Here is a 57,671-nt window from a genome sequence, read left to right as displayed (position 1 = left end):
GTCGCGGGTGATGATTTCCTGGCTCGGGACATCGAGGACCTGCTCCATCATGTTCATCTTGGCGCCGATACGGTCGACGAAGGGCACGATGAGGTTGAGGCCCGGGCTCAATGTCTTGGTGTAACGACCAAAGCGTTCGACGGTATAATTGTAGCCTTGCGGAATTGTCCGGATGCCTTTGAACAGCACCAGCATGACAAGGGCGACAAGAACAAGCAGCGCGATATCGAAACCACCGAAACCCATTTGGCTCTCCCTCAAAGGCCGGCCGCATAGGACATTCCCACGCGGCCGACTTCAACAAACACTTAAGTGTGTTTCAGCAATGTTACAATCAGGTGATCATGCATTGGCGGTGCATAGACGGCTGCGGCGATCCGTTCAGGCCCAGCCGGACAGTTCGCGCCGCACCATTGCCTCGATCACCGCCATGCCCTCGGGACGGTCGTTGAGGCAGGGGATGTGCGCGAACTTCTCGCCGCCGGCATGATGGAAGATCTCTGCCGCCTCCCTGCCGATCTCGTCCAGCGTCTCGATGCAGTCGACGGAAAAGCCCGGATTGACGATGGCTAGCGATTTCACGCCTTCGCGTCCCAGTCGTTCGACCGTCTTGTCGGTGTAGGGCTGCAGCCATTCCTGCGCGCCGAAGCGCGACTGGAAGGTGGTGATCAGCTTCTTCTCGTCCCAGCCGAGCTTTTCGCGCAACAGCCGCGTCGTCTCGAGGCAATGGGCTTGGTAGGGATCTCCTTTGTCGGAATAGGGTCTCGGAATGCCGTGATAGGAGGCGATGACAATTTCCGGTTCGAAGTCGAGGCTCGCCAGATGCTGTTCGATCGAACGGGCGAGAGCTTCGATATAGGCCGGCTCGTCGTAATAGGGCGGTACGCTGCGGATGGCCGGGGCGCGGCGCATCTTCATCAGCACGCGAAACAGCTGGTCGTTGGCGGTTGCAGTCGTCGTCGCCGAATATTGCGGATAGAGCGGGAAAGAAAGAATGCGGTCGCAGCCCTGTTCGACCAGTCTCTTGGCCACGCTTTCGGTCGACGGGTTGCCGTAGCGCATCGCCCAGTCGACGACGACGTTGGGTAGATCGCCGAGCGCAAGCCCGAGCTTCTCGGCCTGGGCGCGGGTATAGGTGCGCAGCGGCGACTCGTTGCGCTCCCGATTCCAGATCCTGGCATAGTTGGCGCCAGACTTCTTCGGCCGGGTGGTGAGGACCAGGCCATAGAGGATCGGATACCAGACCGCCTTGTTGAGCTCGATGACGCGCGGGTCCGACAGGAATTCCCGGAGATAGCGCCACATCGGCTTGAAGTCGGTGCCGTCGGGGGTGCCGAGATTGATCAGCATGACACCGACCTTACCTGTCTTGACCGGAGAGTGTCCTGCCGACAGCGAGGCGGCGGTCTTCTCAGCATTGATCTCGACGGGGCCGGCAAGCGTCATGGGGTTCTCCAACACCGCAAAACCAGCGGTGCCGCGGCGAAAGTAGCGATGCCGCGCCGGTTTTCAAATGCAGCGTCTAGCCGCACCTTATCCCGGAAATGCAGCACCCGCCCGGTTTGCCGGGCGGGTGCATTGAATTCCTGCGGCATGAACTACTTCGAGGCCGCGGGGATGGTCAAGGTTGCACCGACCGGAAGCCGGCGTGGCTCGTATCCCTTGTTGGCGTCGGAGATCACCTTCCATTTGGTGCCGTCGCCATAGGCCTTCACCGCAAGATCCCAGTAGGTATCGCCGGCGACGATCACATGGCTGCTTTCGGCCGGTGCTGCCTCAGCCGGCTTGGCGGGTTCGGCTGGTTTTGCCGGCTCACTCGGGACCGGCTTGGCCGGTTCCCCAGCCGGAGCGGGGGTAGCCGGAGCAGGGATTGCCGGGGCCGGTGTGGCCGGAGCAGCAGGTGCCGCTGGCTGGACCGGCTCGGCGGGTGCGGGTGTTGCCGGCGCGGTTTCAGCCGGGACGGCCGGCGGCGTTTTGGAAATGTCGCCCGAACCGGCCGGCAGTTCGGGCATTGCCGGCTCAGCAGGTTTTGCCGGCGCTGCCTCGTCAGGTTGGGCCGGTTTGGCGGGTTCTGCGGCCGGGGCTGCCGCTGCTGCGACTTCGGTGATGCGGCCGTCGAGCTTCGGTGTATAGGGCCGGTGCGCGCCGAGATAATCGGCGACGACCTGTTCCAGCCCCGGGCCGTAATCATAGGCGTTCTTGGCCTTCTCGGCGAACACCTTGTAGCCGTCGCCGCCTTGGCGGACATAGTTGTTGGTGGCGACCAGGTAATCCTTGTCCGGCTTGATCGGCGTCCAGGCGCCGCCTTCCATGACTTCGACCGATTTGACGCGTCCATTAGGTGGCGCCGATTTGTCGAACGCATATTTCAAGCCGGCAACCTGTGGGAAGCGTCCGGCGCCGTCCTCGACCTGGCTGAGGCCGCTTTCGAGGCCGGCAACCAGATCCTTGCCGGAGATCTGGAAGGTCGCCAGCGTGTTCTGAAACGGCAGCACGGTGAGAACCTCGCCCATGGTGACGGTGCCCTGGTCGATCGAGGCGCGCAAGCCGCCGCCATTCGAGATGACGATCTCGACACCCTGGCCCTTGACCCGGTCGAGGACGGCGTCGGAGACCAGATTGCCCATCTCGCATTCGCGGGCGCGGCAATTCTCGCGGCTGCCGTCGATCGCCTTGGTGATCTCGGCGACTTCCTTGTTCTTCAAGGCCTCGATCGGCGCGCCGAGTTCCTTGATGCGGGCAAGCACGGCGGGGTCGGGCGTGATCGATTTGTCGAGATGGATGGGATCGCCGCTGGCCTCCTTGACGACGCCATTGTCGTCGAACACGACCTTAAACTCGCCGAGATATTTCGAATAGGACGCCGCCTGCACGACCGGAACTTTGTAGCCGTCCGGATTGTCGACCATCGTCGGATAAGGGCCTTCCGCCTTGGGGTCAGTGTTGGACAGCAGCGAATGGCTGTGGCCGCCGACCACCACGTCGACGCCCGGGATCTTGGCGATCACGTCGCGCTCGCGCTTGTAGCCGATATGGGTGACCGCGATAATCTTGTTGACGCCCTGCGCCTTCAGTTTCTCGACCTCGGCGGTGATCGACTTGACGTCGTCCTCAATGGCGATGTTCGGGCCCGGGGAGGCAAGCTCCGGCGTGTCGTTGGTGACTGCGCCGACGATGCCGATCTTCTGGCCGCCGACCTCGACCACGATCGACGGCTTGACGCGGTCGCCCAGCTTGGATTGTGCATTGGCCTTCACATTGGCGCCGAGCACCGGAAACTGAATCATGTCGAGGAACGGCGCCAGCGCCGACTCGCCATCGTCGAACTCATGGTTGCCGAGCGCCTCGGCATCGAATTTCATCTGGTTGAGGAATTCGCCTTCCGTCTTGCCCTTGTAGGTCGTGTAGAAGAGCGAGCCCTGGAAATTGTCGCCGGCGCTGAGCAGCAGTACGTTCTGGCCTTCCAGCTTCTTACGCTCCTGGGTGATCGCGGTGATCAGGCGGGCGGCGCCGCCGACGCATTCGCCCTTGGTCTCCTCCTCGGCCGAGCAGGTCGATTCGTATTTGTTGTTGCTTTCGATGCGGCTGTGCCAGTCGTTGATATGCAGGATGTTCAGCGTGTAGTCGGCAAAGGATACCCCTGCCGACAGGCCAAGCGCCGATGCCGACAGCGCGGCGATGGCAGCGATCTTCTTCATTCTCGTCTCCCGGGTGACCTGAGTACAGCGCCGCGCGTCATTTGGGACGCGCAAAGGACGCTGTACCAATTTTTGATTCCTTTCCGAAAATCGACTCCGATTTTCGGCGTCATGCGCACACGCGTTTAACGCTCTTGTTTGACTGGGATGTAACAGCCCTCTCGGGCCATGTTCACATCGCGTTTCAATCGATGCAAGCGGAAATCGGCATCAGCTTTGCCGGCGCAAAAAGACGGCGGCTTGAAGCCGCCGGCCTTTTGCAAAGTCAATTCGGAATCGAATTTCAGGTGCGCCTGGTCAGCACAAAATTCTGCCCGCTCGCGCTGGTGCAATTGAGCTGGCTGGTGGAGACCATCAGGCAGTTGAAGCTGATCGGCGTCTGGCGGATCAGCGAAGTGCCATGGATCTCGACCGAGGTGCCGCCGGTCATGGTGTAGCTGCCATCGGCAAGCTTCTGGCCGGTGTCGGTGGCGACGGTCGCGAAACTGCCGGCTTTGAAGGTGGACAAACCCGTGCCCTGCGCGTCGATCCAGGAGCCTTCGACCCCATTGGCCGTGATCACCGGCGGCTCGCTCGGGCCGGTGGTGGTGCAGGCCGCCAACGCGACCGTAGCGGCCGCGGCAATGCCAGCCGAAAGCAGTCTTTGCGCAATCGTCATCATCAAAATCCTCTCCTCTCACATCGGCCCGAAAATCGATCCGATTTTCGGAAAGCACGATGCGCACATTCGAAGTGCTAGAGCGTACTTTGTGCGTCCAAATGGACGCACGTCGCTCTAGGCCGCCCCTCTTCAATCGCTCGATTTCCGGGCGATTGCAAGCTGGCGGAGCGTCGAGGCAAAGCTGCTATCGAACGAGGATGTTGCGGAATTGCCACGGGTCTTTGGTGTCGAGGTCCTCGGGAAACAGACCAGGCCGATTGTCGAGCGGTGTCCAGTCGGTATAATAGCTCCTGATCGGCCCGAGATAGGGGCCCTGCACGTCGAGGCAGCGCTTGTAATCCATCTCGTCGGCCTCGACGATGCCGGCCTCGGGATTTTCCAGCGCCCAGACCATGCCGGCCAGCACCGCCGACGTGACCTGCATGCCGGTGGCGTTCTGGTAGGGCGCCAGCTTGCGCGCCTCGGCCAACGACAGTTGCGAGCCATACCAGTAGGCGTTCTTGGCGTGGCCGTAGAGCAGCACGCCCAGTTCGTCGATGCCATCGACCAGTTCGTTTTCGTCGAGCACGTGATGCACGGGTTGAGCCTTGCCGGCGACACCGAACATCTCGTGCAGCGACAGCACGGCGTCGTTGCAGGGATGATAGGCGTAATGGCAGGTCGGCCGGTATTGCACCTTGCCCTTCTTGCCGCGCAGCGTGAAAAAATCGGCAATCGAGATCGCTTCGTTGTGTGTCACCAGGAAACCGTATTGCGGGCCGGGCGTCGGACACCATGTGCGCACGCGTGTATTGGCGCCGGGCTGCTCCAGATAGATCGCCGCCTTCGAACCGTTCTTGTGGCTTTTGGCGTTCTTCGGCATCCACGCCTCATGCGTGCCCCAGCCGAGCTCGGCCGGCTGCAGCCCTTCCGAAATGAAGCCTTCGACCGACCAGGTGTTCCAGAACACGTTCATCGGCTTGGGCTTCTTGGTGCGCTGGGTGTCGCGCTCGGCGATATGGATGCCCTTGACGCCGGCCTTCTTCATCAGCCTGGCCCAGCCTTCGCGATCGTGCTGGGCGGGTTCCGAGAAGTCGAGGCCAAGATCTGTGGCGAGGTTGACCAGCGCCTGCTTGACGAACCACGAGACCATGCCCGGATTGGCGCCGCAGCACGAGATCGCCGTGGTGCCGCCCGGGTTCTTCGCGATTTCGGCGCGGACGGTCTCGCGCAGCGCATAATTGGTGCGTGAGGCGTTGTCGGCCTTGTCGTCGAAATAAAAGCCGAGCCAAGGCTCGACCACGGTATCGACATAGAGGACGCCAAGCTTGCGGCAGAGCTTCATCAGCTCGAGCGAGGAGGTGTCGACCGACAGGTTGACGCAAAAGCCCTGGCCGCCGCCATTGGTCAAAAGCGGCGTCAGTAGCTTCTTGTAGTTCTTTTTGGTCACTGCATCCTGCATGAAGGTGATGCCGCGCTCGTCGAGCAATTTGCGGTCGGTATCGCGCGGGTCGATGACCGTCATGCGCGACTTGTCGAATTTGAAATGGCGTTCGATCAGCGGCAGCGTTCCCCGTCCGATCGAGCCGAAGCCGATCATCACGACAGGGCCGGTAATCTCACCGTAAACGGGCCAGTTTTCATTCGCCATTTGTCGATTACTCCCTCAAAAAACGCTTTGGAACAGCGGCTTGGCCGCGGCGCGACAAACCATAGATCATTGTCACAATAAAGCGAAAAGCGGGACGGCCGGCATTGCGCCGCGCCATGCGGCTACGGCTCGACCAGTCTTGCGAATTCCGGCTTGAAGAGGTCACGTACCTCTGAGACCGGCAGTTCCAGCACATCGTCGCCGCAGGCCTGGATGGCATGCGGCAACCCCTGCAGTCCGAACACCAGGACCTGCTTGTCGCCCTCACGCCAGAGGCTGGCCGCCAAATTTTCGCCGATGAGATCGTCCATGCCGCATTCGGCTTCGTGATCAATATCGCTCTGATTGGTCGGTTTCTTGCGCCGTTGCTTGACGAAGGACACGAGGGAAGGACCGGGCTTGCCATCTACCGTATCCGAGAATATGTCCTGAAGGCCAAGCAGAACCCCGCGGCGCACATCCATGATGTAGGCGTCCGAATAATTGGTCGGATGTGCCCCGCCGCAAAAGAGACTGCCGGACTCCTGCCAGCTCATCAGCCGCGGTGTCAGCGAGGTCACTTGGGATTGGCTGTCTTCATAGCCGCCGAGCGTGTCGTCATCCCCGCCGTCGATCGGGCCGACTTCGTTAAAACCGGCATATTGCCTCGCCGCGCAGCTCAGCGCGCCGAGATTTGCGCGCCGGCGTCTGTCTTCCAGCAAAGCATTCGCGGCCGTGACCGGAACATTGCCGGACAGTTGGACGATCCATGGCGTGGCAAATTTGGTGCGCGGGTCGACGACGTAGTGGTAGGTCGCATCCGGCCAACCGGCCGTCTCGCCGGTATCGAGCGGAGTATCCAGCCGCAGGTAGTCATAGGGGGACGTTTCCATGGTGATCGGCGTGTCATCGGCGAAGAACGTCATATCGCTGAAGTCATGGAGGTCGAACGGGCTGCCGGGCTCGCTGTCGGTCGCCTCCCGACTTGCGACCCGCTTCAATCTGAGCGACAGCGCCTGCTTTCCGTTCCAGCTGCCTTCGAGGGTTTTGCCCCTATCGGAAGAGGCCAGGCGCCAGACGGCGGCAATCGGCGCGACCTTTCCGTCGCCGCAATTGTCGGCGCCGCATTCCTCCTCCTCGGCCAGTTCGAACTTGCTGCCCTTTTGCGACCTGGCCTGCAGCGGGATGTCGACGCCCTTCGAGCGGTAGAAATAGCGGCCGGCCAGCGGGCCGTCGGGCGCCGCGGGATCGCCGGTGAACTCGACGACGATATCGCTCTTTCCGAGCTTGCCGGAATAAGTCACCGGCTCGGCCTCGGCTGCCGTCGATAGTCCGAGGATGGCAGCCACGAGAGCGACCTGTCTGCTAAGATACTGAATCATCGTTCCCCCGAGCCATGATTTTCAGTCGTTCCGTCAGCCGGTCACGGTCGGCTGTCAGGCCCTTATAGTCGAGCTGTGCCTCGTCCAACGCCAGAAGCTGTTCGGCCAAGGACGCTGCGAGCGCCGCGCGGTCGCGGTGGCGCCCCAGCACGGCGAGCGGGTCGAGATGGATGCGGATGGTGAAGAGTATGTCGCCCGAGACGGGGAGCTTTCTCAGCGTCTGCCGCTCGACGCGGATAAAGGCATGGGCGTCGATGTCGCCGTCCGGGAATCTCGACGGACGATTGCTGGCGCGGTCGATGCGTTCGAGGTTGGAGAGCGGATGGTAGAGTGCGTCGCCCGCCTGGATCGACCAGTTGTAGCGCTCGACGGCTTGGCCCTGGAGGCCGTCGAACATGCGGTTGATGAGATCGGCCGGGCGTGTGCCTGGACCGAAACCCGGTACCGGCGCGTGGATCTGCTGCAGCGGCTTGCCGAATTTTTCGATCAGCGACCATGACGACGGGAAGCAGAGCGAGCCGGCGGTCAGACGCCAGCCGCTCTCGTCGCGGCGCATCAGGATCAAATCCTCCTGGACAAGCAGCGAGGCCGCGACAAGCGGCGCATCGCTGAAAGGACCTGCGGTGCCTGCACGCTCGAAATTGTCGGTGCCGCCGATCACCTCGATCCCCTCGTCGGTGCGCCTGTAGGCCCCGGGAAAGTTCGCCGCCAGATGCGCACCGAGCAGATCGAGCACTTCGCGCTGAGCGTCGCGTGTTCCTTGCTCCTCGACAAAAACCTTGTCGGGAATTTCCGCATAAAGCCGGCGTTTCTCGGCCAAGTAGGGCAGCAGATATTCGTCGGCTTCGATCCACGCGGCCGGGTCCAGCGGCTTCAGCCCGATGGTGAAGAGTTTCGACGAGCCGTCATAGGGTGTGTGGGTCGGGGGGCGGAAACTCATGCTTCTTTGTAGGCTTCCAGCGCGGCAGCGGCCATTCTCGCCGTGAATTCGGTGATTTCGTAGTCGGCGGCACCTGCCTTGGCGAAGGGATCGTCCGCCAGTCTGGCATCGAGCACCTCGCGTGAACCGCGCGCGATGATGATGCCGCCGGTCCTTGGCCGCTTCGGCCCGGAGGCGACAAGGATGCCTTCCGCGTAGCAGGCCTTCAGCCATTCGACATGCGCTTGCTGCAGGCGGTCGATCTCGGTCAGCGGCACTTTGTAGTTCAGCGAAACGACGAACATTCAATTCTCCCGCTTTGCATCATGCCAGTCTTGCCGGGATCAATCCGCGCAGCGAGTTGCCGACGAACAACGCCTTGGCCGATTTCAGATCGTTCCATGTGTAGACCGCTTCACGGGCGCGGCCTTGATCCAGCAGTTCGCCGCGCAGGACGCCAGGCAGCAGACCGCAATCGAGCCGCGGCGTCGCCAGCACGCCGTCGCCGAAATCGGCAAAGACATTGGTGATCGTGCCCTCGCAGATTTCGCCGCGCTCATTGGCCAACAGCACCTCGTCGGCCCGGCTGACGAGATATTCGGCGCGGGCGCGCGTATAGGTTTGTCGGCGGCTGGTCTTGTGGCGCAGCAGCATGTCGCTCGAAGCGAGCCGCACCCGCGCCAGCTGCAGGGTCCAGACCTTGTCGGCGGCGAGCGGCTCGTAGGGCTGCACCGAAACCGCTACTTCGCCACTGCGCGACAGGGCCAAGCGGGTGCGCAACACGATCTGCTGGCGGCCGACCGCATTCATCAGTGCTTCGCCGACCCTTTGCGGGTCGCAGGCGAAGCCGAGCTCGCTTGCTGAGCCGTAAAGCCGCGCGAGATGGCGATCGAAACGGAGGAAACCCGAGCCGGGTTCCCAGCGCATGGTTTCGATCAGTTCGAAATCGGCGGTGTTCCCGTCGCGAAACGGGCTTTCAGCAGACACTCCTGGTACTCCTCCTCGGCCGTCGAATCGAAGACGACACCACCGCCGACATTGTAGACGGCCTCGCCATCGGCAAAGAGCGAGATGGTGCGGATCGCCACGGAAAAGCGCATCCGGCCGCCGGGCGCGATCCAGCCTATGGCGCCGCAATAGACGTCGCGCGGCCCACCTTCCAGATCACGCAGGATCTCCATGGCGCGGATTTTCGGTGCGCCGGTAATCGAGCCGCAGGGAAACAGCGCAGCGAAGATCTGGCGGATGGAGAGGCCGGGCAAAAGCGTCGCCCGTACACGGCTCACCATCTGGTGGACGGTCGGGTAGCTCTCGATGCGGAAAAGCTCCGGAACGTCGAGCGTGCCAACCTCGCTGATCAGCGAAATGTCATTACGCAGGAGATCGACGATCATCCGGTTCTCGGCCTGGTTCTTCTCGTCGTTGCGCAAGAACGTTTTCAGGCGATCGTCCTCTGCCTTGGTGGCGCCGCGCGGCGCGGTGCCTTTCATCGGATGCGTCTCGATCATGCCTTCGGCGTCGACCTCGAAAAACAGTTCCGGCGAACGCGACAAGACGATCGGCTCGCCGAGTGCGACCAGCGCGCCATACTTCACCGGCTGGCGTTCGGTCAGCGCATCGAAGGCGGCCAGCGGATCGCCGGACCAGTGCGCGTGGACCGGAAAGGTGAGATTGCCCTGGTAGCAGTCGCCCTTGCGAATATGATCGTGCAGCCTGGCAAAGCGTTTGGCGTAGTCGTCCGAGGACCAGACCGCCTTGGCGTCAAAGATTGGGGCATCGAAGATCGGGCCGTTGGTCGCCGGCAGATCACCTGGCGCGACCGTCTCTTCGACCGGCGCGTCGAACACGCCCAGGCAGAAAAGCGGAGCGCGGCGGCCGGCCGGCAGCAGCGGAACGAGCTTCGGCTCAAGCAGGTAGCCGGCCTCGTAGGAGAAATAGCCGGCCAGCCATTTGCCGCCGTCATGTGCGGCCTGCGCGGCTTCCAGCGCCGGCAAAAAGTCCCGCTCGCTATGCGCCGCGATGATCTCGGCCGGCCGGTCGAAAACGAGCTGACGCGCGCTCTCGTCGTTCCGGAATATTGCAGAAGGCAGGGACATGGGGCAGGGACATTAGGCTCGGATGCTGCGGTCGCCAGCGATCGATCTATATGGGGGCTCGACCGTGCGCAATCGAGGGAACGGCGTCTCAAGACGCAAAGGCGCGGCTGCAAAAACAAAAGCGACGCCCGAGGGGCGCCGCCTTGTTCCAAATGCCGTCCCGGGATGGATCAGGTGTTGCTGGCTTCCCCCGCGGTCGGGAAGCGGCGCACAAATTCCTTTTCGTCGCCGGCGGCAAGCAGTTTCGCCTGCTCGATCCAGCGTTCACGTTCGATGCGGCCGTCGAAATTCAACGTCGCCTCGATCCGCCTGACGTCGTCGGGCGTCCAGGCGGCGATCTGGGCGTAGGTCGTGACCCCAAGCCCTTTGAGCAGCCGCTCGTTGGTCGGGCCGATGCCGATCAGGCGACGCAGATCGTTGGCGTTGCCGGCTGCTGCGGCTGTTACCTTGCCGGTCGCGGCTTTCTTTGCCGCTGGCGCAGCTTTGTTTGCCGCTGGCGCAGTCTTTTTTGCCGCTGGCGCGATCTTGGGTGCGGCGCTCGCTTTCGATGCAGGCGGTTTCGGCGTTGCCGGTTTCGCGGCACTTGCGCGTGGCATGGTCGCGGCCGCCGCGGATTTCTTCGGCGCCGGTTTGGCCGGCGCGGATGTCGACATCAGGGTTGACGGCGCCTGGATCGCTGCTTTGGTCGCGCCGGCCTTGGCGGTGGTCTGCGTCTTGGCGGGTTGCATCTTGGCGCTTGGCGCTTGGGCGGCTGGCGCCTCGCCCAGCCGGCGCTCGAGGTCGGCGCGGGCGCGGCCGCATGCATCCAACTCACCGGTCAGACGGTCGCTATCGGCCCGCAATCTGTCGCGTTCGCTGCGCGTGCGGTCGAGATCGCCGCGCAAACTGTCGAGCTCGCCACGCAGGCGTCCCCAAATGAACCAGCCAACCAACACACCTACCAGGAACGCCAGGAGCATGTAGAAAAAAGTGCTCATTGTCTTTCTCTCTCCAGTCCGATCCGTCCGCCCTGGCCTGGAGCCATGACCTCAGCGAAGGACCATTCGATGGTGGTTCCGCAATTTGCAGAACAGCCGGCTTCGATCGAGCTGTCGGCGACCGGTTTGCCCCTAGCCAACAGCCGTTGTCGCATCCGCCGACACGCCATGACCGGTCGGGATTTTCCGACCTGACCCATTCGTGCCCGGCTGAGCTTGAGGGCGGACGCTATCATACAGCTTACGGGAATCTAACGGAAAACTTCCATGGAAAGTTATTTAAGAACAAATATCCAAGACAAGAATAGAACCATCGCCAATATGCATTGCAGCTAAACTGTTCTGGAAAACCCGGTCACCCGGTGTTGCGCATCAATTGTCCAGTGCTTCCAGCTCGTCGATCAGTCCGCTGATCACGCCAAGCCCGATCTGCCAGAAGGCAGGGTCGGCCGCGTCAAGGCCGAACGGCGCCAGAAGCTCGGAATGATGCTTGGTGCCGCCGGCGCGCAGCATGGCAAAATATTTCTCCTGAAAGCCGCGCTCCGCGTTCTGGTAGACCGCGTAGAGTGAGTTCACCAGACAATCGCCGAATGCATAGGCATAGACATAAAAAGGCGAGTGGATGAAGTGCGGGATATAGGTCCAGAAAACCTCATACCCCTCGCGCAGCTTGATCGCCGGCCCGAGGCTTTCCGCCTGCACTTCCAGCCAGAACTGGCCGAGCCTGTCGGAGGTCAATTCGCCGCTCTTGCGCTCGGCATGCACCTTGCGCTCGAACTCATAGAAGGCGATCTGGCGCACGACCGTGTTGATCATGTCCTCGACCTTCTGCGCGAGCATGGCCTTGCGCTCGCGTTTGTCGGTGGTCTGCTCGAGCAGCGAGCGGAAGGTCAGCATCTCGCCGAAGACCGATGCGGTTTCGGCCAATGTCAGCGGCGTCGACGCCATCAAGGCACCCTGGCCGCCGGCCAGCACCTGATGCACGCCATGGCCGAGCTCGTGCGCCAGCGTCATCACGTCGCGCGGCTTGCCCATATAGTTCAACAGCACATAGGGATGCGCCGAAGGCACGGTCGGATGCGCGAAGGCGCCGGGCGATTTGCCGGGTCTCACCGGTGCATCGATCCAGTTGCGGTCGAAGAAAGTTCTCGCGATCTCCGCCATGTCGGGCGAAAAGCGCTGGTAGGCGGAAAGCACGGTGTTCTTGGCCTCGTCCCAGCCGATGACTGCCTGCGGGGTCTCCGGCAGGGGCGCGTTGCGGTCCCAATGGTTCATCACCTCCATGCCGAGCCAGCGCGCCTTCATCGCGTAATAGCGATGCGACAGGCGCGGATAGGCGTCGCGAACGGCGGCGGCGAGTGCATCCACGACGCTGCGTTCGACGCGATTGGCGAGGTGGCGGGAATCGGCAATGTCCTCGAAGCCGCGCCAGCGGTCGGAGATCTCCTTGTCCTTGGCCAGCGTGTTGGTGACCAGCGTGAAGACGCGCAAATTCTGCCGAAAGGTGGCGGCCAGCGCCTCGGACGCCCGGCGGCGAACCTCGCCATCGGCGTCCTGCAGGCGATTGAGCGCCGGCTCCAGCGTCAGCTCCTCGCCGTCGACGTCGAAGCGCAAGTCGGTCATCGTCTCGTCGAACAGGCGGTTCCAGGCCCCGCGCCCGGTAATCGACTTCTCATGGAAGAGTTGCTCGATGCGGTCTTCGAGCTGATAGGGCTTGTCCTTGCGCAGATCGAGCACCCAAGGCCGGTAGTGGGCGAAGGCCGGATCGGCGGCGAGTGCGTTTTCGATCGCGCTATCGTCGATGAGGTTCAGCTCGAGCGCGAAAAACAGCAGGTGCGCGCTGGCATCGGTCATCTTTTCCTGGATATCGCCATAGAGCTTGGCGCGCTGCGGATCCGACGTGTTGCCGGCATAGATAAGCCCGGCATAGGAGACGATCCGGCCGATCAGCTCCTCCAGCGCTTCATAGGCCTGAAGCGCCTCGCCCAGCCTGCCGGTGCTGCCACGCCCGGCCTCGGCGGCGAGCGTGCCTTTCCAACGGCTCTCGAAGGCGATGGCATCGGCGGCGGCCTTGGCGATGTCGCGCTTCAGTTCGGGCGCTTCCATGCCCGAATAGAGATCGGCCAGATTCCATTCCGGCAGATCGCCAAGCTCCGCCACGCCCTGACCGGACGCCGCCGCCAGCTTTCGAGCAAAAACCATGCGCATTGCCGATCCTTCCAGACACGAAAATTCGAGGAAACGAGAAGCCGGTCAAATCCTAAGGAATTCGTTCACCGGGTTTTTTGAAACCTTATTTAGAACCCTGTGCCAAGATGATCCATAGGGCGCATTCTCGGGCGGGCACGGTCGGATCAGTCATGGCAGCTTCCATACTCATAGTCGATGACGATCCGGTGCAGCGCAGGCTGCTCGAGGCGGCGGTGACGAAATTCGGCCACACGGCGATCGTCGCCGATGGCGGGGAGGCCGGTCTCGATCTCGTCGACGGGCCCAATGCGCGCGACGTCTCGGTGGTCATCCTCGACCTGATGATGCCCGGCCTCGACGGCATCGGCGTGCTGAAGGCGATGCGCGAGCGCGGCATCCACATTCCCGTCATCGTGCAGACCGCGCAGGGCGGCATCGAAACCGTCGTTTCGGCAATGCGCCACGGCGCCTTCGACTTCGTCGTCAAGCCGGCCTCGCCCGACAGGCTGCAGGCGTCGATCGGCAACGCGCTCAAGGTCGAAGCGCTCGAAGGCGAAGTGAAGCGCTCGTCACGGCAGCGCGGCGGCCATCTGACGTTCAAGGACATGATCACCCACAGCCCGGCGATGGACCGGGTGATCCGGCTCGGCCGCAAGGCGGCGGCGTCCAACATCCCGATCCTGATCGAGGGCGAATCCGGAGTCGGCAAGGAGCTGGTGGCGCGCGCCATCCAGGGCAGCGGCGACCGCCGCTCGAGACCCTTCGTCACCGTCAATTGCGGCGCCATTCCCGACAATCTGGTCGAATCGATCCTGTTCGGTCACGAGAAGGGCTCGTTCACCGGCGCCACCGAAAAACACACCGGCAAGTTCGTCGAAGCGCATTCCGGCACGCTGTTTCTCGACGAAATCGGCGACCTGCCGCTTGATGTGCAGGTCAAGCTGTTGCGCGCCGTGCAGGACGGCGAGGTCGATCCGGTCGGCGGGCGCTCGACCGTCAGGGTCGACATCAGGCTGATCTCGGCAACCCATCGCAACCTGCTGCAGCAGGTCAAGGACGGCAAGTTTCGCGAGGATCTGTTCTATCGGCTGAACGTCTACCCGATCGTCGTGCCGCCATTGCGCGACCGTCGCGACGACATCCCCTATCTGGTCGAGCACTTCATGGAGAAGGTGGCGCCCACTGACCCGCGTCGCCGGCTGCGGGGCATCTCGGCTGCGGCGCTCGCCATGCTGCAGGCCTATGACTGGCCGGGCAATATAAGGCAGCTCGAAAACGCCGTCTTCAGGGCTTCGGTGCTCGCCGAAGGCGACATGCTGACCGAAGAAGAATTCCCGCAGATCCGGGCGCAGGTCGAGGGCACGGTCAATCTCGATGCGGACGTCGCGCTGCCAGCTTCCGGGTTGCCAGCTTCCGGATTGCCAGGTTCGGGATTGCCTGCGGGCAGCCAGTCGCGTGACAGCATACCGGCCGCCTGCGGCATCGCCGCGGCCGAACCCGATGCGCTGGCCAGGCCGCGCTTCGGCACGCTGCGGGCGCTCGACGAGCGCGGCAATGTGCGTGCGCTGGCCGACGTCGAACTCGAAATGATCAAGCTCGCCATCGACCACTATAATGGCCAGATGAGTGAGGTCGCCCGCCGCCTCGGCATCGGCCGGTCGACGCTCTACCGCAAGCTCAAGGAATACGGCATCGACCCGGAAACCGGCCGCGTCGAGCGGCTCGCTTCCTGAGGCACAGGGCCAAGCCGATTGTCATCCGGACATCATTCGAAGCAATTGCGCCTTGAAACGAGGTGTTCGCCGTAGCGTTCACGTATTAAGGCGGACGGTAACAGATCGTGTTTCGGGCAAGCGCCGAAACATGATCTAAACCAGCGGTTTACCAAGATATCCGGCGCAATATTTTTGGCGGGATATCGCCACCGTGTTACCGCATTTCGGCTTCAATAAGCGATGATTAACCATTAGGATCGATATTCGGATGCACACACCACGCATCCGTTTGGTCAAATCCGGGGACAAAACGGCAGCCTGCAAGGCCTTTTGATTTGAACAGAATCGAACGACACAAAAACGGGCGACATTATCACATGAGCGTCTGGCCGAGATGGCTGGCAGCGGTGATTGTTGCCGTCGGGTTCCTTGCAGCGGCGGCAACCGGCGCCAGCGCCGAGACACGTTCGCTGAAGCTCTATCATCTCCACACGCATGAAAAGGCGGAGATCGTCTACAAGCGCAATGGCCGCTACGACCAGGCGGGCTTGCGAAAGATCAACATCATCCTGCGCGACTGGCGTCGTAACGAGCCGACCAAGATGGATCCGCGCCTGCTGGACCTGGTCTGGGAGGCTTATCGGGAGAGCGGCGCAACCGACTACATCCAGGTCGTTTGCGGCTATCGTTCGCCGTCGACGAATTCGATGCTGCGCAGCCGCAGCAGGGGCGTCGCCGAGAAGAGTCAGCACATGCTCGGCAGGGCGATGGATTTCTACATTCCCGGCGTGCCGCTGAAGAAGCTGCGCGACATCGGTCTCAGAATGCAGGGCGGCGGCGTCGGCTACTATCCCAGCTCCGGCTCGCCCTTCGTGCATATGGATGTCGGCAATGTGCGCCACTGGCCCGGCATCAGCCGCCAGGAACTGGCGCGCGTGTTCCCCAACGGCAAGACGCTGCATGTGCCGAGCGACGGCAAGCCGCTGCCTGGCTATCAACAGGCGCTCGCCTCCTACAAGGCCCGCAAGGGCGCCGGCGCGCCGGCCATCGAACTGGCCAGCGCAAGCGGCGGTGGCAAAAAATCCCGCGGTTTCCTGGCGGCCTTCTTCGGCGGCGGCGACGACGAGGCGGACGACAGCGCCGATGTGGCGATGGCCGAGCCAGCGCCAAAGCCTCGCAACGTGAAGCCGGCGCCGGCCGCCAAGAGCAACAACCTGCCTGGCATCGCCATCGTGGCGCCTCAGGATGCCAAGCGCGCCGCGATTCCGGAAGTCGCCGATGCTCCGGCGCCTGCGCCCGAACCGGAGAATGACACGCCGGAGACGATCATCGCGGCATTGCCGGCGCGCAGCATCCCGCTGCCTGATTTTGCTCCGCGCCCGAAGGCCGACATCGGCGCCCAACCGCCTGAAAACATTCCGTTCGGGGTGGCGGACGCGACTGGGTCCACCGAACAGGCGGTGGCAACCGCGCAGGCCCCGGCAAGTGTTCCTTTTGGCTCGGCGGCACCGTCCGCTGTCGCCGATCCGGTGCAGGTCGCGGCCAACAACATTCCCGTGCCGAGTTGGCGGCCCGATCATTCGCTGACGGCCGATCTTACGCCAGCCGCTGCTGCGCCGGCCGATTTTGCGCCGCAGGACAAGCAAGTGTTGCTGGCGCTGGCGAGTGCGACCGAGCGGAGCAACACCGCCACCGACGCATTCTCGGTATTGCCGTCGGCGCGGCCCGACAGTTCCCAGCCCGACGAGGTCAAGGCCGTTCTGGAGCGGGTCAGCGCGACCGACAAATACCAGGTCGCTTCGCTTTCCGAGCAAGCATCGGTGTTCGAGGAACCGGCGAGCGACGATGGCGCATCGCCGCGCGAGGCTATCGTTGCCCGCCCGGCCGGTTCCGATCCGGCTTCCGTCATCGGTGCGGGCGTGAAGACCACACGCAAGGAACCCAGGCCCACCGCCCACGACCTGAAACCTGGCCCCAAGCCGGTGGTGGTCGCTGCCGCGCCGCAGGCTGCCCGTTGGGCGCTGCACAGCGGCGAGTATGTCGCAAGCGTTTCAGATGCCACAACGGCGCCGCGCTACGCCTACGACTTCGTCCGCACGGCGCCGAGTGAGGTCTATACCGTAGGCTTCCAGCCAGGCAACGAGATGGCCGACGCCAATCGGTTCACCGGCAAGGCCGTCAAGTTCATGTCGGTGGCCCGATTCCAGACCAAGTAACGGCTGGGCAAACATCATTAAGGCCGCGCTGGCAACCGCGCGGCGTGTCATCCGTTCCACTGTTGGCACTGGCTTCTATCGCGCTGGGATGCTACCCAACAGGCAGCATTTCTCCCGCTTCGTCTAATGGTAGGACAGCGCCCTTTGAAGGCGTGAATCGTGGTTCGAGCCCATGAGCGGGAACCAGCCGGCGAACCAGATCGGAAGTAGGCCAGATCGGCGGGGGGTTTTTCATGCAGGAGATGCTAGCGCCCGAGCTTGCGCGCCTCGCGTGCCAAGGCTTCGATCTCGTCCCATTTGCCGGCCTTGACCAGATCGTCCGGCGCCACCCAGGAACCGCCGACACAGATGACGTTGGGCAGGCTGAGATAGTCGGCGGCATTCTTGCCGGTGATACCGCCGGTCGGGCAGAATTTCACGTCGGCAAGCGGCGAGGCGAATGCCTTGAGCGAGGCGATGCCGCCCGACTGTTCTGCCGGGAAGAACTTCAGGAAACGCAGGCCGGCTTCGCGAGCGGCCATGACCTCTCCCGGCGTGATGGCGCCGGGCAGCAACGGCACATCGCTGTCCTTGGCTGCCGCGAGAAGCTCGCGGGTGATGCCGGGGCTGACGATGAACTTCGAGCCGGCTGCCGCCGCCTCGCCGAACTGGCGGGCGTCCAAAATGGTGCCGGCGCCGACGACGGCGTCTTCGACCTCGCCCGCCACCCGGCGGATCGCCTCCAGCGCGTCGGCGGTGCGGAGCGTGATCTCAATCGCCGGCAGGCCACCGCGGGCCAGCGCCCGGGCCAGCGGCACCGCGTCGGCGAGATTGGCGATCTTCAGCACTGGGATGACCGGCTGGCCATCGAGGAGCGACAGGAGCTTTTCGGTCGTGCTGGGCATTCGTCGTCTCTCCTCTGTTGATCAATTCGACCGGTTAGCAGAAGGCGGTTTTTCTGTCCACGAAACGCGGCGTGTCGCGATGTCACGCGTGGTGTTCCAAACCGACCGCGGGTAGAACGCTCTCGGCTCTGCCTTGAAACGGCTGTCGTGAGCGTTTAGTGGCTCGGTGATGACACTGTCCAGCCAAGCCTTCCGCGTCGCCGCGCTTTACCGCTTCGCCCGGCTCGACGCCTTCGAGGCACTACGCACGCCGCTCGCCGCCTTCTGCTGTGCACGCGGCATCAAAGGCACGCTGCTTTTGGCGCGTGAGGGCATCAACGGCACGCTCGCCGGCAGTGAAGCGGCAATCGCCGCGCTCATCAATCATCTCGAATCCATCGAAGGTCTCGCCGGCCTCGAGATCAAATACAGCAGCACCGCAGCGATGCCGTTCCACCGCATGAAGGTGCGGCTGAAGCGCGAGATCGTCACCATGGGCGTGGACAATATCGATCCGGCGGCAGGTGCAGGCACCTATGTTGCACCGGCCGACTGGAACGCATTGATCTCAGATACAGGCACCATCGTCATCGACACGCGCAACGCCTACGAGGTGTCGCTCGGCACCTTCAAGGGCGCTGTCGATCCCGCCACCGCCAGCTTCCGCGAATTCCCGGCCTGGGTCGAGCAGCATCGCGACGAGCTCGACGGGCGCAAGGTCGCCATGTTCTGCACCGGTGGCATACGCTGCGAAAAGGCGACGGCCTACGTGAAGTCGCTCGGCTTCGGGGATGTGTTCCACCTCAAGGGCGGCATTCTGAAGTATCTCGAAGACGTGCCCGCCGAACAAAGCCTCTGGCAAGGCGAATGCTTCGTCTTCGACGAGCGCGTTTCGGTATCGCACGGGCTGGTCGAAGGCGACGCGGAACTCTGCCGGGCGTGCCGGCATCCGCTGACAGCAGAAGACCGGCTGTCGCCGAAATACGCCGCCGGCGTTTCATGCCCGCATTGCTTCGATGCCCGCTCGGACGAAGATCGCGCCCGCTACGCCGAGCGCCAGCGCCAGGTCGAGCTGGCGCAAGCGCGCGGCGATCGCCACATCGGAAGTTAGCTTCACGTTAAGCGACCTTCACATTACGCGACAGAGAAGCGGTCGATGACCCACAGCCATGTCCCGTCGCTCTGCCGGCGCGCGATCTCGGTGGTGATCGTGCCATCGGGAAGCCGGGTCGAGGTGAGCGCCAGGTCGCCATTGATGACAGCCGGGCGCTGATCTCCGGACTGAAATTTTCGGCCGGTTGCGGTGATCTTCGCGAACAGCGCCCGTATGGCTTCGCGGCCGAACGTCAGTTGTCCGCTACCGCTGTCGATGACGGCATGCGGCTCAAAAAGCGCTGCCATGCCGTCGATGTCTCCGACCCACTGCCGCGAAATCAGCAGACGCTCCAGTTGTTGGGGATCGCGTGCCGGCTCGCGGTCTGTCTCATCGGTCATGCTAAGCTCCTCCCAAGGGACATGCCGCGACATTCCTCGAAGTCGAGGCTGGTTTCGACACGTCCAATGTCTGCAGCGCCGCGTGTTTTTTGGCGCCGAAGGAGGCTGCAGCAGTTTGATTTCCGCGTGAAATTCCAGCAGACGTCGGTTCGAGGTCATGCGCGGCAGCGGGCAAAAGGATGCACCCCGTCATTGTAATGTCAAACTGCGGGACCTAGGTCTTCGACGTGCAAACCTGCCCGCGCACCTTCGGCCGGGCCAATTCTGGAGGCATAGATGTTCGATCCCAAGAAGCTCCTCGACGATCTGCTCGGCTCGCAACTTCCCGGCACCGGATCGACCGTCCGCGACAAGGCCGGACAGGCGGTGCAGATGGCCAAGGACAATCCGCTTGCCGCCGGTGCGCTGGCTGCGGTGCTGCTCGGAACCGGCCCAGGCCGTCAGGTCACCGGTGCGGCGGTGAAGCTTGGTGGGTTGGCTGCGATCGGTGGCCTCGCCTACAAGGCCTACCAGAACTACAAGAATGGCAATGCGCCGGCCGAGACGCAAGCTGCCGGCGAACCGGAATTGCTGCCGCCGCCGGCCGATACCGCCTTCCATCCGTCGCAGGCGCCGCAGGGCGAAGACGAATTCACGCTGACGCTGGTCAGGGCGATGATCTCGGCGGCGAAGGCCGACGGCCATGTCGATGATGAAGAGCGGCAGAAGATCGCCGGCAAGCTCAGCCTCGCCGGCATCGGCGCCGAAGCGGAGAAATTCCTGATGTCGGAACTGGAGGCGCCGCTCGATCTGGATGTGCTGATCGCCGGCGCCAAGACCGATGCGCAAAAGCTGGAGCTCTACACCGCCTCGCGTCTTGCCATAGATCCGGACACGCGCGCCGAACGCGGCTATCTCGACCTGCTTGCCGGCCGCCTCGGCCTGCCGGACGCGCTGGTCGATCATGTCGAGGCGACGGTGACGGCGGCGAAGGTACCGGCGGCAGGCAGCACCGCCAAGCCGGTGGCCGGTTCGCGTTGGTAGCTTGAGGGAAGAGCCGCGAAGCCCGGCGCTATTCGCGTTAGCTTCTCGTTAACCGAGGAAGCGCATCATTTTAGCCAGTCGGATCGGCTTTCCTCCTCCCAAGCCCGGTTCGGATCAGGGGCGGTCGCCAATGGCCGCCCTTTTTGCGAGCACAGCCTTCAGGCCGGCTTGCCATGGTTCCCGTCATTTGCGATGGCTCATCTCTTCCAGGGAGTACAGCCATGACCGACTACAAAACCGCCATCGTTACCGGCGCCGGCACGGGAATCGGCAAAGGCGTCGCCACGGCACTGCTCAAGGCCGGCTGGAATACGGTGTTCTGCGGCCGCCGCAAGCCGATGCTGGAGGAAGCAATCGCTGCGGCCGGTCCGTCACAGGCCAAGGCATTGGCAGTTGCTTGCGACATCAGCAAGGCCGATCAGGTCGACGATCTGTTCGAGACGGTGGCGGCGGCTTTCGGGCGCGTCGACCTGCTCTTCAACAACGCCGGCACGAGCTACAAATCGACATTGATCGACGACATCCCGGTCGAAGTGTGGGACGAAATCGTCGGGGTCAATCTCACCGGCTCGTTCCTGTGTGCTCGCGCCGCCTTCGGCGCCATGCGCAGGCAGCAGCCGATGGGCGGTCGCATCATCAACAACGGCTCGGTATCGGCCTATGCGCCACGGCCGGGCTCGGTGCCCTATACGGCGACCAAGCACGCTATAACCGGGCTGACCAAAACGCTGGCGCTGGACGGCAGGCCCTTCGACATCGCGTGCGGTCAGATCGACATCGGCAACGCGCTGACGGAGATGGCGCAAGCGATGACGGTCGGCGTGCCGCAAGCCAACGGCACCATCGCTGCCGAAGCGGTGATGGATGTCGAACGCGTCGCCGATGCCGTCCTCCACATGGCCAGCCTGCCGCTCGACGCCAACGTGCTGTTCATGACCGTGATGGCAACCAAGATGCCGTTTGTCGGGCGAGGGTAGTCGCAGTCCGGTCTAGGGCTGCGCGGCCGGAAGCGGCACACCGGGAAGATACAGCGAAATCGGGCGGATTTCGTAGACGGCGGTCGGATTGACGCGGCGAAGGTCGCGCGCAATTTCGATCGCGGCGTCACGGCTGGCGCAGTCGACGACATAGAGCCCCAACAATTGCTCCTTGGTCTCGGCGAAGGGGCCGTCAATAACCATTCCGGCGCCTGGCCCGCGCAAGGTGCAGGCGTCTTGTGTCGCGCCGAGCCGCGCCGCCGGCCCAAGGGTGCCTTCCCGGTAAAGCCGATCGTTGATCTGGAGCAGGTCGGTCATCAGCGCCGCATCCTCCTCCCGCGTCAGCGCCGCAATTGCTTCTTCCTCATGATAGGCAAGGATGGCATAAAACATCCGATGTCACCTTTCTTCAGCCGTGTACCTGTCCTCACTTCGCCAGGAACGCTTCGATCCGTTCCAGCGCGCGCAGGATGTTCTCCTCGGAATTGGCATAGGACAGCCTGACATAGCCCTCGCCGAGAATGCCGAAATCGGGCCCGCCGATCAGCGCCACGCCGGCATCCTCGAGCAGCGCCGAGGCGAGCTTCTTGGCCTTCCAGCCGGTTTTGGAAACATTGGGGAAGGCATAGAAAGCGCCTTTCGGCGTGATGCAGGAAACGCCGGGCAAGGCATTCAGGCCTTCGACCACGACCTTCCTGCGGCGGTCGAAGGCGCGCATCATTTTGTCGACGTCGTCCTGCGGGCCGTCGATGGCCGCGATGCCGGCGTACTGGCTCGGCGCGTTGACGCAGGACCAGCAATTAACCGCCAGCTTGCGCACCTTGTCGTAGAGATGCGCGCCCTTGTCGCCATTCGGCCAGATCGACCAGCCCATGCGCCAGCCGGTCATCGCCCAGGTCTTCGACCAGCCGTTGAGCACGATCAGCCGGTCACGGATTTCGGGGAAGGCGAGCAGCGAACAATGCGTCTCGCCGTCATAGGTCATCACGTCGTAGATCTCGTCGGAGAGGATGGCGACGTCCGGGTGCGCTTCCAGCCCCTTGACGAGCTTCTCGATTTCGGCTCGCGGCGTGACGCCGCCGGTCGGATTGGCCGGCGAGTTGAGGATCAGCAGCCTGGTCTTCGGTGTGATCAGCGCCAGCGTCTCCTCGGCGGAAAAGGCAAAGCCGTTCTCCTCGCGCATCGGCACCGGGATGGGGGCAGCACCAGTGAACTCGATCATCGAGCGGTAGATCGGAAAGCCGGGATCGGGATAGAGGATCTCGGCGCCCGGCTCGCCGAACATCAGGATCGCCGCGAACATGGTCGGCTTGCCGCCGGGCAGGATCATCACCGCCTCGGGCGAGACTTCGACGCCGGTGGTAGCCAGCGTGCGGCGCACCACCGCCTCGCGCGTCGCCAACAGGCCATTGGCCGGCGTATAGCCGTGATGGCCGTCGCGCAGCGCCTTGATCGCGGCCTCGACGATGTGCTGCGGCGTCTTGAAGTCGGGCTGGCCGATGCCGAGATTGACGATGTCGCGGCCTTGATGGGCAAGTGCGGTGGCACGCGCCAGCACCGCGAAGGCATTTTCCTCGCCGAGGCGGTCGAAGGCCGAAATCGTGTGGAGCATTTTTCCCGTCCGTGTGGTTCTTTCAGCGAGCGTGCGTTTTTGTGAGCGTCCTTTCGCAAAAGTCAAACGGATTGGAGCTTCGGGTGTCGGAAAACCTCAAGAATTGGCAGCCGCGTCCGCGGCCGGAACGCAAGGTGCTGGAGGGGCGCTATGTCGGGCTGGAGCCGCTCAATGCCGAAAAACACGGCGATGGCCTGTTCGAGGCATCGGCAGTGCCCGATGTCGACGGCCGCTTTGCCTGGCTGCCAGACTACCCGCCGGAAACCCGCGCCGCCTTCCAGCCGTGGTTGGACAAGGCAGAAGCCAGCGAGGACCCGCTGTTCTTCACGGTCATCGACAAGGCCAGCGGCAAGGTCGCCGGACGCCAGACGCTGATGCGTATCGACCCTGCCTATGGCGTGATCGAGATCGGCAACATCTATTGGGGTCCGCTGATCTCGCGAAAGCCGGCGGCGACGGAAGCACAGTTCCTGTTCATGAAATACATCTTCGACGAACTCGGCTATCGCCGCTATGAATGGAAATGCAACAATCGCAACGAGCCGTCGAAGCGCGCGGCGGAACGTTTCGGCTTCAAGTTCGAAGGCATTTTCCGTCAGCATCTTGTGGTCAAGGGCGAAAACCGCGATACCGCGTGGTATTCGATCATCGACAAGGAATGGCCTGATCTGCGCAGAGCCTATGAGGCGTGGCTCGCTCCGGCCAATTTCGACAGCGACGGCCAGCAGAAGCGGCGGCTCGAGGATTTCCGCGCCGAGTTCGGGGTGTAGCAGGAGCTCATAAATGGCGCATACCCACGACCATGATGCGCAGGGGCATGACCAAAGTCACGGCGCCGGGCATGTGCATGGCTCGACCGACAAGAAGCGCGTGCTGATCGCGGCCTGCCTGACCGCCGGCTTCATGGTCGTGGAAGCGCTCGGTGGCCTGCTGACGGGCTCGCTGGCGCTGCTGGCGGATGCCGGCCACATGCTCGCCGATTGCATCGCGCTCGGCCTTGCCTGGTATGCTTTTCATCTTGCCAGTCGGCCGGCAACCGTTCGCCTCACCTACGGTTTTGGCCGGGTCAAAACCCTGGTCGCCTACACCAACGGCATCGCCATCTTCGCCATTGCGCTGTGGATCGTCTACGAGGCATGGGGCCGCCTGCAAGCACCGGCCCCGGTGCTCGGCGGGCCGATGCTGGTCGTTGCGATCGCCGGCCTGCTGGTCAACATCGGCTCCTTCTTCGTGCTGCATGGCGGCGATCGTGGCAGCCTGAACATGCGTGGCGCCATCCTGCACGTGCTCGGTGACCTGCTCGGCTCGGCAGCGGCGATCGTTGCGGCGCTGGTGATCCTGGCGACGGGCTGGACGCCCATCGATCCCATCCTGTCGGTCCTTGTCGCGCTGCTGATCCTGTCCACGGCCTGGTCGCTGATGCGCGAAGCCGCCCACGTCCTGCTCGAAGGCGTACCGGCAAGCCTCGACCGCGACCTGATCGCCAAGGACATAGAAGGCGCGGTCAAGGGCGTGCGCGAGGTGCACCACATGCATGTCTGGTCGATCGACGGCTCCAGCAATATGGCGACGTTGCACGCCTGCCTGGATGAAGGCGTCGATTCGCATATGGCGGTCAGCGCGATCAAGAAGCGGCTTGCGGCAGAGCATGGCATAGCCCATGCCACCGTCGAACCGGAATTCGGCCAATGTGCCGACAGCCATGACGGCCGTCATGAGCATGAAGGCGAGCACGACGATGCGCATGATGCGGCACCGCATCGCGGCCACTATCACTGACTCGGGAGTTCTTCGTATTGGCAACGATCAACATGAACCCCCGCCTCCCTGGGGCCGCCTGATGGATCGCGATACCCGCAATGCGGCGATCGGCGCCGCCTGGGTTTTGCTGCTGTTCGGCATCGCAGCCTATTATCTTCCAACCGTGATGCTGGCGGTCGGCAAAGTCTCGACCGTTCTTGCCGGCATCGTCGCCGCGGTCTTCATGGTGGCGATTTTCGTCGTGTTCTGGTTGCGTAGCCGCAGCCAGCGCAAAAAGGATCATTGATATGCGCATTCTGATCACCGGCGCGGCAGGCATGGTCGGCCGCAAACTCATCGCCCGGCTGGCCAAGGACGGGACGCTCAGCGGCCGCAAGATCGCCGCGCTCGACCTTCACGACATCGTGCCGCCACAAGCGCCGGTCCTCGAAGGTGTCAGCATTACCCTCCACACCGGCGACCTTGCAGCACCAGGCGCGACGGCAAATCTGGTCGCGTCGCGCCCCGACGTGATCTTCCATCTCGCCGGCGTCGTGTCGGGTGAAGCGGAGGCGAATTTCGATCTCGGCTATCGCGTCAATCTCGACGGCACCAGGGCGCTGTTCGATGCCATAAGGCTGGCGGGGTTTGCGCCGCGCGTCGTCTTCACCTCGTCGATCGCCGTGTTCGGCGCCCCATTCCCGGATGTCATCCCGGACGAGTTCCATCCGACGCCGCTGACCTCCTACGGCACGCAGAAGCTGATCGGCGAGGCGCTGCTTGCCGACTACACGCGGCGCGGCTTCTTCGACGGCATCGGCATCAGGCTGCCGACCATCTGCGTCAGGCCCGGAAAGCCGAACAAGGCGGCCTCAGGCTTCTTTTCCGGCATCATCCGCGAACCGTTGAGCGGCCATGAAGCGATCCTGCCGGTGCCGCGCTCGGTGGTGCACACACACGCCAGCCCGCGCTCGGCGGTCAATTTCTTGATCCATGCCGCCCAGATCGACGGCGCTGCCGTCGGCCCGCGCCGCAATCTGACGATGCCGGGCGTCGCCGTCAGTGTCGGCGAGCAGATCGAAGCGCTGGAACGTGTCGCCGGCGCCAAGGCGGTGAAACTGATCCGCGAGGAGCCCGACGAGACGATCTGGGCGATCGTCAAAGGCTGGCCGACACGCTTCGAGGCGCGACGCTCGATGGAACTTGGCTTTGCCGCCGAAACGAGCTTCGACGACATCATCCGCGTCTACGTCGAGGACGAGTTGGGCGGCAAGATCTCTATTTAAAGCGCCCGATCGGACGCAACGAGGGTCAGGCGCCGGTCAGGCTGGCCGACAGCAGCAGCAGGCCGAACAGGAAGACGAAGGCGGCGCCGCCGATCTCGACGAAGGAATGGATGCGGTTGCCCATGCGGCCGTCGCCGGCGAAGTACACCGCCCAGTTCTTGGCCGTCACCGCAAGCGTCGCCAAGGCCGAAACCGTGATCGCCGTGCCGAGCGCCATGGCCAGCACCGAAAGGATGCCCCCGAACCATAGGCCATTCAGCAAGGCGAAGCTCAGCACGATCAGCGCGCCGGAGCAGGGACGGATGCCGACGGCAGCGACAGCCGACCAGGCGGTGCGCCAGTCGAAACGGTCGCCGGAAAGCAGCGCCGGGTCGGGCGCATGCGAATGTCCGCAGGTGTCGCAGACCTCGCCGACCGCATGGTGATGGTCGTGCGCAGCATGAGCATGGTGTTGGTCGTGGGCGCCGTGGTCATGGGAATCATGATCATGCGAATGGTCGTGATCGTCATGCGCATTAAGCGCGTGGGAATGCGTCGCGTGCGCTGAATGTGAATGGCCGGCATGCGAATGGCCGGCGTGGCCGGCGTGGGCGGCCGAGAGGCTGTAGCCGGGATTTGCGCCGAACAGGCGCAGGATCGCCGGGCCGGCCTTGCGCCACAGAAGCCAGGCGCCGAACAGGGTGACGAAGACATAGCTCATGATTTCGAGGAACCATGCGGCGTCAGTCATCGAGACAGCGGTGCCGCGCAGCACGAAATAGGCGAGCAGCATCACCACGATCGCGGTCAGCGCCTGCAGCAGGGCCGAGACGAAGGACAGCATGATGCCGCGCCGGAGCGCGACTTCATTGGCCACCATGTAAGACGAGATCACCGCCTTGCCGTGGCCGGGGCCGGCAGCGTGGAAAATGCCATAGGCAAAGGACAGGCCGATGAGCAGCCACAGCTTGCTTCCGTCCTGGCGCATCGCCTTCATCGCGCCGGCAAGCGCATGATAGAATTCCTGCTGGCGCAGATTGATCCACATCAGGATGTGGGCAAACGGGCCGGTGGTTGGGGCCATCCCGTCATTGGTGCCGATGCCGAGCGAACTCTGGGCGTGGGCGGAGCCGAGGAAGTGCGTCATCACCAGGGTGGCGGCCAGAAGGCCGAATGCCAAACGCAGGGACGGTTTCGTCACTGGATCTATCCTTCCGGCTGACAGGTCAGCTCAAGCTTGGTGGCAAAGATCTTGCTCATGTCGGTGCCCGTCGGATCATTGAAGAAAGCGTCGGTCAGGGTCTTCTGGTTCTCGGCGATCGCCTCGTCCGGGTTTGGGCGGACGACCTTGCTGGTGCAGGTCGAGGGCAAGCCATCGACCTGCAGATTGGCATCCTCGGTGAAATCGATCGCGGTGTAGAAGGTCGGGTCGTAGACGCCGATATCGATCTTGCCGCTGAGCTTGATCGGCGTCTTCGGTTCGGATTCGAACAGGATGATGAGCTGGTCGTTGTCGAAATTGGCCATCAAATGCGGCGGCGGGTTCATCGCCACGTCCTTGCCATCGACGGTGACAAGCTGGAAGTAATTGAACTCCGCCAGCGAAGCATGGACGGTGTCGGCGACTTCCTTCAGCTCCTTGTCGTCGAGCTTCAGGTCGGAATTCTTGTCGAATTCCATCATCACCGTGCTCGAAAACAAATCGTCGAAGCGCCAGAGATGGCGCAATGCCTTCACAGTTTGGTGATCCGGGCTGAGGACCACTTCGAGGCGGGCCTCGGCGAAGACGTGGGGATGCACCTCAGCCGGTCCGACGGCGGCAAATGTCCCCGCCAAGGCCGAAGCCAGCATGATTGCTTGCCGTTTCAGGTGCATTCTCGGTCGTGATTCCATCGGCTTCGGTGAATGCCGACAGTTACCACAAAGGGGGCGAAAATGGGACCGGAAGGCGGCTGAAGCTCATGCGCTCCCCAGTGCCTTGAACCACTGCACCAGGAAGTCGACGAAAACGCGAACCTTTGCAGGCAGATAGCGCCGGTGCGGATAGACGGCAAAAATGCCGCCGCCGGGCAGGATGCGGTCATCCAGCACCGTCACCAGCTTGCCGCTTTCAATGTCGGGCGCGGCGATGAAATCCGGCAGGATGGAAAACCCCAATCCCGCCACCGCGGCGGCCCTCGCCGCCATCGGGCTGTTGACCTCGATCGGGCCGGACACCGAAACACTCACCGTATCGCCACTGTCGCCCTTGAACGGCCAGTTGGTCAGCCAGCGGCCATTGGTGTCGATGATGCAGGGCACGCGGCCAAGGTCCTGCGGCCGCACCGGCATACGGTGTTTGGCGATCAGTTCGGGAGATGCGCAGAGCCGCACCGAAAACGGCGCCAGCCGTCTCGCAATCAGTGAGGAATTTTCCAGCCGCGAAATGCGCACTGCCAGATCGAAGCCCTCCTCGACCAGATCGACGAAACGGTCGTCGAGATGAATGTCGAGCACGATGTCGGGATGCTGCTTGGCGAAGTCGATCAGCGATTGGCCGATCGGCGCGTCGGCAAAGGTGCGCGGCGCCGACAGCTTGATCCTGCCGCGCACGTCGCCGGAGGATTCGCGCACCGCATCGGCAAGGCTGTCGACCTCGCGCACAATCTCCGAGGCGCGCCGGTAATAGGTGTGGCCGGCCTCGGTCATCGAGAACTGCCTGGTCGTTCGATTGAGCAGCAGCGCACCGAGCTCGTCCTCCAGCTCGCGCACATATTTCGACAGCAGCGCCTTGGAGCGGCCGATCTTGCGTGCCGCCGCCGAAAAGCCTTCGGCCTCGACCACGTCGATGAAGGCGCGCATGCGGGTCAGCGTATCCATGTCATGCGCCTCCTTGGTGAGCTGAAAGGATGCGAGCGGCGAGCGTAATCAACTGCCGGTCGCTGTTCTTCGGGCCGAGCAGCGAAAGACCGAACGGCGCCCCGCCGGTCTTGCCGAGCGGCAGCGTGATCTGCGGAAATCCCGACAGGCCGGAAAGACACAGCAGTCTCAGCGCGCGCTCGCGATAGGTCTGCAAATCGGCGAATGATGCGGCCTTGAGCGGCGCGGCACCCGGAGCGGTCGGAAGCACAAGAACGCCGTCCTCGCCAAGCAGATCGGCAAGTTCGAGTCGAAACGAAACGCGACGTTCCGTTTCACGCTGCGCGGTCGCCGCGTCGATGGTCGCGCCATGCTCGAAGCGCTCCTTGACGCCGGGGCCGAGCATGCGGTCGCCGCCGGCGATCCAGACGCCGTGGCTTTGCCAGGCTTCATAGCCTTGCAGCTTGCGGAAGCACCAATAGAGATCGTCGGTGGAATGCGACAGCGGCCCAACGGTGCGCGGCGCGCCCAGCACCGTAGCGACACTGTGGATCATCGAGCGATATTCATCAGCCTCCTGCGGGCCGAGCACGAGCCCGTCCAGCGCACCGAGGGCGAGGGGGCGTCTCAGTTCGTGGCGGTGCGGATCGTCGCCGAGCAGCACCGTGCCGACCTTTTCGTAGGTGACGATGTCCTTGGCGAACCAACCGAACGTGTCCAGCGAAGGCGCCAGCGGCATGGCGCCGTCGAGCGAGATGCGGCCATGCGTGGTCCTGAGGCCGATCAGGCCGCAGAAGCTTGCCGGCGCACGGATCGAGCCGCCGGTGTCGGAGCCGGTGGCAATGTCGGCCAGCCCGCCGGCCACCGCCGCGGCAGAACCTGAGGACGAGCCGCCGGTGACGCGGTCGGGAGCCGCCGGATTTATCGGTGACGGGAAATGCGCGTTCAGCCCCAACAGCGAAAAAGCCAGTTCGTCGGTCTGCGTCTTGCCGACGAAACGGGCGCTGGAATCAAGCAGCGCCTGGACGGCCGGCGCCGTCGACGTGGCCGGCGAAGCCTCCCGGTATTTCTGCGGATTGCCGCAGCCGGTGCGGTAGCCGGCGACGTCGAAGATATCCTTGACGGCCAGCCGCAAACCGGCAAGCGGGCCATTTACCTGCTCAAGGTCGGGGATCTGATCAAGGTCGAGAAAAGCGTTCAGCGGGCCGCGAGTGCCTGTCATTCGTTCGATATCCGGATGTGCTTGCCGCAGCATTGTTTTTTCTGGTTGCCGCAGCATTGTTCGATGCCACAAATTTTACAACCTGCCATACGATTTTTATTGATTGTGAAATCTTTCGATCTTATATCGCGTTTGCCCAAAGTCGCACGTGCCTGTGGGTGTCCGCCGATCCTCAAATGGTGAGGGATATCGGTAAGGTAACTGGAGCCAACCCCTCCAGTCGGTTTAGCGGCCAACCGCCAGACCGAGGACACCTTGAAGCAACGACGGTGCGGGCCTTTCTGGTGTTCTGCCGGTCGTCCAAAGACCGGGGTTACTGAAGAGGCACACCTTCATTGCCGGCAGTGCGGACGGGTCTCCCATCCAAGCCAAGGCAGACAAAGCGAACCGAGGCCGGGCAAGGCCAAGGTTCACCGCCGCGAGACGGCGTTTCATGGTTCCGGGGTCTCCACCGGCTGGTTCCATGGATTGACGTCCCGCCTTTGTCCACCGCGCGTTCGCGAGGCCGAGAGCCTGCGTCCGCAAGCCTTTGTGCGCGCCGAAAGGCGCTGATGGAGAGACCCCGATGGCTACCCAGCGCATCCTTGACTTCCTCGCTACCCGACGTCCGAACGGCCCGTGCCTCGTCGTCGACCTCGATGTCGTGCGCGACAATTTCCGCGCCTTCGAGAAGGCGCTTCCCGATTCCAAGATCTACTATGCGGTGAAAGCAAACCCGGCGCCGGAAATCCTGCGCCTTCTTGCTGCGATGGGCTCGTCCTTCGACACCGCTTCCGTTGCCGAAGTCGAGATGGCGATGGACGCCGGTGCGCCGGCGGACCGCATCTCCTTCGGCAATACCATCAAGAAGGAGCGCGACATCCAGCGCGCCTACCAGCTCGGCATCCGGCTGTTTGCGGTGGACTGCGTCGAGGAGGTCGAGAAGATCGCCCGCGTCGCTCCCGGCGCCCGCGTGTTCTGCCGCGTCTTGACCGACGGCGAGGGCGCCGAATGGCCGCTGTCGCGCAAGTTCGGCTGCGTGCCGGCGATGGCGGTCGACGTGCTGCGCCATGCCAGGACGCTCGGCCTCGACGCCTATGGCGTGTCGTTCCATGTCGGCTCGCAGCAGACAGACCTGACCGCCTGGGACCGCGCGCTCAGCGACGCCAAGAAGGTGTTCGCGACCCTGGCCGACGAAGGCATCGTGTTGAAGATGGTCAATATGGGCGGCGGCTTCCCGACCCGCTATCTCAGGGATGTGCCGGTGGCGCAGGCCTATGGCCAGGCGATCTTCTCGGCGCTCAGGAAGCATTTCGGCAACGCGATCCCCGAGACGATCATCGAGCCGGGCCGCGGCATGGTCGGCAATGCCGGCGTGATCAAGTCGGAAGTCGTGCTGATCTCGAAGAAGGCCGACAACGACAATGTGCGCTGGGTATTCCTCGACATCGGCAAGTTCGGCGGTCTCGCCGAGACCATGGACGAAGCGATCCGCTATCCGATCGTCACCGCGCATGACGGCACCGAGACCGCGCCCTGCGTGCTCGCCGGCCCGACCTGCGATTCGGCCGACGTGATGTACGAAAAGACGCCGTACCCGCTGCCCTTGTCGCTGACCATCGGCGACGAGGTGCTGATCGAGGGCACCGGCGCCTACACGACGACCTACGCTTCGGTCGCCTTCAACGGCTTCGAGCCTCTCCGATCCTACGTGATCTGAGGGCTTCGGCTTTCAGATCATCCGGCGCGGGCGAGCAGATCGCCCGCTTCGGTTCGCCTGTGGAATCTCCGCTCGTGAAGGATCGCGGAAATGGACATTGTAGATTTCATTGTTGAAGGCGCAGCGGGAATCTCCCCCCTTGAGGGGGAGATGGCCGGCAGGCCAGAGGGGGTCGGTCCGGCTGCCTCAGCTTCCTTTGGGCCGCATGGGGCCGGCGCTTCACGCGCGGCGACCCCCTCTGGCCGCTTCGCGGCCATCTCCCCCTCAAGGGGGGAGAATGCCGGCGCTTTTGCCATCACCGCCGAAACCGCTGGCGACATCGGTGCGCGCGAGGCTTTGCTCGATCGCGCCATGGGGCCGAAGCGCCGGAAAAAGTCGTCGGAGAAGCTGCGGCGCGGTCGACGGCCCTCGGAAGGCCTTGCCTTTGTCGCGCGCGATGCGTCGGGCACTGTCGCCGGCACGGTGCGGCTATGGGACGTGGTGCTGGGCGAGGGCGGTCCGGCAGCGCTGCTGCTCGGCCCGCTTGCGGTCGACCCGGCGCTCAAGAATGCCGGCATCGGCTCGGCGCTGATGCGCCATGCGATCACGGAAGCCGCGCGCCTTGGCCATGCGGCGATCCTGCTGGTCGGCGATGCGCCCTATTACGAGCGCTTCGGGTTTTCGGCCGAAAAGACCGGCTCGCTTGCCATGCCGGGACCCTACGAACGGCACCGCCTGCTGGCGCTGGAACTGGTTGTCGGCGCGCTCGACGGCGCGCAGGGCACGCTGAAGGCTGCAGGGCGCAAGCTGAAGGTGCAGAGGCTGCCGCTCGCTGCTTGAGGGGGCGTGATGCTCAGGGGACCGAGCCGGAGTGGGAAGGCGGTTTTCAATTCGCCTCCATTGCCCGTTCCGGACGCCGGCGCTGCCCCTCACCTGCCTGCCGGCATCCTCTCCCCGTATAGTGACGGGTAGAGGGGCTCTCATCGACGATTTCGCCAATCGCCAGCGTTGCAGAACAGCGCCAACGTTGCGGTCAGCCCCTTCTCCCCGTCACTATACGGGGAGAAGTGCCCGGCAGGGCGATGAGGGGCAGCGCCGAGGTCGACCATTGGCGCTTTGTTTGGCCGCTCAGCCGATCAACTGGCTGAGTGCCATGGCGACGCTCATGTCGCCTTCGACCTTTATCTTGCCGGACATGAAGGCCATGGTCGGGTTGAGGTCGCCTGATATCAGCGAGTCCAGATCGTCGAGCGAGAGCTTTATGGTGCAATCGGCCGGCGCATCGGTGGTCGAGACATCGGCGCCGTCGATGACGATGACGCCATCACTGCCGGTGTCGAACTTCACGGAACGATCGAACCCGGCACTCGCCACGCGCGACCTGATCTTGTCGGCAATCTCCTGAACGCTCATGGCGGTTCTCCTCGTCTCGTTGGGTTTGTCGCGCGTTGGCGATTCGACCTGGCCGAAGTCGCTTGCCTAGTTTTACAGCCACGGCCGCCGGCGCATATAGCTTCGGGTTGACGTTTACGTCAACGCAGTTCCCCCTCGCCGAAATGGTCTTATCGACGCAGCATCACGCCGGGATGACCCTTGGCCGCCGGCATGTTGCCATGCGCTGTCGCCGGGCGTATCAGGCACCACTCCCCACGAATATCGGCGAGCCATCCGGTGCTTTCCAGAAACGAACCGCAAGTCTATGCCCGCCGGCTGCGTGCGGTGCTGATCCGATCGATCCCGCTGCTCGAGGCGCGCGGCATCGCCGTCGTCGTCCTGGCGGCTTTGGTCGGGGTGACGGCGGGCGCACTGGTCACCGGCATGAGCGGGTTGGTGCAAGTCCTGCATGGGCTGCTGTTCGGCGTTCAGCCTGGCGGGCGGCTTTCGGCGATGTTTTCGCTGCAAAGGCCGGAGCAGGCGCTGATCCCGGCGATCGGCGGCATCCTGCTCGGGCTGACGGTGATCTGGCTGAGAAAGCGGAAGTTCCGCACGCCGGTCGATCCGATCGAAGCCAATGCACTGTACGGCGGCCGCATGTCGCTGACCGACACCTTCATCATCGCCGGGCAGACGCTGATCTCGAGCGGCTTCGGCGCTTCGGTCGGGCTCGAGGCCGGCTACACGCAGGTCGGTTCGGGCCTGGCGTCGCGGCTTGCACGCTTCTTCAAGCTGCGCCGCAACGATGTCCGCATCCTCGTCGGCTGCGGCGCGGCCGGCGCGATCGCCGCCGCCTTCGATGCGCCGCTGACCGGCGCCTTCTATGGTTTCGAGCTGGTCATCGGCATCTACTCGGTCGCCAATGTCGCACCTGTGATGGCCGCCGCGATCTCGGCCTCGCTGACCGCAGAGGTGTTCGGCGGCGTGCCGTTTCCGCTGGAGCTCGCCGGTCTGCCGCAGCTCACCGTCAGCCAGTATTTGCCGTTCATGCTGCTCGGGCTTCTGGGCGGCGGTGCTTCCATCGCCATCATGCATCTGGTGAGCCTGATCGAGCGCCTCTTTGCCCGGCTGTCGATCGACGCCTCGCTGCGCCCCGCCATCGGCGGCGTGATGGTCGGGCTGCTGGGACTGATCACGCCGCAGGTCCTATCCAGCGGCCATGGCGCGCTGCATCGCGAATTCGCAATGAACTACGGTCTGGGCGTGGTGGCCAGCGTCTTCGTGCTGAAGCTGGCGGCGTCGGCGATTTCGCTCGGCTCCGGCTTCCGCGGCGGCCTGTTCTTTGCCTCGCTGTTCCTCGGCGCCCTGCTAGGCAAGATGTTTGCCGGCGCGATGGCGTTCGTCTCGCCGGCGACCGGCATCGACCCCGCCGTCGCCGCCGTGGTCGGCATGACCTCGCTCGCCGTCGGCGTCGTCGGCGGTCCGTTGACGATGACGTTCCTGGCGCTGGAATCGACCCGCGACCTTACGCTGACCGGCGTGGTGCTGGCCGCCTCGCTCATGGCGGCGATCCTGGTGCGCGAAACTTTTGGCTATTCCTTCTCGACATGGCGCTTCCATCTGCGCGGCGAAACGATCCGCAGCGCGCATGATGTCGGCTGGATGCGCAGCCTGACGGTCGGTTCAATGATGCGAAAGGATGTCCGCACCATCAACGCCTCGACGACGCTTGCAACATTCCGCAAGGCGGTGCCGCTCGGCTCCTCGCAGCGCGTCATCGCGGTCGATGCCGAACTGCACTATGTCGGCGTGCTGATCGTCGCCGAATTGCACAGCCATTTGTCGGATGACGAGATGCCGGTGCTGTCCTTCGCCAAATTCAAGGACGCGGTGCTGGTGCCGAGCATGAACGTGCAGTCGGCCGCAGAGACCTTCCAGCGCGCCGGCGCCGAGGAATTGGCGGTGGTCGAGGATTTCACCGACCGCAAGGTGGTCGGGCTGTTGACCGAAGGCCACCTGATGCGGCGCTATGCCGAGGAACTCGACAAGGCGCGGCGCGATCTGTCGGGCGAAGGGTAGGGTCGAGAAGGGGCGATCCCGTTGCATTTAGCTAGACATTGCCGGCAAACGACCGCTACCATCGCCGTATAGATCTGAACCAGATTTCACCTGGTGATCGAGTGCTCGAAGAACCGAACAGAAATCCCGGATCCCATCGCTATGGGAAGCCGAGCTTGTGGTGGCCACCACCGCTGGGTTGATGGCCTGCGGGTCTGATCCAAGCTGAAAATCAAATTCTGTGTTCAGAGAGACACCACCATGAATACCATGCTTTCCGTGGAAGCCCGGGAGACCGCGCTTGCCGTGACTTTCCTGTCGGGCGAAACAGTCTGCTACCCTTGGCTCTGGCTAAAGGACAATGCGCCATCGGCGTTTCACCCACAGACCGAAGAGCGAATATTCGACCTGACCAGCGTAGACCCCTCGCTGAGGCCGCTCAGCGTGCGAGACACAGGCGGCGCCGTGGGCATTGTCTGGCCGAATGACCAGGCTGAGGAGGAATTCCCGAGCCAGTTCTTTGAATCCTACCGCCCGGGGAGAAAGCGGGACGATCCGGCTGACATCGCTCCGAAAGTCTGGGACGCCTCAATCGATCTTGAAACCATACCGCGTCACGCCGCCGGAGACCTCTTGCAAAGCGATGCCGATCTGCTCGCCTGGCTGCAGGCCACGGCTGCATACGGGCTCTCCATCGTCGACGGGCTTGGCGACGATCCCGACGCGGGGCGGCGTGCGGCCGAGCGGATAGCGTTCCTGCGCCAGACAAATTTCGGCACGATGTTCGAAGTCGTGTCGATGCCGAACCCGAACAATTTGGCCTATACGCCGGTCGCCCTGCCGTTACACACGGATCTCGCGAACCAGGAGGTGCCGCCCGGCTATCAATTCCTGCATTGTATCGCGAACGACGCTGAAGGCGGTGGATCGATCTTTGCCGACGGGTTTGCGGTCGTCGCCGCGCTACGGGCGGAAGATCCGGAAGCCTACCGCCTCTTGTGCGAGGTCGAGATCCCTTGTCGTTTTCACGATGAAAACTACGATCTGCGCGGTCGGTTTCCTGTGATCGTAACTCAACGCGGTGGAGAAGTGACAGAGTTACGGTTCAACGCCCATCTTGTGGATGTCATCGATCTTCCCTCCGACATATGCGCACCCTTTTATGCGGCCTATCGCAAGCTGATGATGATGATCCGCGGCTCGCGTTTCCAAATAGCCTACCGCCTTAAAGCCGGCGAAATGGCGGTCTTCGACAATCGGCGGGTCTTGCACGGCCGCCAGTCGTTCAACCCAAATACGGGGCCAAGACATTTGCGGGGATGCTATGTCGATCGTGGTGAGTTTCAGAGTCGTATTCGCGTCCTCTCCCGATAGTGGCACGACACCGCGAAGGAGCATCGACCTGCCGAAGGTCGCCTTCGGCAGGCGGTTGGCTGGCAACGGGCGGGTTGCCTGCCTATCGCTTTATTGCGCCCCACCAGCGAATGGCCATCACGGCGAGAAGAAGGAGCACATAGGGCCAATAATAGACGTCATGGACCGCGCGTTTGCCTTCGGCAATCAAAAAGGTCAGCCATATATCGTAACCGCCGACGGTATGGAGGATGCGCCATGCGCGCGGCCCGATCCATGCCGCCGTCCGGTCGAAAGACGTTGCGGCCATGCCGATGATGAACAGGTAGGCCAGACCGCCGAAGACGAACATGGCGGGGTCCGTAGCCTCTTTGAACTGTGCCGGGCTGATCTGCGCAAAGGTGAACAAGGCGATCGCATGCACGCCGTGCGAGAATGCGAAGGCCAGGCCGATCTGACGTCGATGGCGGCGCAGGAAACGCGTGGATGCACTCGGCAAGTCGCGAGCGAGCGCCGATGCCGAAAACGCCGTGCAGAACAGGACGAGCGATATCTGGGCAGTGAGCCGTATGACTTGGCGGACGGCTTCGATCGTGAAATCGCCGCGAAATGCGACAAGCCCGGACAGTGCGAGAGTGATCGCTGCCAAAAACCAGAAGAGCCACCAACGGCTCGTTGCCTTGTCTGCAATGGATGATGCGACGGCGCTCATGATACCTCCCTGAGTGCAAATGTAATCACTGCTTACATTTGAATTGAGGCTATTGCAATCGCAAAGTAAGTCGTGCTTGCATCGATCGCGAGATCGTGATGGTTGGGATGGATGCGTTCTGGCAGAGGACATGGACAAACAACGCAAGACCTATCACCACGGCAGCTTGCGGCAGGCACTGATCGATGCCGCCTTGGCCATCGCCAGGGAGGACGGCGTCGACCAGGTGACGGTGCGGGAGGCGGGCAAACGGGCCGGGGTGTCGTCGGGAGCGCCGTTCCGGCACTTTCCGACCAAGACCGCCCTGATGACCGCCGTGGCCGAAGAGGCGATGCGCCGGTTTCGCGCCGAGATCTCCGTCGAACTGGATAGGGCAGATCAGCTTGATCCGCTCTCGCGCTTTCGGGCGCTGGGCTCAGCCTATCTCAACTGGACCATCAACAACCCGACGCATTTCGAGATCATCTCGATGCGCCGGGCGATCGATTTCGACGCTTCCGAAACGCTTGTTCGACTGAACGAAGAAATCCGCGGTCTGATGGTCCAGATACTGGAAGACGCTCGTGCGGCCGGGCAATTGCGGAAAACGAATATCGAAGGCATTCCCTTACAGGCACGCGCGCTTGTCTATGGGCTTGCCCGAATGTGGGTCGATGGCCAGTTCGCCCAATGGGGCGGCATCGAGAAGGCCGAATTGCTGATGAAGCAAAGTCTCGACGATTTTCTCGCCTTGCTGGCGAAATAAGCAGTCCAGCACCGCGCCGACCCATCCGTAAGTCATCCGTAAGTGCGCTTCCTCTACGTCCTGTTTCGAACCAGGCGACATGTCTGCGCCGTACAGAGAGGGAAACGAACATGAGCACGCTTCTTGCACCAATTGTGATTGGCCCCGTATCGGTCTTGAGTACCTCGGTCCGTATCGATGGGCCGCTCCCCGGGTCGAGCATTTCCCTCCTGGTAAATGGCATACCTGTCCCTGCAGTAAATGCCGGCGCCACAACCACTACCTTTGTGCCGGTCGCCGCAGGCTCCCTCAACGTGGGGGATGCATTGACCGCACGCTGGACGCTCGGCGCCGAAACCAGTGACCCAAGCCCGGTCCCGATCGTCGTGCTCGGGTATCCCTCGACGCTAAGCCCATTGGTGTACTTGAGCCAGGTGCACGAGTGCGTCGACTGGGTGCTGATAGGCGCAGCCTATCCTGGCGCCACGGTCGAGATTTTCAACGGCGGCGCATTGATTGGCAGCGATACTGCACGCGGAAATGTCGTACCAGTGCGCATACGCGGGCCGATCCAGGCCAACGATGTGCTTAACGCGATGCAGTCCGTTCAGACGCCTGCCGGACAGGTGAAGAGCAGTCCGACCCCGAGCTTGCCCGCCGAACCGACGCCGTATCGGGAAAATACTATGCCGGCACCAGCAGTCGGCTCAGTTCCTGGGTGTGCGCAAGCAGTACCCGTTAGGGGGTTGGCTCAAGGCGCCACCACGAAGGTCCACTTCAATGGCGACGTGCTGGAATATCCTTTCGTCGGCGCCAACCTCCTGGCGCTGCTTGGCCGTGCCGCGCATAATCCGGATGTCTTCAGCGCCACGCAGCACTTCGAGCGCTGCAATGCATCAAGTCCGTCATCTGCCCCTCCGGTGATCGTCGACGAAACCTTGCCGGTTCGAAAGCCCGTAATCGGGATCGGGACCTCACAGTACAACTGCCCGGCAGCCCGTGCCTTGCCTATCTCCAATCTCGAGCCCGGCGCGACATTGACGATCCAACTTGTCGATCCGACTTCGGGTGCGGCTACCGTGCTCGGGAGAATCGGAGTGGGCGAGGATGTGAGTTCCGGCCAATACTGGATTCCCGACATGTCGGCCCTGATCCCGGCCTCGCCGCCGTTTCCATCGCTCGTCGTCATCCAGGAGCTGTGCGGCAAGACAGCCACATCGGATAAGTTGCTGGTGGTGGGGACTTACCAGGGCAGCGTATTTCCGCCGACCGTCATGGAGCCTGCATTTGAATGTGCAAGCGGCGCTTTCGTCAACAGCGTCGACAATGCGGTCGTGCGTTTGTACTCGGACGCGCCAGATTCTCCTGTAATCAGCAAGCCCGTCTTCAGTTATGGTGGTCTCGTCTGGGTCGAGACATTTCGGCCTTTGCGCGCCGGCGAGCACATTCACGCCGAGCTGGAGCTTACTTGTCAGCCCCCCGCGCTTCGGGTCGGGAGCCCGATCAAAGTATCCGACCTGACCCCACTCAAGACCCCGGATATTCAACAGCCCGTCCGGGTCTTCCAGCGGCTCATTTACGTATCAGGCATAATTCCCGGCGCGCGCGTGCATGTATTCGTGAACGGGAAGTGGCGCGCCAGCGATACGCCACTTGGTTGGACGACGCTCTACTTCGGGATTTACGTGGGCGAGCTCAAGGTAGAAGACCAAATTACGGTGATGCAGACATTGTGCACGAAGATGTCTCCGCTCACCAGAGTTCCCGTCAATGTCTTCCCCGGGGAAATGTTGCTCTCCGCGGCTCCCCCATCCCTGACAGCGGGCCAGCCGGCGACGATAACCATCAAAGCTGTCGACGCCGATAACAAGTACCAATCGGTTGGAGGGACCATATCGCAAGGGGGCGTGGTGGTCGGGGCCACCAACACAGCGTTCACCCTGTCTCCGCCGACCGGCCAAGTATCGGTCAGCTTGCAAGTTGCAGCCGTTGGTTACAACACCGAGACCATCAGTATTCCCCTTACTGCGCCGCCGGTGGTCAAGCCAGCGATGCTGACGATAGCAACGGGTCTCTGGTTCAACGCCAGCAAGAAAGAAATCACTGAAATCACGTGGCACCTGCAGGGGCCGTCCGGCAGCTTTTCAAAGACCGAAAAGCCGAACGCGGAGCCGGCGTTGGTTCAGTTCGCGTTGCCCAAGCCGGCCGGCGGCGGGTTCACGCCGTTCACTCTCAGCTGCGAGGTCACATTCCAGTTCCAGGATTTCAATTTCATCTCAGGCGCATCTGGTACGAGGTCGAGTGACTTTATCGAGGGAGGCCTCATAAAGCCGTCTCCATCAACTGTCGAGATGCATTGGAGCGGTACCGACCTGACAATTAACTTCCTGGTGAAGTGGATACAGCAGGGCGATTATTTCGTCATAGAGCTCATGTAGTCGAACCACCGGCGGAAGGGGCGTTAGGGTGACTGGAGCGGTTCATCGTTTCACGGAAACGGCGAACCGCTCTATCTCTTTGTTTTCCGCAATTCCGGACGGAAAACCGTTTCACACTTTTCCTGGATTTGCGCTAATGCTCGATCGGTCCCTTCGGCATGACCAGCGCCGTGCCAGCAGTCGTCGGCCGCTCGATCATGCGACGGACGCGTGGCGGCTCGTTGCCGCTGTGCAGCGCCCTTATGCGCTCGCCAATGACGGCGTCGGCGTAGGTGGCGCGCCTGTTGTGGCGGATGTATTCGACCCATGTCGGCGTGTGGTAGTGCTCGATCCAGATTGAGGGGTTTTCGAGGTCGCGCGCCAACGTCCAGTTGCGGGCGCCGTCACGGCGGCGGATGCGGCCGCGCTCGGCCATGGTGGCGAGGAATTCCGGCACGTCCTCGTTGCGGATGACATATTCGATCATGATGGCGATGGGCCCGCTGCGCGGCTTCAGGTCGAGCGCCAGATGCGGCTCTTGGAAGCGGTTGAGCGGATCGAGGTTGAGCACCGCCTGTTGCGGCAGCGGCAGCAGCAGGCCGATGGCGCCTCCAGCCAACATCGTGACGCTGGCGGCCATCAGAGCGACTTCGGCGCCGTGCACGTCGGCAACGACGCCCCACACCCAGCTGCCGAGCGCGATGCCGCCGAAGGTTGCGGTCTGGTAGACCGAAAGCACGCGGCCGACCACCCAGCGCGGTGTCGACATCTGGACGGTGACGTTGAAGTGCGAAAGCGCTGTCACCCAGCAGGCACCGCCGACCAACAGGCCGAGCGACGTCTGCCAGGCATTCTCGCTGACGGCGGCATTGAAGGCGCAAAGCGCGAAGCCGGCGAATGCCATGCGCACCATCGTCTCGCTGGACAGGAGCTGCCGTAGCCTGACGCTGGTCAGCGCGCCGCCGACGGCGCCGATGCCGAAAGCGCCGAGCATGATGCCGTAGGTCAAGGCATCGCCCTTGACGACGTCGCGCGCGACCAAGGGCAGCAGTGCCAGGACCGCGCCGGCGCTGAAGCCGAAGGCCGAGCTCCTGACCAGCACCTTGCCGATATTGGGCGACATGGCGACGTAGCGCAGGCCGGCGCCCATGGCGGCGCCCAGCGTCTCGCGCGGCAAAGTCGATGCCGGCAGTTCCGGCCTCCAGCGGGCCAGCACGACGATGAGGCCGACATAGCTCAGCGTGTTGGCGGCAAAGGCGGCGGCAGCACCTGCGGCGGCCACGATGATACCGCCGATCGCCGGGCCGACGCTGCGCGTCAGGTTGAAGCCCATCGAGTTGAGCGCGATCGCCGCCGGCACCTTGGCGCGAGGCACCATGTCGCCGACCGAAGCCTGCCAGGACGGGCTGTTGAGCGCGGTGCCGCTGTCGATCAGGAAGGTGAAGGCGAGCAGCGTCCACGGCGTCATCAGGTCGAGATAGGTGAAGACGGTGAGAAGAGCCGAAACAACCAGCATGAAGATCTGGGCGATCAGCATGACCTTGCGCCGGTTGAAGCTGTCGGCGATGGCGCCGGCCAGCAGCGCAAACAGCATGATCGGCAAGGTGGTCGAGGCCTGGACCAATGCCACCTGGTAGGACGAGGTGGCGATCGTCGTCATCATCCAGGCGGCACCGACGCCCTGGATCAGGCCACCGAAATTGGAGACGAGGCTGGCGGACCACACCGCACGGAAGATGCCGTGCCGGAACGGCGCCAGCGCCGAGGCGCTTTCGCTTTCCGGTGTGTCGTCGCTCATAAATGCTTTCCCGGGCTCAAAACGCTTTGTTCTTCCGATGAATCGGCCCCGCAAGCCAAGGATTCAATAGAACATCACATCGCAAAGGGCGAACGCATTCTCGAAAAACATCATGGTCCAACAACGAGATAGCGGGCCGGTCAGCGCGTGCCGCTGCGGGCGAGCGGCTGCTCACGGCATGCCGTCCCTGACGATCTCCGACACTTCGATCAGCCCTTCGAAATTATCGGTGCGGCCCTGGCGGATGTCTTCGGTTTCGCGCAGCAGCCACAAACCAATCGAGATGAGATTGGCGCACAGTTCCCTGGGCAGGGCGTTGTCGCCGGAGCCGAGATATTCGACGAAGGCGGTCCAGACGCGGCTGGTGAAATGAAGTGCCTCGATCGCCTCCGGCGAGTTGCGGTCGGCCACCGCCGCCGACAGCATGTCGATCGAACGGGTGAGACGCTGCCGGTGCTCGGCGCCGGTCTCAATCTCGGCTTGGGGGAATACATCGTTGGCGCTCTACCGTTCCGTCGGAGTGGTCAGGTCAGGGAACTCAACAGATCGAATTGCGAGATTTGATCCAGATGCTGGCATCGCCAGCTGCCGAATACGCATCACTTTTACGAAGGCGCACCAACACCCGGGGCCGCGCACAAAATCGCACCGGTTTTCAGGGAGCGCGACGTTGCGTATCCGGCTCCGGAATGGTTCCGGACTTGAGGTTTGGTGGTCGCCGCGCCCCCGATCAACGGCTGATTCGGCTACAATCCAACCGCAGACGAATCCGACATCAAACGCGATTTGACGGAAACCAATTCAATGGGTTGGTGGCGACTGCGAGGGTGGCTTTTTGAAGCGTCCGTGTGCTTTGCGGCGGCCGGATCCAACTGCAAGTGTGCCGTATCGGCAGCTCGTCGATTGCGATAGGCTCCTGCTATCGGGACGGATGGGGCGTCTGTCTCGGTTTGGGGTAAGGCCGGTTCCTCACCACTGCGCGGCAGAGCGCAGATTTCGTGAAACCGGCTTTGGGGAATTGGGGGGGAACAATGAGCGATTCATTTCAGGAAGTAACGTCCGTCTCGTGGTTCGGGCGGATCAAGCGCGCGGTCGGCAGCGTCGTTTTCGGCCTGCTCTTGATCATGCTGATGGTGATCGGCCTGTTCTGGAACGAGGGCCGCGCCGTGCAGACGGCACGTTCGCTCGCCGAGGGATCGGGCGCGGTGATCTCGGTTGGCGCCGACAGCATCGATGCCGGCAATGACGGTAAGCTCGTCCATGTCGCCGGGGCGGTGACGGCGAGCGGCGGCCTTGCCGATCCGGACTTTGGCATTTCGGCGCAAGGATTGCGGCTGTCGCGCAGCGCCGAGATGTACCAATGGAAAGAGGAACAGAAATCCGAGACGACGAAGAAGCTGGGCGGCGGCGAGGAGACGGTGACGACCTACAGCTATTCGAAGGTGTGGGACGACAGTCAGATCAACTCGTCGGAGTTCAAGAAGCCGGACGGCCACGAGAATCCGCCGATGGAGATCCACAGCAAGAGGTTCCAGATTCCGGACGGCAAGCTCGGTGCATTCACGCTCGACCGGCCGGTGCTGGACCTGATCGGCGGCGACAGGGAATTTTCACTGTCGCCGGACCAGTCGGCCGTCATAGACGCTGCCTATACCGGCACCAAGCGGGTCAACATTGTCGACGGAAAGATCTATCTCGGCTTCAACACCACGTCGCCGGCACTGGGCGACTATCGCATTGGCTATGAGCTGGCGCCGCTCGGCGTGGTCAGCATTGTCGCGCGCCAAACAGCGGGCGGGTTCGAACCTTACCAGACAAAGGCCGGCGATCAGTTGCTGATGGTCGACACCGGCAATGTTCCTGCGGAAAAGATGTTCGCCGACGCGGTCAGCACGAACACGCTGATCACCTGGCTGCTGCGCGCTGCCGGCCTGTTGCTGTTGGCCATCGGCTTTGCCCTGCTGCTTAGTCCGATCGGCGTCATCCTCGACGTCATTCCTTTGCTCGGCAGCGTGGCGCGGATGGGGACCGGCATCATTGCCTTTTTCCTGGCGATCCTGGTCGGCACGACGACGATGGCGATCGCCTGGTTCTGGTACCGACCGGTGCTGGCGGCAGGCATTCTGGCCGCCGGCGTCATTGCAGCGGCGGCGGTCTATTATCTTGGCCGCTCGCGCAAGCCGGCGGCGCCGGTTGCCGCGCCGAGCGCGGCCACATGATCTGCAGGCGCCGGGTCCAGCAGCGCTTCTAGCGGCCTTCGAACCCGGTCAGCACGCCGACGGCGTTGACACCGATTTCCTCGACGGCGTAGCCGCCTTCCATGACGAACAGCGTCGGCAGGCCGAGCCTGGCGATGCGGCGGCCGATCCTGGGGTAGTCGGCGGTCTTCAGCTTGAACTGGCTGATCGGGTCCTTCTCGAAGGTGTCGACGCCGAGTGAAACCACGACGACGTCCGGGGCGTAAGCCGAAAGCCTCGTGCAAGCGTCCTCGAGTGAGGCGTTCCACACGTCCCAGCCGGTGCCGAAGGGCATCGGATAGTTGTCGTTGAAGCCTTCGCCGTCGCCCTCGCCGCGTTCATCGGCATGACCGAGGAAGAACGGATATTCGGTCATCGGATCGCCGTGCAGGTTCAGCACCTGAACGTCGCCGCGGCGATAGAATATCTCCTGGGTGCCGTTGCCGTGGTGATAGTCGACATCGAGGATCGAAACGCGTCTGGCGCCGTGATCACGGAACCATTGCGCGGCGACGGCGGCGTTGTTGATGAAGCAATAGCCGCCCATGAAGGCTGCACCGGCATGGTGTCCCGGCGGGCGGCAGAGCGCGAAGGCAGAAGGTTCACCGGCCTTGACCAGAGCGGCGGCGGTCAGCGCGACGTCATAGGACGACTTGATCGCGTCCCATGTGCCTTTGACGAACGTCGCGCCGCCGTCAAAGGAGTAGAAGCCGAGCAGCGCATCGATGCCTCTGGGGCGCACGTCGCCGCGCAGGCCGCGCGTCGGCCAGGTGAAGGGAATGGCCGAACCCGTGCGGCCGGACGCTTCCCAGAGCGGCCACACGGTCGGCAGGAAATCGATGTAGTCGCTGGCATGCACCTTCTTGGCGGCGGCGAGGTCGTGGCTTTCCGGCGGCAGGATCGGACCGAGCTTTTCGCTCTCCACCCGCGCCCTGATGAACTCGGCGCGCGAGGGCTTTTCGAAGGCCGGCACGATGGCGCCGGCGATCAGTTCGACATTGCCGGCATGACCGGCATGGAGAGGCGAAAAAACAGTCTTCATGAAATCTTTCCGTGGTGAGACGCGGCGACCCTAACCGTCCTGCACTGCCCTTCACAAGGCGCTGGGCCAACCAGCCATGGCTTGCTGGCCCGGCAGCCGGTCGTCTAGCCTGTCGCGGCCGCAACGAAACCGCAGGTAATCATGAGTTCAAATGCCGACCTGATCGTCACCAATGCCCGCGTGCTGACCATGGATGAAGGCAATCCGATGGCCGAGGCGGTGGCGATAAAGGACGGCAACATCCTGGCGGTTGGTGATCGCCGGACCATCGAGGCGATGAAGGGGCCGGCCACGGAGATTATGGATGCGCAAGGGGGGTCGGTGGTGCCGGGCTTCATCGAAGCGCACATGCATCTTTTCGGCGGCGCGGCCGAACTCGACAATCTGCATCTTCAGGGCGTGCATGGCTTCGATGCGCTGAGCGACGCGATCCGTGCGTATGCGGCGGCACGGCCGAACGCCAAATTGCTGCTTGGAGCCGGCGTCGATTACACCATCCTTTCCAGGGAAGAACCGGTCACCCGCCATCATCTCGACCGCATCATCCCCGACCGGCCGTTCGCCATGTCTGCTTCCGATCACCACACGATGTGGGCCAACACCAAGGCGCTGGAACTGGCGGGCATCCTGCACGGCAAGCAACTCGGCCCCGGCAACGAGATCGTCATGGGCGCCGACGGCCTTGCGGCGGGCGAATTGCGCGAGGGAGAGGCGTTCGGGCCGATCCTCGAACTTTCCGGGCAGAACCGCGTTCGGCTCGGCCTCGCGACAGGCGGCGAGCCCGAGCCGTACCCTTCCGCCGCTGAAATCGCGGCCGATCGTGACCTGATGCATCGCGGGCTGCAATGGTGCGCCCGCCACGGCATTACCTCGATCCAGAACATGGATGGTAATCTCTACCAGCTCGAGCTGCTTGCCGGACTGGAGCAGGAAGGGCGGCTGCTCTGCCGCACCAAGATACCCTTCCACTTCAAGAATTTCATGACGCTCGACAGGCTGGAAAAGGCATCGAGGATGGCTTCCGCCTATCGATCGGAATGGCTGTCGTCCGGCATGGTCAAGATGTTTTATGACGGCGTGCTCGAAGGCTGGACCGCGGTCATGGTCGACGATTATGCCGACCGGCCGGGCTGGCGCGGCGAGCCGCTGTTCACGCCCGAGCATTTCGCCGAGGTGGCGGTGGAGGCCGACCGGCGCGGCTTGCAGATCGCTGTACATTCGATCGGCGACGGCGCGGTGCGTGCGGTCCTCGACGGTTACGAGGCGGCGCGACGGAAAAATGGCAGGCGCGACAGCCGGCACCGGGTCGAGCACATCGAGGTGACCACCGCCGCCGACGTGCCGCGCTTCGCCGAACTCGGCGTCGTCGCCTCGATGCAGCCGCCGCACCCGCCCGGCGCCATGGACTTCCCGCTGGAGCCGACGCTCTCGCGCATCGGCCGCGAAAGATGGCCGCTGAGCTATGCCTGGCGGACGCTGAAGCAGGCGGGTGCGCATGTCGTCTTCGCTTCCGACTGGCCGGTGTCGCGGGTCGATCCGATCCTGGGCATTCAGGCGGCGGTGCTGCGCAAACCTTGGGCAGACGGCGTTCCCGACCAGAGCTTCTCGCTGTTGGAAGCGCTTGCCGGCTATACGGTCGAAGGCGCCTACGCCGAATTCATGGAGCACCGCAAGGGCCGGCTGAAACCCGGTTATCTGGCCGATCTGGTGGTGCTGTCGGCCGATATTGAGGCAATTCAGCCGGCTTCCCTGCACAAGGTGCATCCGGTCACCACCATCTGCGGCGGCAAGGTCACTTATCAGATTTGATGATGGAGCTGCCGTGGCACGGGGCTTGCGTTCTGAACCGAGATTCAGACGCATGGTTGCCAAGCCGACCGGCATGTGCTGACAATCGAATGGGAACTGCATCCGCCTTTAAGAGCGGACATAACAATGGGGTAGTGCGTGCCGGATCACCCGGGTAAGAGTGCAATCGAGGTACGCGGCGTCCGCAAGGTGTTCGGTACCGGGGACGCACAAGTCGCCGCTCTCGACACGGTTTCGGTATCGATCCGCGAGAATGAGTTCTTCACGCTGCTCGGGCCGTCCGGCTGCGGAAAAACGACGCTGCTTCGGCTGATTGCCGGCTTCGATTTTCCCAGCGAAGGCGAAATCCTGCTTCACGGGCAGGACATCGCGCCGCTGCCGCCGTTCAAGCGGCCGGTCAACACCGTGTTCCAGTCCTATGCGCTGTTCCCGCACATGACGGTGGCCGAGAATATCGGCTTCGGGCTGGAGATGCTGGGCAAGCCGAAAGCCGAAATCAAGGCACGCGTCGCCGAGATGCTGAAGCTGGTCAAAATGGAGGCGCTCAGCGGCCGCCGCACCAGCCAGATCTCCGGCGGCCAGCAGCAGCGCGTGGCACTGGCCCGCGCGCTGGCGCCGCAGCCAAAAGTGCTGTTGCTCGACGAGCCGTTGTCGGCGCTCGACTACAAGCTGCGCAAGGAGATGCAGATCGAACTGAAACGGCTGCAGCACCAGACGGGCATCACCTTCATCTTCGTCACCCACGACCAGGAGGAAGCGCTGACCATGTCGGACCGCATCGCTGTGATGTCGGCCGGTAAGATCCTGCAGGTCGGCACGCCGTGGGACATCTACGACAAGCCGGCGGAGCGCTTCGTTGCCGACTTCATCGGCGAAACCAATTTCCTGACCGCAGCCATCACCGATATCGGCAACGGCAAGGCTCGCGCGACCCTCAAATCCGGCGCAACGATCGACGCGACCGTGGCTGAAGGCTTCCAGCCGAAGGATAATGCTACCGTGGTGGTCAGGCCGGAACACGCCAAGCTGACCAGCGGCAAGGGCGACCTTTCGGGAACCATCGAAAACATCGTCTATTTCGGTACCGACACGCATATTCATGTCCAACTGGACAGTGGCGAAGCCTTCACCGTGCGCCAGCAGAACACGCGCAGCGCAGGCTGCGGTTTCGAGCGGGGCGACAAGGTCGGCGTCTCGATCGGCAACGACGCCGCGCAAGTGCTGAGGGATTGATGGCAGTCACGTTTTCCCAAGCTGCATTGTTCGAAGCAGAGGCGGAGAAGGCCAGCGCCAGGCGCCACCGCCTGCTTTCGTTACCAGCTTTGATAATCATCGGGATTTTCGGCGTGCTGCCGCTTCTCATCATCCTCATCTATTCATTTCTTGCCGCAGCACCTTACGGCGGCGTGCAGTGGAAGTTCTCGACAGACGCCTATCTGAACTTCCTGTTCCAGCGCGATATTTTCGACGACACGCTGCAGTTTACGCCGGATTTTCTGATTATCTATCTGCGCTCGTTCGTCTTCGCCGTGGTGACGACGGTCATCTGCCTGCTGCTCGGCTTTCCGACAGCCTATTTCATGGCCACGCGACCGCCGGCGCAGCGCAACTGGTGGGTGCTGCTGATCACCATCCCGTTCTGGTCGAACCTGCTGGTGCGCACGCTCGCCATCATGTTCATCATCCGCGACGAGGGCCTCATCAACAACGCACTGATGGCTCTGGGGGTGATCGAGAAACCGATCACCATGCTCTACACCAACTTCGCCATCCAGCTCGGCCTGTTGTACTCGTTCCTGCCGTTCATGGTGCTGCCGCTCTATTCCAGCCTGGAGAAGCTGGATTTCCGGCTGGTCGAGGCCGCCTACGATCTCTATGCGACGCGTCGGCAGGTGCTATGGCGGGTGATCATCCCGCTGTCGCTGCCCGGCATCATCGCCGGCTGCCTGCTTGTGTTCATTCCGGCCCTCGGCGCCTATGTGACGCCGCTGATCCTCGGCGGCGGTATCCACCTGATGATCGGCGATCTCATCGCCCAGCAATTCGGCTCCGGGCGCAACTGGCCGCTCGGCTGCGCGCAGGCGCTGATCCTGATGGCAGCGGTGCTGGTCGCGCTCTACTTCTATGTCCGCAACACGTCGGGGAAGATGAGGCATGGCTGATCCCCGCGTCGACATCAAGGACCAGCCTGGCTTTCGCTCGATTGCCATCATCTGCCTTTGCGTGCTCTACGCGCCGATCCTGATCCTGATGATCTTTTCGCTGAACACCGGGTCGCTGGTCACTCGTTGGGAAGGCATCGGCTTTAGTTGGTATGGCAGTGCGCTGCTCAACGAGGAATTCCACAACGCCGCCAAGAACACGCTGATCATCTCGGTGAGCGCCACCATCATCTCGACGATCGCGGCGACGCTGGCGGCGATCGGCATGACCCGGGTGAAGCCGTGGCGCGGGCTGTCGGCCGCCTTCATGGTCATCAACCTGCCGCTGATGGTGCCGGAAATCATTACGGCGGTGGCAACGCTATCGTTCTTTGCGCTGATCGCGGGCACTCTCGAGCTCAATTTCGGCATCGGCAATCTGATCCTCGCCCACACCGTCTTTTGCATTCCTTTCGCCTATATGCCGATCCGGGCGCGTCTCGAGGACATGGATCTGACGCTCGAAGCTGCCGCGGCCGATCTCTATGCCACGCCCTGGCATGCTTTCCGGCGCATAACGCTGCCATTGCTGGTTCCCGGCATCCTGTCGGGTGGGGCGCTCGCCTTCATCGTCTCCTTCGACGATTTCACCATCACGCAGCTGGTCGCCGGCCCCGGGCAGACGACGCTGCCCCTCTACATCTGGAACCAGATCAGGCGGCCGATGACGCCGGAGATCAATGCCATCTCCACCATCCTGCTGCTGGTGTCGATCCTGTTCGTCTCGATATCGTTCCTGATCGCGCGCCGCCGCGCCAAGTGAGTCAATGGGAAGGCAAAGGAGACTGTGATGTCTAGGAAACTGATGGCTGCCGTTTCGACGGCAGCACTTTTATGGGCAGTACCTGCACTCGCCGATGGTGAGCTGCACATCTACAATTGGGGTGATTACACCAACCCCAAGCTGATCGAGAAATTCGAAAAACAATACAACGTCAAGGTGACGCTGGACGACTACGATTCCAACGAGACCATGCTGTCGAAGGTGCGCGCCGGCAATTCCGGCTACGACATCGTCGTCCCGTCCGACTACACCGTGAAGATCATGATCGATGAGGGCCTGCTCGAAAAGACCGAGCCCAATGCGATGCCGAACGGCAAGAACCTCGATCCGCGCTTCGTCGACATCTACTGGGATAGTGGCCGTCACTACACCGTGCCGTGGCAGTTCGGCACCACCGCGTTCGAAGTCAACACCGACAAATACAAGGGCGACATCGACACGCTGGCAATCCTGTTCGACCCGCCGGACGAGTTGAAAGGCCAGATCAACATGCTCGACGATGTCAACACCGTGATGCACGCGGCCGAGCGCTATGCCGGCGTGCCGCGTTGCGGCGCCGACAAGGCCAATCTGAAGAAGGTCAACGACATTCTCATGGCCGCCAAGCCGTCATGGAAGACCTTCAGCTACGACACCATCACCAAGATCACCTCGGGCGATGTGATCGTCACGGAGGCGTGGAACGGCGCAACCTATCGTGCGCGCCAGAAAATTCCGGCGATCAAATACGCCTATCCCAAGGAAGGCATCGAAGGCTGGATGGACAATGTGGCCGTGTTGAAGGGCGCGAAGAACCTTGAAAATGCGAAGCTGTTCCAGGACTTCGTCATGGCTCCGGAAAACGCGGCGCTGATTTCGGAATTCGCCGGCTACGACAACGGCATTACCGGCAGTCACAAGTTCCTGTCGCCGGATTTCGCCAGCGCGCCGGAAATCAATCCACCGGCTGGTGCGCCGACTGCGGAATTCGTGCCACCTTGCCCACCGGAAGTGGTCGAGATCTACAACAAGATCTGGACCAATCTGCGCAAATAGGCTCGACGTGGGATCGATCGAAGGGAGGCTTCGGCCTCCCTTCTTTGCGACAAGGGGATTGGATGAAATCTTATCGCAACAGCGAACCGGCGCCGCCGATCATGCAGGGTTCGCCGCCGCAGATGGTGCCGCCGAAGCTCGACTGGGACCGGCCGCCATGGAATCGTTGGGCGTTCCAGCACATCCGCGAATTTCTGCCGACCGTCGAAGTCTGGCGCGGCAATGGCCATCGGCATCGCTTCGAGCGCGCCGAGGTCGATCTCGACGCGCTGTCGGTGAATGACAGCATGGGGCAGCCGACTACGCTCGCCGGACTGCTCGATGAGACCTATACGGACGGGTTTCTCGTGCTCAAGGACGGCAAGGTCGCCTATGAGCGCTATTTCAACGGCATGGCCGAACGCACGCTGCATCTATCACAGTCGATGGCGAAGTCTGTCACGGCCTCGGTGTTCGGCATACTGGTCGGGCGCGGGCTGATCGATCCGGCCCTGCCGGTGACGGCCTATCTGCCGGAGCTGGAAGCGACCGGCTGGGCAGGCGCCAGCGTGCAGCATGTGCTCGACATGACGAGCGGGGTGCGCTTTTCCGAGGAATACACCGACCCCTATTCCGATATCGGCCAGGTCGATGTCGCCACCGGCTGGAAGCCGGTGCCGCCGGGCAGCGATCCGGCCTTCCGCTGGCCATCGCATATGTTCGAACTGATCCTGGGGCTCAAGGAAAAGAGCCGGCCGCACGGCGCTGCCTTCGAATACCGCTCGATCGAGACCGACGTGCTTGCCTTCATCATGGAACGGGTGAGCGGCAAACGGCTGGCGCAGCTGGTTTCGGACGAACTCTGGCAAAAACTCGGCGCCGATGAAAGTGCCTGCTTTACCGTCGACAGCGCCGGTTATGCGGTCGCCGACGGGGGCTTCAACGCCACGCTGCGCGACTATGGCCGCTTCGGCCAGCTGATCCTCGACAATGGGGGCGGCATCGTGCCGGCCGACTGGATCGAGGCGACGCGCAACGGCAGGCATGGACCGGATTTCAGTCCCAGCCTGCCGGAAGGCAGCTATCACAACCAGTTCTGGATCGAGGACCCGCGCTCGCGCGCGCTGATGTGCCGGGGCGTGTTCGGGCAGCTGATCCATATCGACTGGGATACGAGAATGGTCGTGGTGAAGCTTTCGAGCTATCCGGATTTCACCAACATCGGCTATTCGGTGGCGACGCTGAAGGCGGTGCATGCCATTGCCGCTGCGGTCGGCTGAGCCTCAAAGAAAATCCGCAAGGACCATCATGACCGGCAAGACCGCGTTCGAGACCAGATATGGCTTTGCCCGCAATGAGGTGCTGCTCGGCAATTGGCGGGAAAGCCCGTTCAGCCGGTGGTCGTTCCAGAATGTCGGTGAGCTGGTGCCGAGCATGAGCGTTGCGGCAAAGCCGGGTGGCGGCGAGGTGCCGGTGCAGGATTTCGGCGGGCTGCTCGGCGAAAAGGTCGCGCTGGCCGGTGGCCCTGAGAGCGTCACAGCCTTTCTCAGGCGCTCCGCTACCGACGCGCTGACGATCATGAAAGGCGGCAAATTCGTCGGCGACTGGTACGCACCGCATATGGATTTCGGCGCCCGCCACATCGTCTTTTCGCTCAGCAAGTCGCTGACCGCCATTGTTGCCGGCATATTGGAAGGTGAGGGGATTTTCGATCCGGACGCACCGGTGACCCGCTATCTGCCCGAAGCCGCCGGTTCGGCCTATGGCGATGCGAGCGTGCGGCATGTGCTCGACATGACGGTAAGCCTCGATTTCGAAGAGGCCTATCTCGATCCGGAAAGCGCATTCGCCCGCTACCGTCGCGCGACGCTGTGGAATCCTGGCGGCGGTACAGAGAGCCTGGCAGCCTTCATCATGACGCTGCAGCGTCTGGAGGAGCCGCATGGCCGGACGTTCCGCTACCGCTCGCCCAACTCCGACCTGCTCGGCATCCTGATCGAGCGCGCATCCGGCCGGCGCTTCGCCGATCTGATGCGGGAAAAATTGTGGCTGCCGCTCGGCGCCGCCAGCGAGGCATCGGTGACTCTGGACATGGAAGGTACGGCGCGCGCGGCCGGCGGCATTTCGGTGACGCCGCGCGACCTTGCGCGCGTCGGCGAGATGATGCGGCAAGGCGGCGTGGCCAATGGCCGCCGCATCGTCCCTGAAAGCTGGGTGCGCGACACGACCGTCGCAGGCGGTGACGCCGAGGCCTGGCGGCGCGGCACGATGGCGTTCCTGTTTCCGCAGGGCCGCTACCGCAACAAATGGTACCAGACGGGGGCGGAAAGCGGCGCCTTCTACGGTATCGGCATCCACGGCCAGTGGCTCTACGTCAATCCGAAGGCCGAAGTGGTGATCGCAAAGATGTCGTCGCAGCCGAAGCCGGTCGACGATCAGCTCGATCTCGACATGATTTCCTTCTTCGAGGCGCTGAGCCGGATGGTTTAGCGGGGGCAGTGGTCGAAGTCGGAGCCGCCCCTCAACCCCCTGCCGGGACCTTCTCCCCGCGAAGAACGGGGAGAAGGGGCTGGCCGCAACGCTGGCGCCATCCTTGCAACGCCGGCGATCGGCGAAATCGCCGATGGCAGCGCCCTCTCCCCGTCCCTATACGGGGAGAGGATGCCGGCAGGCAGGTGAGGGGCGGCGCCAACGCTGCTGGTTCAGGCGCACCCAACCCTCCGCTTTCCTGTGGACCTCTCAAGCGGTTGAAACGCTGCGGTTGGCGCAGCGGGCGTCTCCGCCTATGGTCGCCGTTCTTTTCGACCAACGCGAGGGCCGACATGGCATCCGACAGTAAGCGCATCGCAACGATCATAGCCGCCGAGATCGGCGCGCGGCCGGAACAGGCCGCGGCAGCGATCGGACTGCTGGACGACGGCGCGACCGTGCCGTTCGTGGCGCGCTACCGCAAGGAGGTCACCGGCGGCCTCGACGACACGCAACTGCGCGATCTTGCCGAGCGGCTCGCCTATCTGCGCGAGCTCGACGCGCGCCGCGACACCATCCTTGGTTCGATCCGCGAGCAGGGTAAGCTGACCGAGGAGCTCGAGGCGAAAATCGCTGCCGCCGTCACCAAGGCGGAGCTCGAAGACATCTACCTGCCTTACAAGCCGAAACGCCGGACCAAGGCCGAGATCGCGCGCGAACGTGGGCTGGGGCCGTTGGCCGAGGCCATCCTCGCCGACCGTGCTGCCGTGCCCGGCGAACTGGCGCTGGCCTATATCAAAGAGGAGGTGGCCGACGCCAAGGCGGCGCTGGAAGGCGCGCGCGATATCCTGTCCGAACAGTTCGCCGAGAATGCCGATCTGGTCGGCAGACTGCGGACCTATATGAAGGAGCGCGCCTTCATGCGCTCACGTGTCGTCGACGGCAAGCAGGAGGCCGGCGCGAAATTCTCCGACTATTTCGACCATGTCGAGCGCTGGGCCAACGTGCCGAGCCATCGCGCGCTGGCGATGCTGCGCGGCCGCAACGAGGAGGTCCTGTCGCTCGACATTGAGGTCGATGCCGACGATGCCTCGCCGGTGAAGCCGGTCGAGCGGATGATTGCCGATGCCTACGCCATCGGCCGCCAGTTGCCGGGCGACCGCTGGCTGATGGAGGTGGCCGGCTGGACCTGGCGCATAAAGCTGTCGCTGCATCTGACACTCGATTTGATGCGGGATCTGCGCGAGCGGGCCGAGGAGGAGGCGATCCATGTCTTCGCCCGTAATCTGAAGGATTTGCTGCTCGCAGCACCCGCCGGCTCGCGCGCCACAATGGGGCTCGACCCCGGCATCCGCACCGGCGTCAAGGTAGCGGTGGTGGATGGCACCGGCAAGGTTCTGGTGACGACAACGGTCTATCCGTTTCCGCCGAAGAACGACGTGCGCGGCACGCAGTCCGAGCTGGCCAAGCTCATCCGCCTGCACAAGGTCGAGCTGATTTCGATCGGCAACGGCACCGGCAGCCGCGAGACCGAGCGGCTGGTGGCCGATATGCTGGCTGACATGCCTGCTGGCTCCGGGCCGAAGCCGCTCAAGGTGATCGTCAGCGAGGCTGGTGCCTCGGTCTATTCCGCTTCCGCCACGGCGGCAGCTGAATTTCCAGGCCTCGACGTGTCGCTGCGCGGTGCGGTGTCGATCGCGCGGCGCCTGCAGGATCCGCTCGCCGAACTGGTCAAGATCGAGCCGAAGTCGATAGGCGTCGGCCAGTACCAGCACGATGTCGACCAGTACCGGCTCGGCCGCTCGCTGGAAGCGGTGGTGGAAGACGCGGTCAACGCCGTCGGTGTCGATCTCAACACGGCGTCGGCACCGCTTCTGGCGCGGGTTTCGGGTCTCGGCGCATCGCTGGCCGAGGCGATCGTTGCGCATCGCGACGTCTCCGGCCCGTTCGCCAGCCGCCGCGAACTGTTGAAGGTCTCCCGCCTTGGACCCCGCGCGTTCGAGCAATGCGCCGGGTTCCTGCGCATTCCGAACGGCACCGAACCTCTTGATGCCTCGGCCGTGCATCCGGAAGCCTATGGCGTGGCGAAAAAGATTGTTGCGGCCTGCCGGCGCGACGTACGCTCGCTGATGGGCGACAGCGCCGCACTCAAGGCGCTCGACCCGCGCGTCTTCGTCGACGAGCGCTTCGGCCTGCCGACAGTGCGCGACATCCTGGCGGAGCTGGAAAAACCCGGCCGCGATCCGCGCCCCGGTTTCAAGACCGCGACCTTTGCCGACGGCGTCGACGACATCAAGGATCTGAAGCCCGGCATGCTTTTGGAAGGCACCGTCACCAATGTCGCGGCCTTCGGCGCATTCGTCGATATCGGCGTGCATCAGGATGGATTGGTGCACGTCTCGCAACTGGCCGACCGTTTCGTCAAGGACGCGCATGAGGTGGTCAAGGCCGGTGACGTGGTCAAGGTGCGTGTCGTCGACGTCGACATCAAGCGCAAGCGCATCGGCCTGTCGATGCGCAAGGACGGCGACGGTGGCGCACCGAAGCCGCGTGACAATGGCAACAGGCCGGTGCCGCGCGCGCCGGCGCCTCAGCGTCAGCCGGAGCGGCCGGCGCAGCAGGGCGCGTTTGGCGCCGCTCTGTCGGAGGCGCTGAAACGGAGGTAGGTGTTTTGTGGCAATCGTTTTTGCGACCCGGAGCGGAGCGGCCAGTCCGGTTCGGCGTGGCGCGAAGCGATTCGTGAACGCGACTTTGCGGAATTTTGTTCTTGCTTTGTGCCGGCAGCTATGCTACTAATTTAGTCATGGTGTTTGCGCCAGCGACCCGCCCTCCAAAGGCGGTTTTTTGCGTCTACCTCAAACCGCTTCTGATTTTTTGGCCACATGCATGAGCAGCCAATCGCGAAAGCTGGCGACCGGCGGATGGCCGCGCTTGTCGTGCGGCACGACGAGATAATAGGCGCTGCGGCTCTCCATCGGCCGGCCGGGAGCCGGTACGAGCTGACCGCGCTGCAGCTCGCCCGATATCAGGATCTGCGGCAGCAGGGCCACGCCGAGCCCGGCCATGCAGGCCTGGGCGGCGGTGCCGAATTGCTCGAACTGCATGCCTGGCCCGGTTGGCGCGCTCAGCCCTTGATACGCGAACCACTCCGCCCAGGCGCCGGGGCGGGTCGCCATGTGCAACAGCGGCAGGCGGCCGATGTCGGCGGCTGTGACGATAGCGCGGCCGGCCAGAAAGTCGGGCGAGACCACCGGCGCCACCGTCTCGCGCATCAGGAGCATGGAGTCGGCATCCGGCCAGTCGGCCAGGCCGTAATGGACAGCGGCGTCGAGCCGTTCGCGAGCGAAGTCGAAGCGACCGACGCGGGTGACGAAGTTGATGGTGATGTCGGGGTTGTTTTCGACGAAATCCGGAATGAGCGGCATCAGCCAGCGGGTGCCGAAGGTCGGCAGGATGGCGAGGTTCAAGATGCCACTATGCCGATTGCTCATCAATCCAAGGGCG

The 57,671-nt window shown here is 63.2% G+C and carries 50 protein-coding genes and 1 tRNA gene (2 of these 51 cut by a window edge); 25 read left to right on the top strand and 26 right to left on the bottom strand.

From position 1 onward, the window contains the following. The 12 genes from NKJ94_RS09905 to NKJ94_RS09850 all read right to left on the bottom strand — a co-directional run. A protein-coding gene (locus NKJ94_RS09905) for an SPFH domain-containing protein (protein ID WP_352524613.1) crosses the window boundary here: on the bottom strand, positions 1–246 show its 5' end (the start). It extends 705 nt beyond the left edge of the window; the window shows 246 of its 951 coding nt (coding positions 1–246); the start codon lies at positions 244–246; its stop codon lies off the left edge, out of view. A gap of 135 nt (positions 247–381) precedes the next feature. After that, a complete protein-coding gene (hemH, locus tag NKJ94_RS09900) occupies positions 382–1,446 on the bottom strand; it encodes a ferrochelatase (RefSeq protein ID WP_352524611.1) in 1,065 nt (354 codons plus the stop codon). A 152-nt stretch (positions 1,447–1,598) separates the two neighbouring features. Continuing rightward, on the bottom strand, positions 1,599–3,698 hold the full coding sequence (locus NKJ94_RS09895) for a 5'-nucleotidase C-terminal domain-containing protein (RefSeq protein ID WP_352524610.1): 2,100 nt from the start codon (positions 3,696–3,698) through the stop codon (positions 1,599–1,601). Between the two features lie 283 nt (positions 3,699–3,981). Beyond that, complete coding sequence (gene omp10, locus NKJ94_RS09890; protein ID WP_352524705.1) at positions 3,982–4,356, bottom strand: outer membrane lipoprotein Omp10; 375 nt, start codon at positions 4,354–4,356, stop codon at positions 3,982–3,984. A gap of 187 nt (positions 4,357–4,543) precedes the next feature. Next, entirely contained in the window at positions 4,544–5,989 is a 1,446-nt protein-coding gene (locus NKJ94_RS09885; RefSeq protein WP_352524609.1) for a homospermidine synthase, read from the bottom strand. Between the two features lie 122 nt (positions 5,990–6,111). Next, positions 6,112–7,350 carry a hypothetical protein gene (locus NKJ94_RS09880; protein WP_352524608.1) on the bottom strand — a complete coding sequence of 413 codons (1,239 nt, stop codon included), beginning with the start codon at positions 7,348–7,350 and terminating at the stop codon, positions 6,112–6,114. Beyond that, positions 7,334–8,290, bottom strand: coding sequence for a heme-dependent oxidative N-demethylase family protein (locus NKJ94_RS09875; RefSeq protein WP_352524606.1), 957 nt, complete (start codon positions 8,288–8,290; stop codon positions 7,334–7,336). The genes NKJ94_RS09880 and NKJ94_RS09875 overlap by 17 nt, the downstream gene beginning before the upstream one ends. Further along, the gene (locus tag NKJ94_RS09870) at positions 8,287–8,574 is read right to left on the bottom strand and encodes a YciI family protein (protein WP_352524605.1); all 288 of its coding nucleotides are present in this window, start codon (positions 8,572–8,574) and stop codon (positions 8,287–8,289) included. The genes NKJ94_RS09875 and NKJ94_RS09870 overlap by 4 nt, the downstream gene beginning before the upstream one ends. 19 nt (positions 8,575–8,593) lie before the next feature. Continuing rightward, positions 8,594–9,256 carry an aminotransferase class IV family protein gene (locus NKJ94_RS09865; RefSeq protein WP_352524604.1) on the bottom strand — a complete coding sequence of 221 codons (663 nt, stop codon included), beginning with the start codon at positions 9,254–9,256 and terminating at the stop codon, positions 8,594–8,596. Next, positions 9,205–10,365 (bottom strand): aminodeoxychorismate synthase component I, encoded by a 1,161-nt coding sequence (locus NKJ94_RS09860; protein ID WP_352524602.1) that lies wholly within the window; start codon positions 10,363–10,365, stop codon positions 9,205–9,207. Before NKJ94_RS09860 ends, NKJ94_RS09865 begins: the two co-directional genes overlap by 52 nt. A 170-nt stretch (positions 10,366–10,535) precedes the next feature. Continuing rightward, the gene (locus tag NKJ94_RS09855) at positions 10,536–11,342 is read right to left on the bottom strand and encodes a helix-hairpin-helix domain-containing protein (protein WP_352524600.1); all 807 of its coding nucleotides are present in this window, start codon (positions 11,340–11,342) and stop codon (positions 10,536–10,538) included. Between the two features lie 372 nt (positions 11,343–11,714). Continuing rightward, positions 11,715–13,550: a M3 family oligoendopeptidase gene (locus tag NKJ94_RS09850; protein ID WP_352524598.1), complete on the bottom strand. Its 1,836-nt coding sequence runs from the start codon at positions 13,548–13,550 to the stop codon at positions 11,715–11,717. Positions 13,551–13,702: 152 nt separating this feature from the next. Between NKJ94_RS09850 and NKJ94_RS09845 the strand changes: the two genes are divergently transcribed. The 3 genes from NKJ94_RS09845 to NKJ94_RS09835 all read left to right on the top strand — a co-directional run bounded on the left by NKJ94_RS09845 (position 13,703) and on the right by NKJ94_RS09835 (position 17,649). Next, positions 13,703–15,265 carry a sigma-54-dependent transcriptional regulator gene (locus NKJ94_RS09845; RefSeq protein ID WP_352524597.1) on the top strand — a complete coding sequence of 521 codons (1,563 nt, stop codon included), beginning with the start codon at positions 13,703–13,705 and terminating at the stop codon, positions 15,263–15,265. A gap of 359 nt (positions 15,266–15,624) precedes the next feature. Beyond that, positions 15,625–17,463 carry a peptidoglycan L,D-endopeptidase MepK gene (gene mepK / locus NKJ94_RS09840; protein WP_352524596.1) on the top strand — a complete coding sequence of 613 codons (1,839 nt, stop codon included), beginning with the start codon at positions 15,625–15,627 and terminating at the stop codon, positions 17,461–17,463. 112 nt (positions 17,464–17,575) lie between these two features. Beyond that, a tRNA-Gln gene (locus NKJ94_RS09835) sits at positions 17,576–17,649 on the top strand. Positions 17,650–17,708: 59 nt separating this feature from the next. Here NKJ94_RS09835 and NKJ94_RS09830 read toward each other — a convergent pair. Beyond that, positions 17,709–18,347, bottom strand: a complete 639-nt coding sequence (locus NKJ94_RS09830; protein ID WP_352524594.1) for a 2-dehydro-3-deoxy-phosphogluconate aldolase — start codon at positions 18,345–18,347, stop codon at positions 17,709–17,711. Positions 18,348–18,516: 169 nt separating this feature from the next. On the opposite strand from NKJ94_RS09830, the gene trhO reads away from it, so the two are divergent. After that, positions 18,517–19,437 (top strand): oxygen-dependent tRNA uridine(34) hydroxylase TrhO, encoded by a 921-nt coding sequence (gene trhO / locus NKJ94_RS09825; RefSeq protein WP_352524592.1) that lies wholly within the window; start codon positions 18,517–18,519, stop codon positions 19,435–19,437. A gap of 23 nt (positions 19,438–19,460) precedes the next feature. Here trhO and NKJ94_RS09820 read toward each other — a convergent pair whose 3' ends face one another. After that, positions 19,461–19,820, bottom strand: a complete 360-nt coding sequence (locus tag NKJ94_RS09820; protein ID WP_352524590.1) for a YybH family protein — start codon at positions 19,818–19,820, stop codon at positions 19,461–19,463. 276 nt (positions 19,821–20,096) lie between these two features. Here NKJ94_RS09820 and NKJ94_RS09815 point away from each other — a divergent pair, with 276 nt between their 5' ends. Together NKJ94_RS09815 and NKJ94_RS09810 are read left to right on the top strand one after the other, a co-directional pair. Next, positions 20,097–20,843, top strand: coding sequence for a tellurite resistance TerB family protein (locus NKJ94_RS09815; protein WP_352524589.1), 747 nt, complete (start codon positions 20,097–20,099; stop codon positions 20,841–20,843). A gap of 221 nt (positions 20,844–21,064) precedes the next feature. Continuing rightward, positions 21,065–21,820 (top strand): SDR family oxidoreductase, encoded by a 756-nt coding sequence (locus NKJ94_RS09810; protein WP_352524587.1) that lies wholly within the window; start codon positions 21,065–21,067, stop codon positions 21,818–21,820. Between the two features lie 12 nt (positions 21,821–21,832). Here NKJ94_RS09810 and NKJ94_RS09805 read toward each other — a convergent pair whose 3' ends face one another. Then, positions 21,833–22,213, bottom strand: coding sequence for a YciI family protein (locus NKJ94_RS09805; RefSeq protein WP_352524585.1), 381 nt, complete (start codon positions 22,211–22,213; stop codon positions 21,833–21,835). Positions 22,214–22,247: 34 nt separating this feature from the next. Continuing rightward, positions 22,248–23,432, bottom strand: coding sequence for a pyridoxal phosphate-dependent aminotransferase (locus NKJ94_RS09800; protein ID WP_352524583.1), 1,185 nt, complete (start codon positions 23,430–23,432; stop codon positions 22,248–22,250). An 83-nt stretch (positions 23,433–23,515) separates the two neighbouring features. Between NKJ94_RS09800 and NKJ94_RS09795 the strand changes: the two genes are divergently transcribed. The 4 genes from NKJ94_RS09795 (at position 23,516) to denD (ending at position 26,458) form a co-directional block, all read left to right on the top strand. After that, positions 23,516–24,202, top strand: a complete 687-nt coding sequence (locus NKJ94_RS09795) for a GNAT family N-acetyltransferase (protein WP_352524581.1) — start codon at positions 23,516–23,518, stop codon at positions 24,200–24,202. A gap of 13 nt (positions 24,203–24,215) precedes the next feature. After that, on the top strand, positions 24,216–25,211 hold the full coding sequence (locus tag NKJ94_RS09790; RefSeq protein ID WP_352524580.1) for a cation diffusion facilitator family transporter: 996 nt from the start codon (positions 24,216–24,218) through the stop codon (positions 25,209–25,211). A gap of 61 nt (positions 25,212–25,272) precedes the next feature. After that, positions 25,273–25,479 carry a hypothetical protein gene (locus NKJ94_RS09785; RefSeq protein ID WP_352524703.1) on the top strand — a complete coding sequence of 69 codons (207 nt, stop codon included), beginning with the start codon at positions 25,273–25,275 and terminating at the stop codon, positions 25,477–25,479. Position 25,480: 1 nt separating this feature from the next. Then, entirely contained in the window at positions 25,481–26,458 is a 978-nt protein-coding gene (gene denD, locus NKJ94_RS09780; RefSeq protein WP_352524578.1) for a D-erythronate dehydrogenase, read from the top strand. Positions 26,459–26,483: 25 nt separating this feature from the next. Here the strand turns inward: denD and NKJ94_RS09775 are convergent, their stop codons facing one another. The 4 genes from NKJ94_RS09775 to NKJ94_RS09760 form a co-directional block, all read right to left on the bottom strand. Next, the gene (locus NKJ94_RS09775; protein ID WP_352524702.1) at positions 26,484–27,647 is read right to left on the bottom strand and encodes a nickel/cobalt transporter; all 1,164 of its coding nucleotides are present in this window, start codon (positions 27,645–27,647) and stop codon (positions 26,484–26,486) included. Beyond that, positions 27,644–28,312, bottom strand: a complete 669-nt coding sequence (locus NKJ94_RS09770) for a DUF1007 family protein (RefSeq protein WP_352524577.1) — start codon at positions 28,310–28,312, stop codon at positions 27,644–27,646. Before NKJ94_RS09770 ends, NKJ94_RS09775 begins: the two co-directional genes overlap by 4 nt. A gap of 84 nt (positions 28,313–28,396) precedes the next feature. Further along, entirely contained in the window at positions 28,397–29,296 is a 900-nt protein-coding gene (locus tag NKJ94_RS09765; RefSeq protein WP_352524575.1) for a LysR family transcriptional regulator, read from the bottom strand. Position 29,297: 1 nt separating this feature from the next. Continuing rightward, a complete protein-coding gene (locus NKJ94_RS09760; protein WP_352524574.1) occupies positions 29,298–30,497 on the bottom strand; it encodes an amidase in 1,200 nt (399 codons plus the stop codon). Positions 30,498–31,062: 565 nt separating this feature from the next. Here NKJ94_RS09760 and odc2 point away from each other — a divergent pair. Further along, entirely contained in the window at positions 31,063–32,196 is a 1,134-nt protein-coding gene (odc2, locus tag NKJ94_RS09755) for an ornithine/lysine decarboxylase (RefSeq protein WP_352524572.1), read from the top strand. A gap of 150 nt (positions 32,197–32,346) precedes the next feature. After that, positions 32,347–33,015 (top strand): GNAT family N-acetyltransferase, encoded by a 669-nt coding sequence (locus tag NKJ94_RS09750; RefSeq protein WP_502900655.1) that lies wholly within the window; start codon positions 32,347–32,349, stop codon positions 33,013–33,015. A 288-nt stretch (positions 33,016–33,303) separates the two neighbouring features. Here the strand turns inward: NKJ94_RS09750 and NKJ94_RS09745 are convergent, their stop codons facing one another. Further along, the gene (locus NKJ94_RS09745; protein ID WP_352524570.1) at positions 33,304–33,588 is read right to left on the bottom strand and encodes an SCP2 sterol-binding domain-containing protein; all 285 of its coding nucleotides are present in this window, start codon (positions 33,586–33,588) and stop codon (positions 33,304–33,306) included. A gap of 258 nt (positions 33,589–33,846) precedes the next feature. On the opposite strand from NKJ94_RS09745, the gene NKJ94_RS09740 reads away from it, so the two are divergent. Together NKJ94_RS09740 and NKJ94_RS09735 are read left to right on the top strand one after the other, a co-directional pair. Further along, a complete protein-coding gene (locus tag NKJ94_RS09740) occupies positions 33,847–35,628 on the top strand; it encodes a chloride channel protein (protein ID WP_352524568.1) in 1,782 nt (593 codons plus the stop codon). Positions 35,629–35,868: 240 nt separating this feature from the next. Beyond that, complete coding sequence (locus tag NKJ94_RS09735) at positions 35,869–36,981, top strand: TauD/TfdA family dioxygenase (RefSeq protein WP_352524566.1); 1,113 nt, start codon at positions 35,869–35,871, stop codon at positions 36,979–36,981. An 82-nt stretch (positions 36,982–37,063) separates the two neighbouring features. Here NKJ94_RS09735 and NKJ94_RS09730 read toward each other — a convergent pair whose 3' ends face one another. Then, on the bottom strand, positions 37,064–37,672 hold the full coding sequence (locus NKJ94_RS09730) for a hypothetical protein (protein ID WP_352524564.1): 609 nt from the start codon (positions 37,670–37,672) through the stop codon (positions 37,064–37,066). Positions 37,673–37,802: 130 nt separating this feature from the next. Between NKJ94_RS09730 and NKJ94_RS09725 the strand changes: the two genes are divergently transcribed. Both NKJ94_RS09725 and NKJ94_RS09720 read left to right on the top strand, forming a co-directional pair. Next, positions 37,803–38,417 (top strand): TetR/AcrR family transcriptional regulator, encoded by a 615-nt coding sequence (locus tag NKJ94_RS09725; protein ID WP_352524563.1) that lies wholly within the window; start codon positions 37,803–37,805, stop codon positions 38,415–38,417. A gap of 110 nt (positions 38,418–38,527) precedes the next feature. Next, positions 38,528–40,834, top strand: a complete 2,307-nt coding sequence (locus NKJ94_RS09720; RefSeq protein ID WP_352524561.1) for a hypothetical protein — start codon at positions 38,528–38,530, stop codon at positions 40,832–40,834. Between the two features lie 133 nt (positions 40,835–40,967). On the opposite strand, the gene NKJ94_RS09715 is transcribed toward NKJ94_RS09720, so the two are convergent. After that, positions 40,968–42,611, bottom strand: coding sequence for an MFS transporter (locus NKJ94_RS09715; protein ID WP_352524560.1), 1,644 nt, complete (start codon positions 42,609–42,611; stop codon positions 40,968–40,970). Between the two features lie 171 nt (positions 42,612–42,782). Continuing rightward, positions 42,783–43,085, bottom strand: a complete 303-nt coding sequence (gene flaF, locus NKJ94_RS09710) for a flagellar biosynthesis regulator FlaF (protein WP_352524698.1) — start codon at positions 43,083–43,085, stop codon at positions 42,783–42,785. Between the two features lie 557 nt (positions 43,086–43,642). On the opposite strand from flaF, the gene NKJ94_RS09705 reads away from it, so the two are divergent. Next, entirely contained in the window at positions 43,643–44,830 is a 1,188-nt protein-coding gene (locus tag NKJ94_RS09705) for a TMEM43 family protein (protein WP_352524559.1), read from the top strand. Positions 44,831–44,858: 28 nt separating this feature from the next. Here the strand turns inward: NKJ94_RS09705 and NKJ94_RS09700 are convergent, their stop codons facing one another. Further along, complete coding sequence (locus NKJ94_RS09700; RefSeq protein ID WP_352524558.1) at positions 44,859–45,890, bottom strand: histone deacetylase family protein; 1,032 nt, start codon at positions 45,888–45,890, stop codon at positions 44,859–44,861. 141 nt (positions 45,891–46,031) lie between these two features. Between NKJ94_RS09700 and NKJ94_RS09695 the strand changes: the two genes are divergently transcribed. From NKJ94_RS09695 to NKJ94_RS09660, 8 genes are all read left to right on the top strand, one after another. Continuing rightward, positions 46,032–47,699 (top strand): amidohydrolase, encoded by a 1,668-nt coding sequence (locus tag NKJ94_RS09695; protein WP_352524556.1) that lies wholly within the window; start codon positions 46,032–46,034, stop codon positions 47,697–47,699. Between the two features lie 138 nt (positions 47,700–47,837). After that, positions 47,838–48,932, top strand: coding sequence for an ABC transporter ATP-binding protein (locus tag NKJ94_RS09690; protein WP_352524555.1), 1,095 nt, complete (start codon positions 47,838–47,840; stop codon positions 48,930–48,932). After that, a complete protein-coding gene (locus NKJ94_RS09685) occupies positions 48,932–49,861 on the top strand; it encodes an ABC transporter permease (protein WP_352524553.1) in 930 nt (309 codons plus the stop codon). The genes NKJ94_RS09690 and NKJ94_RS09685 overlap by 1 nt, the downstream gene beginning before the upstream one ends. Next, positions 49,854–50,663 carry an ABC transporter permease gene (locus tag NKJ94_RS09680; protein ID WP_352524552.1) on the top strand — a complete coding sequence of 270 codons (810 nt, stop codon included), beginning with the start codon at positions 49,854–49,856 and terminating at the stop codon, positions 50,661–50,663. The genes NKJ94_RS09685 and NKJ94_RS09680 overlap by 8 nt, the downstream gene beginning before the upstream one ends. 27 nt (positions 50,664–50,690) lie before the next feature. After that, positions 50,691–51,719 (top strand): extracellular solute-binding protein, encoded by a 1,029-nt coding sequence (locus tag NKJ94_RS09675; protein ID WP_352524551.1) that lies wholly within the window; start codon positions 50,691–50,693, stop codon positions 51,717–51,719. A 62-nt stretch (positions 51,720–51,781) separates the two neighbouring features. Next, a complete protein-coding gene (locus tag NKJ94_RS09670; RefSeq protein WP_352524550.1) occupies positions 51,782–52,978 on the top strand; it encodes a serine hydrolase domain-containing protein in 1,197 nt (398 codons plus the stop codon). A 28-nt stretch (positions 52,979–53,006) separates the two neighbouring features. Then, positions 53,007–54,188 carry a serine hydrolase domain-containing protein gene (locus NKJ94_RS09665; protein ID WP_352524549.1) on the top strand — a complete coding sequence of 394 codons (1,182 nt, stop codon included), beginning with the start codon at positions 53,007–53,009 and terminating at the stop codon, positions 54,186–54,188. A gap of 332 nt (positions 54,189–54,520) precedes the next feature. Continuing rightward, positions 54,521–56,833, top strand: coding sequence for a Tex family protein (locus NKJ94_RS09660; protein ID WP_352524548.1), 2,313 nt, complete (start codon positions 54,521–54,523; stop codon positions 56,831–56,833). 189 nt (positions 56,834–57,022) lie between these two features. Here the strand turns inward: NKJ94_RS09660 and NKJ94_RS09655 are convergent, their stop codons facing one another. Then, on the bottom strand, positions 57,023–57,671 hold the 3' portion of the coding sequence (locus tag NKJ94_RS09655) for a LysR family transcriptional regulator (protein WP_352524546.1). The gene runs 257 nt beyond the window's last position; only the last 649 of its 906 coding nucleotides appear in the window; its start codon lies off the right edge, out of view; it ends in the stop codon at positions 57,023–57,025.

Source organism: Mesorhizobium sp. M0060, from assembly GCF_040323155.1.
Classification (GTDB): Bacteria; Pseudomonadota; Alphaproteobacteria; order Rhizobiales; family Rhizobiaceae; genus Mesorhizobium.
The sequence above is the reverse complement of the archived record's forward strand: the minus strand, read 5'-3'. Positions and strand labels throughout refer to the sequence as shown.

Coding starts and splice junctions, on each gene's coding strand:
- NKJ94_RS09885 (WP_352524609.1), bottom strand. CDS start 5,989: ATGGCGAATGAAAACTGGCCCGTTTACGGTGAGATTACCGGCCCTGTC.
- NKJ94_RS09830 (WP_352524594.1), bottom strand. CDS start 18,347: ATGCCCAGCACGACCGAAAAGCTCCTGTCGCTCCTCGATGGCCAGCCG.
- NKJ94_RS09680 (WP_352524552.1), top strand. CDS start 49,854: ATGGCTGATCCCCGCGTCGACATCAAGGACCAGCCTGGCTTTCGCTCG.
- omp10 (WP_352524705.1), bottom strand. CDS start 4,356: ATGACGATTGCGCAAAGACTGCTTTCGGCTGGCATTGCCGCGGCCGCT.
- NKJ94_RS09850 (WP_352524598.1), bottom strand. CDS start 13,550: ATGCGCATGGTTTTTGCTCGAAAGCTGGCGGCGGCGTCCGGTCAGGGC.
- NKJ94_RS09820 (WP_352524590.1), bottom strand. CDS start 19,820: ATGACCGATGAGACAGACCGCGAGCCGGCACGCGATCCCCAACAACTG.
- NKJ94_RS09670 (WP_352524550.1), top strand. CDS start 51,782: ATGAAATCTTATCGCAACAGCGAACCGGCGCCGCCGATCATGCAGGGT.
- NKJ94_RS09715 (WP_352524560.1), bottom strand. CDS start 42,611: ATGAGCGACGACACACCGGAAAGCGAAAGCGCCTCGGCGCTGGCGCCG.
- NKJ94_RS09665 (WP_352524549.1), top strand. CDS start 53,007: ATGACCGGCAAGACCGCGTTCGAGACCAGATATGGCTTTGCCCGCAAT.
- odc2 (WP_352524572.1), top strand. CDS start 31,063: ATGGCTACCCAGCGCATCCTTGACTTCCTCGCTACCCGACGTCCGAAC.
- NKJ94_RS09760 (WP_352524574.1), bottom strand. CDS start 30,497: ATGACAGGCACTCGCGGCCCGCTGAACGCTTTTCTCGACCTTGATCAG.
- NKJ94_RS09845 (WP_352524597.1), top strand. CDS start 13,703: ATGGCAGCTTCCATACTCATAGTCGATGACGATCCGGTGCAGCGCAGG.
- NKJ94_RS09875 (WP_352524606.1), bottom strand. CDS start 8,290: ATGAGTTTCCGCCCCCCGACCCACACACCCTATGACGGCTCGTCGAAA.
- NKJ94_RS09790 (WP_352524580.1), top strand. CDS start 24,216: ATGGCGCATACCCACGACCATGATGCGCAGGGGCATGACCAAAGTCAC.
- NKJ94_RS09810 (WP_352524587.1), top strand. CDS start 21,065: ATGACCGACTACAAAACCGCCATCGTTACCGGCGCCGGCACGGGAATC.
- NKJ94_RS09870 (WP_352524605.1), bottom strand. CDS start 8,574: ATGTTCGTCGTTTCGCTGAACTACAAAGTGCCGCTGACCGAGATCGAC.
- NKJ94_RS09815 (WP_352524589.1), top strand. CDS start 20,097: ATGTTCGATCCCAAGAAGCTCCTCGACGATCTGCTCGGCTCGCAACTT.
- NKJ94_RS09750 (WP_502900655.1), top strand. CDS start 32,347: ATGGCCGGCAGGCCAGAGGGGGTCGGTCCGGCTGCCTCAGCTTCCTTT.
- NKJ94_RS09660 (WP_352524548.1), top strand. CDS start 54,521: ATGGCATCCGACAGTAAGCGCATCGCAACGATCATAGCCGCCGAGATC.
- NKJ94_RS09895 (WP_352524610.1), bottom strand. CDS start 3,698: ATGAAGAAGATCGCTGCCATCGCCGCGCTGTCGGCATCGGCGCTTGGC.
- NKJ94_RS09675 (WP_352524551.1), top strand. CDS start 50,691: ATGTCTAGGAAACTGATGGCTGCCGTTTCGACGGCAGCACTTTTATGG.
- NKJ94_RS09765 (WP_352524575.1), bottom strand. CDS start 29,296: ATGGATACGCTGACCCGCATGCGCGCCTTCATCGACGTGGTCGAGGCC.
- hemH (WP_352524611.1), bottom strand. CDS start 1,446: ATGACGCTTGCCGGCCCCGTCGAGATCAATGCTGAGAAGACCGCCGCC.
- NKJ94_RS09805 (WP_352524585.1), bottom strand. CDS start 22,213: ATGTTTTATGCCATCCTTGCCTATCATGAGGAAGAAGCAATTGCGGCG.
- NKJ94_RS09855 (WP_352524600.1), bottom strand. CDS start 11,342: ATGAGCACTTTTTTCTACATGCTCCTGGCGTTCCTGGTAGGTGTGTTG.
- NKJ94_RS09735 (WP_352524566.1), top strand. CDS start 35,869: ATGAATACCATGCTTTCCGTGGAAGCCCGGGAGACCGCGCTTGCCGTG.
- NKJ94_RS09695 (WP_352524556.1), top strand. CDS start 46,032: ATGAGTTCAAATGCCGACCTGATCGTCACCAATGCCCGCGTGCTGACC.
- NKJ94_RS09705 (WP_352524559.1), top strand. CDS start 43,643: ATGAGCGATTCATTTCAGGAAGTAACGTCCGTCTCGTGGTTCGGGCGG.
- NKJ94_RS09800 (WP_352524583.1), bottom strand. CDS start 23,432: ATGCTCCACACGATTTCGGCCTTCGACCGCCTCGGCGAGGAAAATGCC.
- NKJ94_RS09860 (WP_352524602.1), bottom strand. CDS start 10,365: ATGTCCCTGCCTTCTGCAATATTCCGGAACGACGAGAGCGCGCGTCAG.
- NKJ94_RS09770 (WP_352524577.1), bottom strand. CDS start 28,312: ATGCACCTGAAACGGCAAGCAATCATGCTGGCTTCGGCCTTGGCGGGG.
- NKJ94_RS09725 (WP_352524563.1), top strand. CDS start 37,803: ATGGACAAACAACGCAAGACCTATCACCACGGCAGCTTGCGGCAGGCA.
- NKJ94_RS09685 (WP_352524553.1), top strand. CDS start 48,932: ATGGCAGTCACGTTTTCCCAAGCTGCATTGTTCGAAGCAGAGGCGGAG.
- NKJ94_RS09745 (WP_352524570.1), bottom strand. CDS start 33,588: ATGAGCGTTCAGGAGATTGCCGACAAGATCAGGTCGCGCGTGGCGAGT.
- NKJ94_RS09880 (WP_352524608.1), bottom strand. CDS start 7,350: ATGATTCAGTATCTTAGCAGACAGGTCGCTCTCGTGGCTGCCATCCTC.
- NKJ94_RS09700 (WP_352524558.1), bottom strand. CDS start 45,890: ATGAAGACTGTTTTTTCGCCTCTCCATGCCGGTCATGCCGGCAATGTC.
- denD (WP_352524578.1), top strand. CDS start 25,481: ATGCGCATTCTGATCACCGGCGCGGCAGGCATGGTCGGCCGCAAACTC.
- NKJ94_RS09730 (WP_352524564.1), bottom strand. CDS start 37,672: ATGAGCGCCGTCGCATCATCCATTGCAGACAAGGCAACGAGCCGTTGG.
- mepK (WP_352524596.1), top strand. CDS start 15,625: ATGAGCGTCTGGCCGAGATGGCTGGCAGCGGTGATTGTTGCCGTCGGG.
- trhO (WP_352524592.1), top strand. CDS start 18,517: ATGACACTGTCCAGCCAAGCCTTCCGCGTCGCCGCGCTTTACCGCTTC.
- NKJ94_RS09785 (WP_352524703.1), top strand. CDS start 25,273: ATGGATCGCGATACCCGCAATGCGGCGATCGGCGCCGCCTGGGTTTTG.
- NKJ94_RS09720 (WP_352524561.1), top strand. CDS start 38,528: ATGAGCACGCTTCTTGCACCAATTGTGATTGGCCCCGTATCGGTCTTG.